Genomic DNA, 57,671 nt, shown 5'->3' with positions numbered 1-57,671 from the left:
TCTCAGATAGACAAGTTTTTAAACTCTCTAAAAATATTTAGCTACCATACAAATGTAGGAGATTCAAGATCTTTAATCGTAAATTCCCCTAAAACAACCCATAGTGAACTTACACCAGAAGAAAAACAGCTATCAAATATATTACCTAATACAATAAGACTTTCAATAGGGCTTGAAGATGCAGAGGATCTTATACATGATCTAGATCAGGCATTTGAAAAAGCTTTTGAATCTGAAAAAACAGAAAGTAAAGATATTATCAAATAATAATTTCATAAATTTAATATAGAAAGACGGGGAACTTAATTATGAATAAAATTACTAGAATAGTTGCTGCCTTATTTCTTGTAGCAGCAGTACCAACTCTTGCTTCATGTGGAAAAAGTACTTCTACTTCTTCCACTGGAACAGAAAAATATAAATATGGAAAACTTGAAATCGAAGCTCTTGGAGGTGGGTTTGTGGTGCACCTGCTTATATAGCAAAAGAAAAAGGATTCTTTGCCAAAGAAGGATTTGACGTAACCCTTGTAAGTGGAACTTTCGAAGATCAAAAAACTGGACTTGCCAGTGGAAAATTTACCGTTACAAACGAATGCTTCTATTAAAATAAATAATGTAAACAGAATCTATATAGATGCAAATGGAAACCTGGTTGAAGCTTTAAGAGATATAAATTTAAATATCAGAGCTGGAGAATTCATTTCACTTATAGGTCCATCAGGTTGTGGCAAAACTACACTTATGAGGCTTACAGCAGACCTTGACAAGCCTCAGTCAGGTGAATTGTTTTTAGATTATGAACCGATAGAAGATACTAATTTTGAAAGAGGTTATGTATTTCAACAGGCAAATTTATTTCCATGGGAAACCATTGAAAATAATATTGCTGCAGGCTTAAAAGCTAGAAAAATTTATAAAAAGCATAAAGATGAAGTAAAAGAATATATAAAACTTACTGGTCTTGAAGGATTTGAAAATTCTTATCCTCATCAAATTTCTGGTGGTATGGCTCAAAGAGCCTCTCTTGCGCGTGCACTTATTAATAATCCTAAAGTATTATTGCTGGATGAACCTTTGGGGGCATTGGATGCTTTTACAAGAATGGATCTGCAGGATAAATTAATTGAATTATGGCAGCAAAGAAAAACAACTATGGTATTGGTTACCCATGATGTAGATGAAGCAATTTATTTAAGTAATAGAGTAGTAATTATGACACCACGTCCTGGTAAGATAGAGAAAATTGTAAAAATTGAACTTGAAAGACTTATAAATAGAACCGATTCTAAATTTATTGAACTCAGAAAAAAAATATTGGAAAAACTGCATATAGCAAGGAAACATGAATTTAAGAACACTGGATATTTAATGATACTTTGAGGTACAGGTTTCTATCATAGTGATTTCAATCCTGATTCAGCCAATAAATGGGGAAATTTTATTAAAACTTTAAGATGGAAATCCTGGATACTACATAACTGGAAACTTCAACTTATCCTGTCAACCATAGTTCAATTTATAATAGGTTCAGAGAATGGAATATTAATTAAAAATGGTACTAAATTAGAACAAGCTTGTAAAATAGATACTGTTGTATTCGATAAAACAGGAACTCTAACCACAGGAAAACTTGATATCACCGATGTTATTTTATTTAATAAAAAAATTCTAAATTTAAATAATGAAAAGGAATTGTTGATTTTAATTGCATCAGCTGAAAAGCTATCTGAACATCCCATTGGAGAAGCCATATATAGGTATACAAAACATAAATATGGAGATGATCTTAAAAATTCAGACAAGTTTAAAGCTTTTCCTGGAAAAGGTATAACTGCAGTTGTAGATAATAAAACAGTAATTATAGGAACCACATCTTTTTTAAAAAAGTATTCTGTAGATTTATTGGAGCTTAAAGACACTTTAAACAAATTTCAAAACCAGAGTAAAACAGCTATATAGTAGCAGTTAATGGTATTCTAGCTGGAACTATTGCTCTGTCTGATAAAATAAAAGATAAATTAAAAGAAGATCTTGCAGCCTTGCCAGATGCAATAAAGCTTTCAAAAGCAACCATGAGAAAAATAAGACAAAATTTATTTTAGGCTTTTATTTATAATATAATTGCAATACCAATTGCTGTAACAGGCCATTTAAATCCTGTAATTGGAGCTGCTGCTATGTCATTCAGTTCTATATCTGTTTTATTGAATTCATTAAGTCTTAAAAGATTTAATTTTTAAAGGGGGAATTATCAATATGATAAAAAGACACATTAGCATTTTATCTATGTTAGTAATTTTTATACTTGTATTATCTACAACTGTGCTGGCAGATACCAATGTATCTAAAACTAAAAAAATCATAGATGGAATAAATGTTGAATTGATTTTAGATAATAATATAGCCAAAACGGGAATTAATAAATTTACAATTAAGTTTTATGATAATAAAAATCAGCCTTTGGAAAATGCAAATGTCAAAGTCACTGCAGATATGCCAGGAGATAACATGGAGAACATGAAAATGGCTCATTCTACACCTAAAGCTGTCAAATTTAGTTCTACAAATAAAAAAGGAGAATATGCGGGAAACATAAGCTTTTCAGACAAAGGTACCTGGAGAATCAAAACAAATTTTACTGTAGAAAATCAGGAAAAAACGGTTTATTTTAATATAGATGTAAACAAATCTGATATTAATTGGTATCCTATTATTGGAATATCAGCGGCAGTTATTTTAATCATTGTAATTGTTATAATACGAAAGAACAAAAAACTGCCTTCTTATGAAGATGATTTTTAATATGAATATAAAATTCACCTGGAAATTAAACTCCAGGTGAATTTTATATTATACTATTTTTAATTTTAATCTTTAATCACAATATTTATTTATTTTATCTATTCTGGAATAGTATTTAATTAATTTTTTTATAGCATTATCTATGGATTCTTCTATATCAAAAGCGGTAATTCCACTTCCTGCTAGAAATCTAACAGCCTTCTGTCCTATCTGACTTACTAAAACTATATTGCAGTCCAAAATATAATTAACTATAGAAAAAAATTTTTTATTATGATCTTCACTATTGTCTATGTTTACTTTTCTAAGTTCTATAAAATTATAATTTTTATCTTCTACTTCATATATATATAATTGATTTATTTGTCCAAAGTGCTGATTTACAAATTTTCCATCACTACTTGCAACTGCAATTTTATAACTCATATAAATGCCTCCATGACAATTAATTTAAGAACCAAAACTTATTGAAGTAGTATAAATCTTTTCCAATAATGTCAATGCTCCTGTATATCCAACATAACTTCTGTTGAGAACTACCTCAAAAGAAGATGGACAACTAGTTTCTATTATTATTCCCTTCAATTCTTTAATTATGTCTCTTTCCCAGGCCGATGAAAATATTATGGGCGTACTGCTTCCAAAATCTGATTCTCTTAATTTCTTTTCAATAATATAGCCATCTTCAATGAATTCAACATCCGTTGAAACATCTGATGCCAGTTGTTTATATTCTTGTTGAATGATTTTTCTGTATTTTTCAGGTGGATTGTCAGTTATAATTTGTTTTACTGGAATTAATCCAAGTTGATTTACCAAAAATTTATTCAAAGCTATATTATAAGAACTATCTCCTATAACTGCATATTTTGAAGGAAGACCAAACCAAAACTCGGAAAAGAAATCAGAAAAATGATCAAGAAAATAATAGTATCTGTTTTCTTCAGTTTCAATAAATTTCTCTGACACTTCCTTATTTATTCCTGAAAATTCAACTACTTCTCTTATGAATTTTGTTGTTTCTTCTGCACCAATTGGAATAACAGGAATATGCAAATATGGTTGATTGTATTTTTTCTTTAAATGCTCTGCAGTTTTAAGTCCTACCCACGGGGAAATCACCAGATTAAATTGAGCTTTAGGGATGTTCTTCCATTCCTCTACTCCCTTGCTCTCTGAGCCAAATAGTATATTAACTTTAAATCCAGCTCCTTCAAGTATTCTCTTTATTTCAATAAAGTCTCCACGCCAATAGGTATTAAAATATGGCACTTCAGTCCAAAGGTTTATTAATCCATTTTCCTTTTCTCCATTATATTCTCCAACGAACTGATCTATTATGGCTTCAGTTACTATTTCATGTCCTATTAAATTGTTTCCTTTAAAGCCACCAGTTTCTGCAAATACAATCGGATAACCTTTCTTCTGATATTTTTTGACTACAGAACCTACATCATCTCCAACAAGTTCTCCAATGCATCCACTTAACACAACAAATAGATCTCCATCCATTATTTTAAAAGATGACTTGATAAGATCCTCAAGTTTCTTAACTCCTCCAAATACAACTTCACTTTCTCCAGCATTTACACTTGGTATTACAGAACCTCCACTATATCCTCCGCCCTGATAGCCATTGTTGTATGAAAGCATAAAATATTGTTTGTCTGCACATCCAGGTCCACAATGTACCAATGGAATTCCTCTTGGAATTGCCGATACAGTATATGATGCACCTATAGCACATCCGTAACGTGGATGTACTATGGAATTAGTCTGCTCATTTGAATTTAGTTTTCCCAACATATTATATTATACCTCCTGTTTTTCTTTCTCATCTAAAATTTCGGGATGCTTTGCAAGAATAAAAGGATCCTGCTGATCTAACCACCATTTAGTATATGGCAACTTAACATGTCTACTTAGGTTTTGTCCAAATTTTCTATGAGCAAGTACCTCAAGTAATGCTTCTCCTAATCTTATTATACCTTCATATCCAAATGGAAGATGTTCATCACCTAAAGCAAATGCAGGAATACCAACTTTTGCTGCAAGTGGTGCCAATCCATTATGCCTTATAATTATAAAATCCGGCTTAACTCTTCTAAGCAATCCATAAAACTGAAACTGCTGTGTCTTGCTTACTGTAAAATGCTCTACATCACCATAGTTATCAACCAAATGTTTTAATGTATCCTGTCTGTCGTCGCCGCTGTCATAAACTGGATCATGATGAAATACCACGGAACCATCTACCTCTATCCCAAGTTCTTTTAAAACTGAAATAATACCATGAGCGTAGGCAGAACCTGTAGCAACAAACCCTTTTATTCCCCTGAATTTTTCTTTCAATTCATCTATTTTGGGCTGTACTCTTTTATGTTCTTTTTCTATAAATTTTTCTACCTCATTTTCCTTGTGAACTATTTTACCTATTTCTCTAAGCCATGTATCCGTACCAATAAACCCATAAGGTTGTGGTGCTTTGATTTCGGGAACTCCATATTCCTGTTCAAGCGCTGCAGCCATATAGGAACCCAATGTATAACAAAAAGTTGCAGATGCAGCTGCTTCCGAAGCCTGTTTCAATTCATCCACCGTAGCCATATCTATCATATAATTTACTCTAAGTCCTATTGGATTTAACATTTCGCTAAAATAATCAGTACCCCATAGTGCTACAATATTGATTAAATCCTTCTGTTTCTTGGGGTTTTTATTTACAATCTTTCTTAAGATTCCATGTTGGGAAATATCAAATCCTGTACTCCAATGCTTTGATCTAAATCCTTCACAAGCCAGTGGAATAACTGGAATTCCAAGTTCATCTTCAGCATTTTTTGCTACACTTACTATATCTTCTCCTATAAGTGCTGTTGCACAAGCTGCAGAAATAAATATTGCTTTTGGTCTAAAACGTTCCCATGCATCCTGTATTGATTGTTTCAGCTTTTGTGAGGCACCAAATACCATGTCTTTTTCCAAAAGGTTGGTACTTACTACTTGTATATTTTGTACCTTTTTACCTCTACGCATTAATCCTATTCTATAGCCTACATTAAATCTAGGATGAGCAGCAGAACAACCTATAGAGGAATGTTCAATCAAAATAGCATCCGGTATATTTCCAACTTGACATGCAACTATTGATTGGCTGCACATGGTCTGTTGATTAAAAGGCATTTTTAACTCGCATAATCTACATCCTGAGCCATTTTTACCACTGCATTTCTTTTCTCTTTTTAGTGCCCTCACTTGATAATCTGATTCTTTTACCAAACTGGATGCGGTACCATCCCATGCAGTAATGGTTCCTAAACGTTTTTCCCTATTTTCAACATCTACAAGATCTAGATTTATTTTTTTGGCTTTTCCCATTTTATATGCCATCCTTTCTATACTCTAATGTATAAAAAAAACTAGAAACTTTGCCCTAAAATACAAAGGACAAAGTCTCTAGTTTTTCTAGTCAACTTTATGCACAAAATAAAAATATTTTTACAACATTTAATTATTATAGCTATGATAACAGACAAAATAGACCTTGTCAATAATAATTTAAGAAAGTAATTATAAATTTAGTTCCATTTCCAATTTCACTCTGTGCATCGATAATTCCATTATGTGATTCTATTATGGATTTTGACAGTGCCAGTCCTATTCCTATAGATTCGCTATTTTTAGATGTTTTAGCCTTATAAAATCTTTTAAATATATTGGGAAGATCTTTAGCATCTATACCTTCTCCATTATCAGATATTGTAATCCTTTTATAAATTGGATTTTCCATAATATCTATATCTATATTTCCTCCCCTTTGTGTATGTTCCACACAATTTTTAACAATATTAATCAATGCCTCACAAATCCAATCTCTATCATGTAAAAATATGACTTCACTGAATTGATTAAAGTTAACATCTACTCCCTCACTTTCTATTTTTTCATCAAGAGCTTCTATAGAACAATTTACAGTTTCATTTAAACTCTGATATTCCATATTGAATTCTATTGCTTTAGCATCTAGTCTGGCCAATTTCAATATACTCTTAATGAGCCAGTTCATCCTGTAGAGCTGATTTTTGCTATTTATTAAAAAAGTGGTGGCTTGTTCTTTTGAAATATTTTTATTCAAGAGAATATCATTGTAAACTATCATGGAAGAGAGTGGAGTTTTCAATTGATGTGATATATCAGACAGTAGATCTATCAAAAAATGTTTTTCACTTTTTAGTTCATTTATACTATTTTTTATTATTTCCCTCATTGAATTAAATGAAGTAGAAAGTTTTGAGAAATCGCCTTCTGTATTCTCATTTATGGATATATTATAATCGCCGTCTATTATTTTTTTCGCACCCAAATTTATGCTTCTTATCCTTTCGTAAAAATATCCATATTGAATATAGTTTAACATAAGAAATACTAATATCATAATCATAAAAATAGCTGCTATATACCAATTGTATCTTTGATTTAATATGTTTATATATGGGAAAAGATTATTTTCCAATTCTTTTGTCAATCCATATTGCTTTAATACTTTCTCCCCTTCTTTTGCATCTGTATTGTTTACCCCCTTTGTAATAATAGGTGCTATTTTCCTAATAATTTCAGGATTATTTTGTGATATTGTTACAGTAATAGATCCAAAAGTTTTTATATAATCCTGTTTTAAACTATTCTGATACAGTTTTAAAGTTAAAATTGTAACCAGCATAAATACAATATTTAAAAATAAAAGAACTACTGAGCTTCTTTTAAGCTCTGGATTAACAAAATATCTTCTCATAATTACTACTCCTTAATTACATTCTGGTTCCACATATATCCCAATCTTCTTTGAGTTATTATATATTCTGGTTTTTGTGGATTATCTTCTATCTTTTCTCTTATTCTCTTAATGTAGACAGATAGAGTATTTTCATCAAAAAATACTTCTTCTCCCTCAATTAAATTATTTAATATTTCCCTTCTCTTCATAAGAATTCCGGGTTTATTTATAAATATCAATAAAAGCTTGTATTCCTGTGCTGTGAGAAGAATTTTTCTGTTATTTTTCGTTACAAGTGCATTTGAAGTATCTATAGCTATACTTCCACTTTGGAATTTATTTCCTGAAGATATATTCTTATAATTTCTCCTTAAAATTGCCTTGATTCTGCACAAGAATTCTCTTACTCCAAAAGGTTTGGTTATATAGTCATCTCCACCAATTTCCAATCCGAGTACTATATTGGCCTCTTCATCAAGAGCTGTTAAAAATATTATGGGAATATCGCTTTTACTCCTTATGTATTTACATAAATCATAGCCACTTCCATCAGGCAAATTTATATCCAGAATAATCATATGGAACTTCTCACTTTCCATAAATTTTTTTGCGTCCTTAATTGTAGCAACTGTTAAGACTTCATATCCTTCATCTTTTAATGTAAATTCTATTCCAAGGGCAAGTGCACTGTCGTCTTCAACTAAAAGAAGTTTATACATTTTTTCAACTCTCCTTTAAAATTATACTTTTAAGTATAATTCTAAGCTCTATGCTTTTCCAGTCTTAAAACTGCAAACAATGCACAGTAATTGCATACTGTGCATTGTAAATTTTAATAGTCTTGTCTTATTGTATCAATTATATTTTCTCTATTTATTCTAGCCAATGGTGAAAGTGTTGAAACATATCCTATAATAACAGCCGCAGCAGCTGCAATTATTATTCCGCTCAATGAAAATGGACAACTGGACTCTCTTATTCCACTTATACCTCTATATATCATATATGAGAATCCACAGGATATTATAGAACCATATATGATTCCAACTACTGCATACAAAAGTCCTTCAAGAGTTATCATTTTTTTTAATCCTCTTTGTGTCAATCCTATGGACTTTAAGGTGGCAAATTCCCTCTTTCTAAGTATTATATTGGTAGTAAGTGTATTTATAATATTAATACTTCCTATTAAAGATACTACAACGACAAAACCATAAAGCAATATCTTGATCATTAAAATTGACGATTTTGTATTCCTGTTCTTATCCAACTTATCTATAACGGTAACTGAGGATGAAGATTGTGTTATATTTTCTATTTGTTCTTTTACTCTATTTTCGTCATTTACATTTTTTAGAACTATATTTAATGAATTAATATTTAAATTGTTGTTGGAAGTTAATTTTTTTGACACATTTTCTGTAGTAATAATTTTTAGTCCATCTTGTGCACCAGTAAAATCAAATGGATCATCACTAAGTATTGCCATAATCCTTGCTTTTTTTAAATCATGACCTGCATACTGAAGTTCTATGTTATCTCCTACCTTTAAATCTGCAATTTTTCCGTAATACTGTTTATTGCTCTTTTTATTAAACACTTTATTTTTTTCTATTAAAATTATTCCATTTTGATTATTTAATTCATCAATATCAATATTTCCTGATTTTACATATTTTTTAGCCGTCTGCAGAGAATTAGTATCATATGCGGCAAGTCCACCATTTATCAAAATTTTCTTGTTTCCATTTAAACTAATGTTTTTATAAATATTTCCCATATCGCTTATTTTCTTTATTTTCTGTTGTGGTTGTATAAATTCTTTAAATTTATATGTTTCGTACATCTTATATATATTATGTACAGTACTTAATTTATTTAATTTATTTATAATTGAATTTTTTTCAGAAGTACTACTATTCATTATAACAGTAAAATGTATATTTTGAGATTCATTTATATTATCTGATACATTAAATGACATGTCCATAAAGGATTTAAATGTAATAAACAATACTATACTTATTACTATAGAAAAAACAGTTATTCTATATCTTTTTCTGTTTCTTTTGATATTCTTATAAGCCATATCTCCTTCAAATCCAAATATCCTGCTTATAATTATATTTTTTCTTCGCTTCTTTATCTTCTCTTTTACAATTGATGTTCTTCCATTTATCGCAATCAAAGGTGAAATCTTTCCTGCAAACAAAGCTGGAATAAATGCTGATAAATATATAGATGCCAAAGCCACTATGATACTTATAAGCATTACCTTGGGTGATATTGGTATCTGAATATGTGCAACTGAATCTCCACCTATAACTTTAAATAAAACTCTAATTATAAAAATGGATATAACACTAAAAACAAGTCCTAATGGTATTCCTATAATTGAAAGAATAGATGCTTCACTAATTACCATATTTCTAATCTGAGCTGGAGTCATTCCTATTGCTCTTAACAGACCAAATTGTCTTATCCTTTCTACTACACTTATCTGAAATGTATTATATATAACTGCTATAGTTGCTACAAGAACTATTCCTATTATAACTGCTACCGAACCATATAACTGTGATAAACCTGTATTTCCATCACCTCCACCTTCCATATCTATTAGTGCTGAATTATTTACAACAGAATCTGTCAACTTTCCATTTACTTTTATTTTTTTGCTTTTCGGTAGAGCATTTAGTTCTGAAACTGCCTTTCTCAAATTTGTGTTTGATCTAATTTCTGCAAGAAATACGGATCTACTTTTATCAATATTATTATTTTTAGATAAAAATATTCCTTTTTTTTCTGTTTGACTGCATACTGTATCCTGAAGTATTCCTGTAAGAGTATATTCTCTGTTGTTGAGTTTTATTTTATCTCCTATTTTTATATCTTTTTTTATATATCTAAGCACCCAATTTTCTACAGCTGCTCCATTGTTATTTTTAGGAAGTACTCCTGTTTTTATTTTATAGGGTAGAAGTTCAAGTGCTCTATCTGTCCCAATAACCGGACTTATACTTATATCTTTATTTATTTTTATGTCTTTATTGGATTCATAGAATCCACTTCGTGAAATCTTTGGATTGCTTGTAACTTGTGAAACTAATTCAGAAGATGCTAATGGATACATAACATGCCATGATCCATAATCACTTTTTATATTTTCAATTTCAGTATCTTGAATACCTACAATAAAAAATCCTATAGTTGTTATAAGTAAAACTGACAATATTATTCCTATAATAGTTAGAATACTTCTTTTTTTACTTGATTTAAGATACCTCAATGTAAGCTTTTTATAATTTGTCATCATATTAGATCACCACCTTTGTTTAACTAGTTATTTTGTAAATATTTATCTGATATTATTTGTCCATCTTCAATAGTAATTACTCTGTCAGCAAGAGATGCTATACTTATATCATGAGTGATGAGTACAAGTGTCTGATTGTATTTTTTAGCTGTATATTTTAAAAGTTCAATAACTTCTCTGGAATTTTTACTGTCCAGATTTCCAGTAGGTTCATCTGCGAATATTATGGAAGGTTTATTTAAAATAGCTCTTCCAATAGACACCCTTTGCTGCTGACCTCCTGAAAGTTCAGAAGGAAGATGATTTCTTCTATCTTCAAGACCAAGCAATTGTATAATATCGTCTAAATATTTCTTGTCTACCTTCTCATTGTCTAGAAGAACAGGAAGTGATATATTTTCTTCCACATCTAGAACCGGTATCAAGTTGAAAAATTGAAATATAAAACCTATTTTTCTTCTTCTGAATATAGCAAGCTTGTCTTCTTTATAGTCGTAGATATTTTCTCCATCAATTATAACTCTCCCATCAGTTGGCTTATCAAGTCCTCCTAAAAGATGCAAAAGTGTACTCTTCCCGGAACCTGATGCTCCTACAATCACTACAAATTCTCCCTTATTTATAGATAAATTTATATTTTTTAATGCCTCTACTCTATTTTCTCCCAATCCATATGTTTTCGTTAAATTCTCTACTTTTAATATTTCCATAATTGTTTCCCTCCCATATAAAGTATAAGCAAATTAATGTTTTCACTCCATAGCTATTAACTTACAAAGATAAATTAGTATCTTACAATTTTGTAATTTTAGAAATAAAAAAAGCTGTGCCAATATATTTTTATCAGCTACAACTTTTTATGTATTTATTTTTTAGTAACATTTCTCTTTAATTCATTTAAAGCATCAAAATACTTGTTTGATTTAATATTTGGAAATGCTTTTATAAGCCTTCTATGCAAAGGATTTCTCCTGGCTGTAAGTTTTTTATATGTCTCTTTAAGTTCTCTTATTTCTTTTTCATACCTTTCCTTAATTTCAATTATATCTTCAGAGAAATCATCATATTTTTTTCTTAATTCAATAGATTGATATTCATATTTTCTTTTAAGTTCAATTGTATCATTAGATATATTTTTTCCAAAAATATCTGATTTTTGCTTTATTTGAGCAGATATTTCATGTATTCTTTTTAATCTAAAATTGAGTTTTAATACAGTATCAATAGTAGCTATAATATCAATAGCAAACAAAATAGCTGTGCAAAGCAAAAGAAAAGCACCTATAAATAGGGGGATAAATTCAATAAAATTTTCAACTAGAGGATGAATGATTCTCATTACCAAAACACATGCTACACCCCATGCCAATGAAAACTTCAAGCAAATATAGCCTTTAATATTAAATGGATATTTAGAATAGTCCCACCATTTATTGTTAAATATCTTTTCAAGTGTAAAACCAGTCATATATTCCAGTAAAGATGTAATAAAAATCGAAATAATAAATAATAAAATAAGATTATTTTTAAAAGGTGTGAGTAAATCTATAATAAGTATAGCTCCTATACCATATATAGGACAAATAGGTCCATTCAAAAATCCCCTGTTTACAAAAGTTCCTGTATTTACTGCAGCATAGGCAACTTCAAGACACCATCCAAGGATACCATAGATAGTAAAATAATATAATATATTTATATTTTCCATAAATACTCCTTTATAATATTCTTTTAAGTTCTGTGAATTCATATATTTTTTTGCAATCAATATCAAAACATCTTTTTTTATCTAAAAGTATACTTTTAATTCCAACTCTGCGGGGTCCCTCATAGTCATTTAGAAAACTGTCACCTACAAATATAATTTCTGAAGATGAAAAGCCTGATGTTTTTATAGCTTCCCAATATATATTTTCATGTGGTTTTCGCCATCCTTGCTCAGCAGAATTTATTACAAAATCAAAATAACTTCTTATACCTGTATATCGAAGCAGATCCTCTATTCCACCTTTTATCTTGAAATTTGATACTACGCCTAAAGCATATTTACTATTCAGATATTTAAGTGTTTTTTTAACTTTATCATCGACATAACATCTTCTTCTATAATTTTTCCAATAGCTTTTTAGAAGTAAATCTATCACTTCTTTTCGTTTTGAAGTATCCCTTTCCATTTCTCGAAACATGTATTCATAGAGCTGCTTAAAATCATACTCTCTATATTCAGGTGATTTACCAGCAATATTACTTCTTGCATCAATATAAGCTTTATAGAATGAATTAAAATATTTAAAATATTTTTCACATCCGGAATTTTCAAATGCCCATAGTGCATAATCTTTTTTATCTGGAAGTTCAAACATGTCTATCAAAGTTTCCATACAATCAAATAGTATACATTTTATACCTTTCATATTTTACACCCCTTTCCTTATAGTTAATAAAACCAAACTTATAAAAAAAGTTATCAGCGAAAATATTACTGATACAATCAAAAGACTGGTTACCACTATATTATATTTTATTATATTAAAGCTATCTATATATTGGGCAATTCCCAACGCATTCAATATTAAAAATACTAAAAATATAATTCCCAAGCCACTTGAAGCACCTTTTATATCAGCAGAACTCAATGCTATATGAGAACATATGCATATTGATACAAACAAAAATATATAAAAATACGGATTTTGAAAATTATCAATTGAAAATATATCTTTTACAAGTTTCCAATATGAATTCAATATGCTTGTAATTGCAAACTTGTCCAAACTTTCTAAATGAATATTTCTACTCATAACATGAATAAAGTTTTCATAGGTTTTAGGAATCAAGGCATACATCAATGCTATCATTGAACCAATTCCTCCAAGTATAGGTGCTACTCCTATAAAAAAATTTCCTACTTGTTGATAAATACTGTTTTGATTATAACTGTGCTCCACATATCCCATTACACCGTAGGCATTTGGCCTTTGAAACAATTTTATGGAAACAATTTTATGTCTGAAAAAAAGTGCCGCAGTAGCATGACTTAATTCATGTACAGTTACTCCTATAAATCCAGTCAACATTATGGATCCACTTCCCAAACTTCTCTGAAAATTTCTTATTGAATAATTTCTGAGGATTCCAAGAAATAGTCCTATCAATATAATTATTCCTGTAAAACTAACTGTTTCTATACATGCTTTGAGCAATAATTGTAATAAAAAATTCATTTGTATTTATCTCCCTGTAGTTATAAAATATAATATATTTTATTTTAACATAAATTTGCTATATTCTATTTATAAAAAACAACTTTTTCTCATAAACTACCTTTTTATTTGTATACTCTGTTATAAACTAAAATTGTATGTTTTAAAAATTCTGCTATAACAGGATGTTTTTTATTATAATATCGAATTGTGATTCTATTTATTCCTGCTAATTCACTTAATTTTTGTACTATATATCATGATATTTACTTCTTAACAGGTTAAATTCATAGATTTACCTAGTACTAATGTCAATAAAATTCTGTAAATTATTAATTTTGAATATTAATGCAAAAAGTGTTATATTATCAAATTTAGTGCTATAATAGAAAACGTAAACTTAAAATTAAACAAATTAAATGTATAAGTATTTAACAATTACTTAAGAGGAGGTACAAATTTTGAACAAAAAAACCGTATCTGTTTTAATTGCTTTAACATTAGCATTTTCAACAGGAGGAAGTGTATTAGCTGCATCTAACAATGGAAACGGTACAAGTAGTACAAGCTCTATAACTGCAGTTAATCAACAAAAACAGGATTTACAAATTAAAGTCGAGAAATTAGATGATCAAATATCCCAGGTGATGAATCAAATCAGCCAAAATAAAAAGGATATTGAAAATATAAGTAGTAATATATCTGCAAACAAACAAAAATTAAAAGAATCAGAAGATAGTTTGAATACTCAAAAACAACTGCTTAATGATAGAATGAGGGCCATGTACATAAATGGTAACAGCAGCTACCTGGGTGTAATATTAAATTCAACTGATGTAAATGACTTTATATCAAGAGTAGAAACGGTAAAAAAAATAGTAAGTTCTGATAAACAAACGATAGCAGACTTAAAAGCCAAGCAAACACAACTTGCACAAGAAAAACAAACTCTTAGTAATCAGAGCGGTAAACTTTTAGCTCTAAAAACTGACAATGAGAATAAATTAAACAAGCTAGAAAATGACAAGGCAACACAAAATAAATTAATAGCTAGTTTAGATAAAAAAGAAAAAGAATTGGAAACTTCTGCTGAAAACGCTAAAGAAAAGAAAACCGTCGCTGTGGCTGCAATCAATGTTCAGAAAATCAGAAATGATGCACCAAAGATAACTACAACAGACACTAAATCACAAACTGCTGTAAAAACTTACTCACAAACTGCTGATCACGTATCAAGTGAAAAGACTTCACAGATTGTTTCTAGCCAAGCTAGCAATACTCAGGCAACTGCTTCCAACCAATCTAGTAGCAACACTCAATCAACAGTATCATCAAATTCTATAGTAGCATATGCATCTAACTTTTTAGGAACTCCTTACGTTTGGGGTGGTACTACTCCAGCTGGATTTGATTGTTCTGGATTTGTTCAATATGTATATGCTCACTTTGGAATTTCACTTCCAAGAGTTTCACAGGATCAACAAAATGTGGGCACTCCTGTATCTAGATCAGATCTTCAACCAGGAGATTTGGTATTCTTCGGATCACCTGCATATCATGTAGGAATATATGTAGGAAATGGTTCATACATAAATGCCCCTAAAACCGGTGATGTAGTTAAAATAGCATCCGTAGACAGATCAGATTTTAGCGGTGGTAGACGAGTTAAATAGCTTTTAAATGTAAATATTCCAATATAATCATAAGATTATATTGGAATATTTTTTATTTCCAATTTTTATGTATTTATACTATAATACTATTATACCAAAGTTACTGGAGGAATATTAAATGAAATTTAATGAGTTTAAATATGAACGACCAAATTATGATGAAGTAAAAAAATCCATTTATAATCTCATAGAAAATTTTAAAAATACTGATACTGCTAAAAAACAATATGAATACATTAAAGACATAAATAAAATAAGAAATCACATACAAACTGTGGGAACATTAGCAGAAATACGACACAGCATAAATACCCAAGATAAATTTTACGATGAAGAGCAAAATTATTGGGATGAATACTCTCCTCTATACGATGAATTGAACTCAGTATTTTATAAAGAACTAGTCCAATCTAAATTTAGAAGTGAACTAGGAAAAAAACTTGGAAAACAATTTTTTACTTTGGCAGAGTTTTCATTAAAATCCTTTTCGCCAGATATAATAAAAGATCTTCAATTAGAAAACAAATTAAGCTCAGAATATACAAAACTGATAGCTTCTGCAAAAATATCTTTTCAAGGAAAGATCAGAAATCTTTCTGAATTAAATTCTTTTATTCAACACAGTGATAGAGAAATACGAAGAAATGCTTCAGATATCAAATATAAATTTTTTAAAAATCATGAAGCTGAAATTGATAGAATATATGATGATCTTGTAAAAGTTAGAACCAAAATTGCCAGAAAACTAGGTTTTAAAAACTTTGTAGAGCTTGGTTATATACGTATGAAAAGAAGCGATTATAATCCTGAAATGGTAGTTAACTTTAGAAAACAAGTTCAAAAATATATTGTACCTGCTGCATCAAAACTCTATGAAAGGCAGAAAAAAAGACTTGGTCTTGATACTTTAACATACTACGATGAAAAATTTGAATTCAAAACTGGCAATGCAAAACCAAAAGGCAATTCAGAATGGATTCTTTCAAATGCCAAAAAGATGTACTCCGAACTTTCCCCGGAAACAAATGAATTTTTTAATTTTATGCTCCATGAAAATCTTTTAGATTTGGTTACTAAAAAAGGTAAAGCTGGTGGAGGTTACTGCACATACATACCCGATTATAAAGCTCCATTTATATTTTCAAATTTCAATGGAACATCTGGAGATGTAGATGTGCTTACTCATGAGGCCGGTCATGCTTTTCAGGTTTACTCATCTAGGTGGATTGAAATACCTGAGTGTAATTTTCCAACTTATGAAAGTTGTGAAATACATTCAATGAGTATGGAATTTTTTACATGGCCATGGATGGACTTGTTCTTTAAGGAAGATGCTGATAAATATAAATTTGCCCATTTGGGAAGTGCTATAAAATTTATACCTTACGGAGTAACTGTAGATGAATTTCAACATTATGTTTATGAAAATCCAGAGGCAACTCCTTCAGATAGGAAGTCAGCGTGGAGAAAAATAGAGAAAAAATATTTGCCTTACAAAAATTATAATGATTGTGATTTTCTAGAAAGAGGATGCTGGTGGTTCCAACAATCACATATATTCAATGTTCCATTTTATTATATAGACTATACTTTAGCACAAATATGTGCCCTTCAATTCTGGAATAGAGCAAATAACAATAGAAATGAAGCATGGAATGACTATATAAAATTATGTAAAGCTGGTGGAACCAAATCTTTTTTGGAATTAGTTGAATATGCCAATTTACAATCTCCTTTTGAAGATGGTTGTATAAGTTCAATTATAAATTCCATAAATAATTGGCTTGATTCAGTTGACGATAAAAGCCTTTAAAAATAAAGAGCCTTGAGTTATCAAGGCTCCAATAAATATTCATCATAAGTCATTTTCTTGTCTACAAGTCCATCATCAGTTAACTCTATTATTCTGTTTGCTATTGTCTGGGTAAATTGGTGATCATAAGATGCAAATAATACAATACTTTTATAATCTACAAGTCCGTTATTCAAAGCAGTAATAGATTCAAGATCCAAATGGTTCGTAGGCTGATCTAAAATAAGTACATTAGAACTTTTCATCATCATCTTTGAAAGCATACATCTTACTTTTTCTCCTCCTGAAAGAGCCCCTACCTGTTTTAGAGCTTCCTGTCCTGAGAATAAAATTTTTCCAAGAAATCCTCTTAAATAGCTTTCAGATTTTTCATCAGAAAACTGTCTTAACCAATCCACCAAATTTAGTTCTTCATCTTTGAAAAATTCAGTATAGTCTTTCGGAAAATATGATTTATCAATGGTTACTCCCCATTTGTATTCTCCACTATCAGGTTCCATTTCTCCTGTAATTATTTTAAATAATGTTGTTTTACCAATCTCATTTTCTCCTACAAATGCAATTTTATCACCTTTGGATATGGTAAAACTAACATCATTCAATACTAATTTTCCATCTATAGTTTTACTTATACCTTTAACAGTCAATATATCATTTCCAACTTCTCTTTCAGGCTTGAAACCTATAAAAGGATATTTTCTAGTTGAAGGTTTAATGTCCTCAATGGTAATCTTGTCAAGAAGTTTTTTACGTGAAGTAGCCTGATTTGACTTGGATGCATTGGCACTAAAACGATCTACAAAAGTCTGAAGTTCCTTTATCTTCTCTTCTTTTTTCTTATTTTGATCTTTTGCCATTTGAAGAGCCAACTGGCTTGATTCATACCAGAAGTCGTAATTTCCTGCATACAATTTTATTTTTCCATAGTCTACATCCGCCATATAAGTACAAATTTTATTTAAAAAATATCTATCATGGGATACAACTATAACTGTCCCATGGAAATTAATTATAAATTCTTCAAGCCATTTTATTGAATTTACATCCAGATGATTGGTAGGCTCGTCAAGAATAAGTATGTCTGGATTTCCAAAAAGTGCTTGTGCAAGAAGTACTTTAACCTTTTGAGAACCCAACAATTCAGACATCTTTCCAGATTGAACTTCTATTTCTATTCCAAGTCCTTGCAAAAGTGATGCAGCTTCAGACTCAGCTTCCCAACCATTTAATTCTGCAAATTCACCTTCCAGCTCAGAGGCCTTTATTCCATCTTCATCAGAAAAATCAGATTTAGCATAAATAGCTTCCTTTTCTTTCATTATGTCATATAGCCTTTTATTACCCATAATAACCGTTTCCAAAACATTATAATCATCATACTTAAAATGATCTTGTTTCAAAACAGACATTCTAGTATTAGGTGATATGGAAACATCACCTGTATTTGGTTCTATTTCTCCAGATAGTATCTTTAAAAATGTAGTTTTGCCTGCACCATTCGCTCCTATTACACCATAACAATTGCCTGGATTAAATTTTAAGTTTACATCTTCAAAAAGTTTTCTTTCTCCATATCTTAAACTAACATTATTCACATTAATCAATTATAAGACCATCCTCTACTGCTCTATTTTACCGTTATGGATGGTATTATATCATATATTCAGTAAATTATCATCAATATTATCTATTATAATTAAGTTACTCAACTACTACTGCTGTCCCGGATGCTGTTACCATTAACATATTTCCACCCTGACCGAGTACTTCATAGTCAACATCAACTCCAATTACTGCATTGGCACCAACTGCTGCAGCTCTATTCTCAAGCTCTTTTAGTGCTGCCTCTCTTGATTGTATAAGTTCTCCTTCATATGATTTAGAACGTCCTCCAAAAAAATTAGTAAGTCCTGCTGCAATATCTTTTATAACATCTACACCAGAGATTACTTCGCCAAAAATTATTCCTCTATACTCCAATACTTTTTTTCCCTCTATGCAATTAGTTGTCGTTATAATCATTTATAAAACCTCCAATTCTAATTTATAGAGAGATTATATCATATATACTTTAAATATATCTTTAAAAATTGTAAAATTGAATATATAATAATCTTATTACTTTAAAGAAGGGAATTTACAAAATTGGACAATAAAAAAATTTTTACAAACAGAAAAGTAGTAATATTACTCGCATCATTTTGTTGTATATTATGGGGAAGTGCTTATCCAGGTGTCAAAAGTGGCTATGCTCTTTTTAAAATAAGTACAAACAATGTATTTTCTGAATTATCTTTTGCAGGATATAGATTTATACTTGCAGGGTTTATGGTTCTCATATTTTCCGTACTCTCTTCTAAAAACATATTCGCAATAACAAAGAAAAATATAAAGCACCTTATACTTTTAGGCTTGACTCAAACTACTTTACAATACATATTTTTCTACATTGGGCTTGCTCATACCAGTGGTGTAAAAGCTTCTATAATGAATTCCACATCTGCTTTTTTCAGCGTTATTCTGGCTCATTTTCTGTATAAAAATGATAGAATAAATTCAAAAAAGGCAATTGGATGCATTCTAGGCTTTGTAGGAGTGCTGCTTGTAAATTTCAGCAGTCAGCTTTTGAGTTTTGATCTAAAAATTGTAGGTGAAGGTTTTATTGCTGTAGCAGCTTTCGCATTCTCCGCATCTTCAATTTATGGAAAAAAGATTTGTGAAGATATGGATTCAACTATAGTAACAGGATATCAATTACTAATTGGAGGACTAGCTCTGCTAATTTTAGGAATTTCAAATAAAGGATATGTAACAAACTTTACATTAAGTTCTACGCTAGTTCTATTATACCTAGGTCTGCTTTCAGCCCTGGCATTTTCCATATGGACAATACTTTTAAAATACAATAAAGTAGGATCTATTGCCCTATTTAATTTTTTAATACCTGTGTCTGGAGCTATTTTATCATCTATATTTCTTGGAGAAACTATATTAAACTGGGAAAATGGTGTTGCACTTGTACTAGTATGCATTGGCATATATATAGTAAATCACCACCACAAAAACTAGCTGCATTCTGGTTCTACATGTATAATTGCATAATTTATTTTAAAAGTATCATTTAACATTTTTTCTATATTGATTGTAATTTTATGACTTTGAGCTACCGTTAGCTGTGAGTCGACTCCTATTACAACATCAATTAGAATACTATTTCCATGAACTCTAGCTTTTATATCTTTTACACAGTTTACGCCTCTAATTAGTTCTATTTTTGATATAATATCATCGAGTCTTTTACTGTCAAGCCCATCAGTTAGACTATATGCAGACTCTTTGAAAATGTCTAAACCAGTCTTAATAATTACCATACCTACTAATGCTGCAGTCAACGGATCTATCCAGAGGAATCCTAATCCAGAGGCTGCAATTCCAATTACCGTACCAATTCCAACTAAAGCATCTGATAAATTATCCTTTGCCGCTGCCATAAGTGCAGAACTATTAATCCTAATTGCCACACTTTTATTGTATCTGTATACAATATATATTGTAACTGTACAAATTATACCCACTACTATAGAAATTATATCCTGAGAATTGCTTTTATAAAAAATAATGGAATATATAGCATTGTAAAACACATTTAATCCTGCGGCTATCATTACTAATGAAGCAACAAGAGATGATATAGTCTGAGCTCTCAGATGTCCATAGGCGTGATTATAATCTGCAGGTTTTCTGGATATTTTAAGTCCTATCATAATTGCCAAAGATGCAATTATATCCGTAGAGTTATTGATTCCATCTGCAAAAAGTGCCTTTGAATTAAAGAAATGTCCTACGGATAATTTAAGTATTGATAAAATTATATAAACTATAACATTTATTTTTGCTCCATTTTCTGCAATTCTAAGATTTTTATAGTTGTCTTTCATGTTTATTTCTCCTATAAGTACAATAGTAATTTGCACTTAGTATATGATATAAATATTTATTTTATGAAATCAGGAGGTAATACTAGTGAAACATTTTAGCATCATAAAAGATAAAGAATTAAAAAATCTACTTGAAGGACCAAATCCTCCTATTCTAATTGATGTTAGAGATAATGATGAATTTTGTAATGGGCACATTAAAACAAGCATGAATATTCCTATAGAAGATTTTGAAGATGCTATAAAAAAAATGAAGTTAAATAATAATACAACTATTGTTGTTTATTGCAAAACGGGAAAGAGTTCTCTAATTGCTTGTAATATATTAAAGGATTTGGGATTCAAAAATGTCTATAATTTTAGAGGAATAGACAATTGGCATTACAAACTAAAATGTAATTAGATTGTTTAGTGTTCTGTCTCAAACTATAACTTGAGGCAGAACATTAATTTATTTTATTTAGTCAATTATAATTCCCACATTTAAAATACAATTAGGATCAAAATTATCTAAAATTCGATCATTAATTTTTCTATTAATCTTTCAACACTTTTAGCAGATATATATTTATTATCTTTTTTAATTAAAACTTTTTTATGACATTTTGAACATTTATGAATACATTGCTTAACTTTATAAGCAATTTTATTATCTTCCAAAGCTTTAATTATCTCATCATAATTTACAGTATTCTTACATACTTTGATTTTTGACACACTAACACCTTCTCGTTTTAAATAATTATTATCTTATAATAATTATTATATCATGTATGTCTAATTTTTTCATTAAAATAAAAAAATTATTAACACTCTAATATATTTAAAGTGTTAATAATTTTATCATTTGAGAAAAGCTTTACATTTAAATCACATTTATGCTTGATAATTTAATTTTAAAACTTTTCCTCTATTTTCATTTTTTAATTCTGGAAACCATATCTTCATTTCACGATCAAAACTCTCTTTACTATCAGATGCATGAACAGCATTTTCAGCTTTTGATAATGCATACTTACCTCTTATAGTTCCCATATCTGCATCCATTGGATTAGTCAATCCATTTATTTTTCTAACTAACTCTATTGCATTATCTGCTTCTATAAGTATTGCACATACTTCACTTCTCGTAATAAAATTAACAAGTTCCTGAAAAAATGGCTTGCCTTTATGCTCGGCATAATGTCTCTCAGCAATTTCTTTAGATGGTTTTATTATCTTTAAAGCCGCTATATGAAGTCCCTTTTTTTCATAAATAGATATTATTTCACCCATTAATTTTCTTTCCATAGCATCTGGTTTAATAAGCACTAATGTTCTTTCCATTTTTATCATTCCTCCCAATATTCGTAAATGTCTGCCAATCGTTGTATACGTTTAAATCAGACATTAAAAAATATAATATAATTATCATACTTAATAATTATACCATAAATTTAAATATTTTGAATAATTTTTGTAAAATTTATTTCTATAAAAATTATTCAAAATATTTAAAATAATTCCACTACATATATAATTCTATAAAATATCAGAACTATTGTAGTGGAATTAAGTTTAAAAATTACATTGCATTGGTATAAATATTTATATCCATTTCTTTTTCCTGTAATTTTCCAAGTTGAGCCATAATCCTTACAAAATGCTCCGTGTTCATATGTTTTTCCAATCCATCTTTACTTTTCCATTCTTCCATGAAAGTCAGGATTTGTTTACTATTAGTATCTTCATACAATCCATAAGATATATTAGCTTCTTCATTCCTGCTCTTTTTAATCAATTCAGAAGCTATCTCCTTAAATTTCTCTGTTTGTCCAGATTTTATATAGCCTTTAGCTACAACTTTAATCATCTAATCACATACCTTTCATTAACTTTATATTTTAATTATATTGTTAGCATGTAATAAATACAAGCTTAAATATGATTAATAAATATATTTAAATTGTGGAATGATATATTTAGATTGAGGAGGCGATAAAACTATGAAATTAATTACAGCAGGAGATCCTGCACCAAACTTTTCATTAGAAGACAATCACAATAAAATAGTAAATTTATCGGATTATAGAGGTAAAAATATATTACTTTCCTGGCATCCTCTTGCATGGACGCCTGTTTGTACAGATCAAATGAGAGACTTGGAAAATAACTGGGATAACTTTCAAAAATTGAATACGATCCCATTTGGCATGAGTGTTGATGCACAACCTTCAAAAAAAGTATGGGCAGATGCTCTAGTTCTTGAAAATTTAAGCATTCTTGCAGATTTCTGGCCTCATGGTAAAGTTGCACAGGATTATGGAATATTTATAGAAAAAGATGGTACATCTGAAAGGGCAAATATACTCATAGATGAAAACGGTATTGTAAAATGGGTTAAAGTATATCCTCCAACTCAATTACCTGATATAAATGAAATTTTTAAGGTTCTATCAAATATGCAGCTAGCATTATACTAAAATTTACCATGTGAATATTTGCAGAAGATTTACAGTGTATTCTTCTGCAAATATTATAAAATTTTAAATAATCAAATCTTTTGTGCTAATATCTCTATTCTATAGGTAGTTATGTAATCATTGCTATAAGAATACTCCTTTTGGGGTTTTTCTGAAAGATTGTTTAATATTTTAAAAATTTCATCTCTATTTTTTGAGATTGTCCCCATACGATCGAACCATATTGGAAGTTCATATCGGAGTTTATAAAAATTTGTCTTTTGAACTTTCAAGGGAAGATCCTTCAACATTTCATTCCATAAACGAGGGGAATATGAACATACATGAGAACTGTCCCGAAGCAATTCAATCTTATTATATATTCTCTCGGATTCATCTCCATCTGCTACAGAGCAATCTAGAATATATAACTCTCCTCCTGGTTTCAAAACTCTACACATCTCTTCAAGTGCCTTTTTAATATGTGAAAAATGATGTGCTGCCAACCTTGATGTAACAATATCAAATTTATTATCAGGAAATTTCATGTTATGAACATCTTCAACACAGAATTCAATATTGTCAATATCCTTTTCCTTAGATTGTTTTCTTGCTTCAGATAACATTTCAGCTGTAATATCAATTGCAACAACCTTTTTAGTATATCCTGCAAGTTTTATGGCAGTGTGCCCTGCACCAGTTGCTACATCAAGAACTTTGTCTTCTGATTTTGGATTTAATAGTTCTATCATTCTGTCAAGATCTACTGGATCATTATGAACTGTGCTGTATCTATAATTCGATGCATTTTTCCCGAAATTTTCTTGAACCTTGTTGTGTTTTTCCATATCTACTCCTCCATATACTAATATAAAATTGTTACAAGCAGCATATAAATGTATTAGACCTATTTAATTATAATTCCCATCAAGCTAGAAAGCAATAGTGCTTGCATAGAGTTAACTATAACACCTTTTATATCTTCAAGTCTTATACCTAATCCTTCAATATTACATTCAGATAAATCAACTCCGCTAAGATTAGTACCAAACAAATGACATTGCCTCATATCCGTATTTTTAAATTGAATTTTAGAAAATCTAGTCTCTTGAAAATCAGAAAAACTTAGCTGACAATTCTGAAATACTGCCTGCTTAAAATCTGTAAATCTAAAAAATGCATAACTTCCATTACATTTATCAAAACTTATATCTCTGAATACAGATTCACTTAAATTTATTCCAACCAGTTTACAATTTACAAATTCCACTCTACACATTGAAGACTCTCTAAAGTCCACATTTGATAAATCACAATTTTCAAATCTCACATCTGTAAATTCACTATATTGCATTGAAGCATTTTTAAATACTACACTATCAAATATTACCTGTTTAAAACAATTCCTTTGTGTTTCACAATTTTCTATATTACAATGACTAAGGACTTGTTCTGAAAATAAGTCTTCATCAAGCATATATTTTTCCTGCAATTCAAATGCCGATAAATTATCCGGGATTCTCGGTTTAAGTACTTTTTTATTATTCATATTATGCTATCCTCTCTTTAAATTTCTATAATATATAATATAAAGCACATTGGATAGACTTGAATGTATATCCAATGTGCTTTATATTATATATTTCATTATTGAGAAACATTCTTAGAAAAATCTAAAAGTTTTACAGATAATTCGTTGAGTTTCTCGCTGCTTGCAGCAATTTGCTGTGATTGTGAAGCTTGTGCTTCACTAGTAGCCGCATAATCATTTATAAAGTTTATAATATTATTTATATTTTCCTTTTGTTGATTTAAAGTATCATTAATTTGATTTGCAGAGTCCTTACTATTTAATGCAAGTTTTCTGATCTCTTTAGATACAACTGAAAAACTCCTGCCATATTCTCCAGCTCTAGCAGATTCTATTGCAGCATTAAGACCTAATAAATTTGTTGTATTAGAAATAGTATTTATATATTTAAGTATTTCATCCATACTTGTGATTCCATCTTTGGTCTTATTTATCAAGTCACTCATATTCTGAGTGCTACTAGATAACTCTTCTGTAGAACTTGCAAGTTCATCTGATGAAGCAGCCATTTCAGATGATAATTCCTTTAATGCATCAACCATGCTTATTATTTGATTCTCTCTTTCAAGCGAAACTACATAGGATATAGTTCCAACAACATTTCCTGTGGAATCATTAATTAAAGGAACACTGTAGGCTATTACCGGAAATCCAAATACCTCCTTTGGATATCTGGCCATTTGCCTTTCTCTAGTTTTCATAGCTTTAATTGCTGCACTGTCTTCGGCTAATTTTACTCCATCGGCAAGATTCAGTTTAAATGACTCAGGTTGCCTTGACATAACATATTTTCCCTTATCCGTAATAGCTATTCCTACATCCGCTATAAATAATTCTGGAAATACTTTAAAACTAGTTTCAATTGCTGAAAAAAATTGTTCATCGCTTAATTCCATTATTGATTCACCTTCCAATACTTTATTAAATTTTACTTTAATCTATTATTATATTTCCATCATCTTTTACATGAATTTTTTGACCATCTTTTGCATATTTCAAAAACTCATCCCCAAGTTGATCTATAGCTATAATTCTTGTGTTGTTCCAAACATCACAAAGAATTATACCTGCAGCTGCAAGAGAATCTATGTGTTCTGAAAAAAGCATTGCAGATGGTCCTATCCCTTGCTTTGTTACATTTTGTAAAATCATTCCTCCCGTAGTAGAACCAATAGTCTTAGGAAGACATATTATTTTTCCTTTTAAATCTTTTTTATAGAGATCTTTATTATTCTGATCCGAACATATTGCGCTTCCAGTACTCAATCCTTCCAAATAAGATGCAAGAATATTAAATCCTTGATGAGTAACTATGCTCTCTCCACTTATATTTCCACCTAATACAACTCTTCCCTTAAATATTCTGCTCAAACTTCTCACTCCCTTTAATATGTCCATTTACAATAGCATACAGTATATCTTCATCTAATAAAAATCTAGCCTTGGAATAAGTTCTTAACTTGTTTGAATTAGTTATTACAGGTTGCTTGGAACATTCGGGATTGCTCATATACATAAGCGGACATATATAAGTGAGATGTATTCCCATATTCATCAAGAAATCATATGCTTTTTTATCCTGTTTAAATTTTAATATTACATCTGGTGCAGCACTTAGTATAGTATTTAATTCTACTTTTAATTTTCCTTTTTCTTTTAAGGCATCAGATATTATCTTACTCCAACCATATATCTGATCTATAGATAAATGTGGACATCCTATAAAACAAACTGATGGTTTTGAACTAACGTTTTCCCACAATATAGGATAGGAATGAATTACATTTTCAAGTTCAGCATCATCTATCACATATGTATTATAGTCTTGTTTTAAAAGTGACCTTCCATTTTCAATTGCTTCTGGAGTTATATTTTCAACATGATATAATCCTACTGCACCATTTGATGCACTGGCAGCTCCCATATCCTTAAGATAATCCATAGTACTATTATTCATATGTTTGCCCAAAAATTTATCAAGTCCTATTATATATGGAACATCTTCAACTACTTTCATTCCAATGGCACTTCCAAGTACTTGTGCATTGGGAAGTTTTGAAGTTCTTAAATCAATAACCCATTTTGCACATCTTCCTTCATCTGTAAGTAATCCAAACTCAGGAACTTTTCCAATAATTCCACATAAGAGTTCTATAATTCCTGAATTTCTATTTGTTCTTGCTCCAATAACTGAATTGGCAAATACTACTGCTGAAGATTCGGCCCATGAAAGTATATCTCCTTTTTTAGGTTTATTTCCTACTTCAGGCATATAGCATGTACATGTGAATGCATTGTCATCCTTGAGTCCCAAACTTTTAAGTTGACTTTCATATCTCTGCTGTTCTCCATATAAAAGATTAAATACTTTTTTCTGTGATTCAGTACACTTTACATTTTGATAGTCGATAGGTCTTGGATCTACAGTGAAAGGCTTGTCAGTCTTGATTCCTGCATTTATTATTTCTTCCATCATATCAAATACTGTATCAAGGCCTTTCATTCCAAAGGATGTAACAAGGTGTACCGGTGTATTAACATCTAGAAGACGACTGGCACCAAAAGCTCTGCCATAGAGTACAACAGATTTTAATGCCTTTCTCATAACTTCTCCTTTTTTTCCATTCAGTATATCTTTTTCTTCACAGGTAAGTTCTATACCATAGTCTTCCAAAATCAATATCCCCCTCAAATATTTCTTGTAATTTCATATGCATCCCATATAGCATACATTATATTTTTTACATTTTTAGCGTCTCCAACAAGATATATATCATCTACCAAATTCTCAAGTTTCCAATATAAACTATCATCTGATTTATAGCCTACGGATAAGATTATAGTATCTGCATTAAATGTCTTTTGACCATATTGGGTTTTAACACTTATTCCTTCTTCATTTATATTATTGACAGTTGAAGATGTAGCTATATTAACCTTTTTATAATTCAAAAGATCCTTTAACATATCATAATTCATAAATGGCATATTGCTACCTCCACTTAGAATTTTATCTGTAGATTCAATCAAAGTAACATTCTTGTTGTTTTGCCTCAACCATAATGCAGTTTCACATCCAACAAGACCAGCTCCAACAATAGCAACATTATTACCTATTTTAGATATATCCAATAGTGCATTGTCTGCAGACATAACGTTGTTTTTTTCTATACCTGGCAAATCTAAATTAATAGATGTTGATCCTGTAGAAACAATTACAGCATCAGGTTTTTCCTGTTTTACCAAATCTATATCAACTTCTGTATTAAAATAAATATTTATATTTAAATCTTTAAGTTCTCTTTCATACCATTTTAAAAGTTCATTATCATTTTTCTTAAAAGACGGTATACTCCCTGCTATAACATGTCCTCCAAGTTGAGAAGTCTTTTCATAGAGATTTACTGTATGGCCTCTCAATGCACATACTCTAGCTGATTCCATACCAGATATGCCCCCACCTATAATCATGACTTTTTTATTTGTAAAAGCTGGAACTATATCATAGCTTTTTTCTCTGCCACACATAGGGTTTACAGCACATGAAAGTGCTCCTCCATTTGCGATTCTTCCCATACAACCTTCATGACAAGACAAACAAGGTCTTATTTTATGTATTTTACCCGCTTTTATCTTTTTAGGTAGATATGGGTCTGCCAAAAGAGGCCTTCCCAATCCAATAATATCACAATCCCCTTCTTCTATAGCCTTTGTTGCTATCTCAGGATCATCCATTCTTCCTGCAGCAATTATAGGTATATTAATCTCTTTTTTCAATATTCTGGCAAATGAAAGATATATTCCTCCTTGATCGAAGTACATAGGCGGATGATTCCAATACCAAGAATCGTATGTACCTGCATCTACATTTAAAACATCATAACCTGCTCCTACTAATATTTTAGCCGCTTCTATTCCCTCTTCAGTATCTCTTCCAAGTTCTTTAAAGTCTTCACCTGGAAGTCCACCCTGTCTTATACCCTTTATAAAACTCTTCAAACTATATCTAAGTGATACAGGAAAATCTTCACCACAAGTTTTCTTTATACCTTTAACTATATCAACAGGGAATTTTAACCTTCCAGTTATATTTCCACCATACTCATCATTTCTTTTATTATACAGACCAATAGTAAACTGATCTATAAGATATCCTTCATGAACTGCATGAATCTCTACTCCGTCAAATCCAGCAGCTTTAGCTATAGCTGCTGATTGAGCAAATTTTTTTATATAATCTTGTATTTCATTTCTGGTCAGTTCTCTATGTTTTAAATTTGGATTCCATCTATTTTCTATTTCAGATGGAGCAACAGCTGTCTCTATGATATTAGGTAATCCAGCACGTCCAAATCCACCAGTTAACTGCAAGAAAATTTTACAATTATAAGCATGTATTCTCTCAGTCATTTCCTTTGTGCTCATAATAAATGCTGCAGGATTCATTGTTGGACATGGCATACTTGGTCTTACAATTTTCTCAATTTCATTTTCTACACTACAAAGTCCAGTTATAATTAATCCTGTCCCACCTTTAGCTCTTTCTATATAGTATTCTGCTCCCCTCTGATTAAAAGTACCATTTTCTCCTGCAAATCCAAAGGGTCCCATGGGTGCCATTGAAAACCTGTTTTTTATTTCCAATTTTCCTATTTTAGTACGTTGAAATAAAGATGTATATTTATTCATATTTTCCTCCATAAAATTTTGAAATACAGTTATTTATATCGTTTAGTATTACAAAATCTTTATAGTAAGGTTTTCATTTCCATATACTAATTCTATAAATAATATAAAGTTATAAAATATACAGAAACTCGTTTTAAGTATATTTCATTTACATATATTATTTACGACTTGAACCTGTATCCTATTCCCCATAATGTTTCTATAAATTCTGGATTGGATGGGTCTTTTTCTATTTTCTTTCTTATTTTCTGTATATGTACTGCTACAGTTGCCAGGTCCCCGGTAAATTCGTCTCCCCATATACTGTCAAAAATATTCTCCTTAGTAAATACAATATTGGGATTTGAAGCCATAAATACAAGTATATCATACTCTTTTGATGTAAGCTTTATATCCCTGCCATTTACATTTACCCTATGTGAAGCCGTATTTATCTCAAGTCCGCCTATATTTATGATCTCTGTAGGAAAATTATTTCCCTTAAGTCTTTCATATCTGCTTATATGTGATTTTATTCTAGCTGCCAGTTCCGCAGGACTAAACGGTTTTGTCAAATAATCATCAGCTCCAAAATTCAGACCTCGTATCTTGTCAATATCTTCTGTCCTTGCAGAAACTACAATTATAGGTATCTCAAATTTCTTTCTCACTTCTTTTATTATTTCAAATCCATCTTTTCCTGGAAGCATAAGGTCTACAATTATGACACTATATACTCCCTTCAATACCATATCAATACCGGTATTACCATCTTGAACAATTTCGACTTTATAACCATTAAGTTCCAGATAATCCCTTTCCATTTCAGCTATGTTTATATCATCTTCAACTACAAGAATCCGTTTCATGTCCATCCTCCATTTCTTTTGGCAGCATAATAGTAAAACAAGTACCCTTACCTTCTATACTTGAGACTTTTATTTTTCCATTATGGGATTCCACCAGCTCCCTAGCTATGGCAAGACCTAGTCCTGTACTCATCAGATTTTTTGTTCTTGCATAATCTATCCTGTAAAATCTGTTAAATATATTTGGCAGTTTATCCTTAGGTATTCCCGGACCGTTGTCCCTTACATCTATACATACATGATTTTTACTTTCATATAATATGACCTCTACTTTCATATTATTATAACCATATTTTATCGCATTTCCAATAATGTTTCTAAATATCTGATTGACTCTCTTTCCATCTACATTTATGCAAAAAGCTTTTTCAAGGACATCCTTATAATAAAATTCAATGCCTCTATCCTCCAAATCATATTTAAATTCTTCCATTAGGTCAAACATAAAGGCACTTGCATCTATTTTTTGTAGATTCAACTCCAATTTCTGCATATCCAATTTGGAAAATAAAAAAAGATCCTCAATTAGCCTGTTCATATAGACAGAATTATTATATATTATCTTGTGATATTTGTTTATTTTATCTTTTGGAAGTTCCTGTCTCTCAAGCATTGTCTCAATATATCCCTGAATTGACGTAATAGGAGTTTTAAGATCATGTGAAATATTGGCAATGAGAAGCTTTCTGTTCTCCTCATATGCCTTTTTTAATTTTATTCCCTCATTGAGTTTTTCTGCCATTTCATTAAAAGAATCAACAAGATCCTTCATTTCACTATTAACATTGTTTTCAACAACCACTTCATAATTGCCTTTTGAAATTTCATCAAATCCCTTTTTCAATTTACTTATAGGATTAAATATTTCTTTTTCAATATTTTTGTTGAATAGAAACTGATGCAGTCCTCCAACTCCAAAAATCACTGCAAATCCAATAGCAACTGCCTTTACACCAAAGTATCTGAATATTAAAAACCAGATAATTATATTAAAAATTATGGTAAATATACGTGAATATCTGACATGTCTATAATACCATTCAAATTCACTATTCTTGATATATTCTTTGTTGATTTTTTTGTTTATTTCGTCCTGTATCTTATGAAATTCTTCATGATTTTTTCTTGCATTTATTCTATACTTATATAATAATACAAACTTTTCATGGATTTTTCTGAAAAATTTTGAATGCTCTTTCATCTTATCACCTAATTCTAAAATATTTATATACAATTTTAATATAAAATATTAAAATTCCCTTAACTCAATTATAAAGAATTTATAAAATTATTTCTTTATAAATTCTTTATAATTTTTTTATAGCAAATTTAAAATAGACATGTACTATATACACGTAAACAAAAATCAGGAGGCTGACAATTATGAACAACATAATCCAAGTAAAAAACTTCACTAAGAAATATGGAAGCTTTACTGCCGTAGATAATATTTCCTTCAATGTAGAAAGTGGAAGTATATTTGCATTTTTAGGACCCAATGGTGCAGGAAAAAGCACGACCATTAACACCCTTTGTACAATAGTAAACAAAACTGCAGGAGAACTCCTAATAAACGGTCATGAAGTTTCAAAGGACAAATCCAAAGTAAGAAGTGATATAGGAATAGTATTTCAGGAATCCACCCTGGACAGCAAACTTACCATTGAAGAGAATATAAAGTTTCACTGTGAATTCTATAACGTTCCCAAATCTGAAATTAAAGAAAGAATTGATTTTGTACTGGATCTTGTAGATCTTGCAGATTGGAGAAAAGCGCCCGTAAAGAGCCTGTCAGGCGGTATGAAAAGAAGAGTTGAAATAGCACGAGGGCTCGTACATTATCCTAAAGTACTGTTTCTGGATGAACCTACTACCGGACTTGATCCACAGACCAGATCAAATATATGGAATTATATTTACAAACTTCAAAAAGAAAAGAACATAACTATATTCCTTACTACACATTACATGGACGAGGCTGAAATATGCAGCAGGGTTGCCATAATGGATCATGGTAAAATAGTAGCTTATGATACTCCAGGCAATCTTAAGAAACAGTATACTTGCAATACAACTAGAATAAAAGTCATTGATAATGACCCACTTATAGGGTATCTGAAACTAAATAACATCAAATATGTGTTAAAAGATAATATATTTACAATACACTCAACCGAGTTAAAAAACATTTTAGATATGGTATCCAGATTCAAAAATTCCATCAATGATTTTGAAACCAGTAAAGGTACCCTTAATGACGTATTCTTGTACATAACAGGAAAGGAGATAAAATAATAATGCGCGGAATGATTGCTATTTTAAAAAGAAATCTTACTAATTTTGTAAGGGATAAATTAAGACTTGTATTTTCAATAATCATGTCACTGTTCTTTCTGTTTGTTTTTTCATTTGTTATGAAGTCCACTACTACTGGTATTGCACAGCCGCTTAACTATCTCATTTCAGGAATAATAATAATGACAGTTTTTCAGGCTGCACTAAGCAATTCCACAAGTATAATCGAAGATATGTCAATGGGATTTATGAAGGAAATAATAGTCTCCCCTATAAAACGGTGGCAGATATCTATAGGACAAGTTCTTTCTGCAACGATAATTGCCTTTGTTCAAGGATTACTCGTTATAATTGTAGGAATGTTTATGGGGTTAAGCCTTGATTTTATTCAATTTTTACAGATGAGCGGTGTAATGCTGCTGGTAGGAATAACTTTCAGCTGTATAGGATTATATCTGGCTTCACTTGCAAAGAGCTCCACTACATTCCAGATAATGATAACTGTATTTACCATGCCGCTTACTTTCCTGTCCGGTGCTTATATTCCGACTACACTTATGCCTAAAATAATTCGTCCTCTTGTTTATATAAACCCTCTTACCTATACTACTTCAATCTTCAGGTATATTACTCTCAATATGAAAAATTTCACTACTAGTGCTCTTGTAAAATCCGGAGTAGCATTTAATATAGATGGCTTTATCATAAAACCCTATGCAGGACTGTTTATTATCCTTGCAATGTGTATTGTCTTCTTCATGCTGTGCGTTATGCAATTCAACAAAGCAGATTTTTCAAATGTAAAAGCTTTTAACCCTCATGGAAAATAGAAGCATCTGGAATGGACAAAATTTTATTCATTCCAGTCTTCTATTATTTTGAGTATTTTAAAAATCCATTTTCTATATTCAACTTCAGCTTTCCAACCTCATACAGGTATTCTAAATAAGAGTGCAGCATTCTTTCTATTACATCGTATTTATATATACTTCCTATAGGAATTTTAAAATCTGTGATTACAGCACTGAATATTTCCTGCATTGTCATTTGCCCTTCTACAATATCATATATTCTATATGCCCTGCTCTTGTAAAATTCAATATTGTCAGTTATAAGCTGTGTAATATCATCATAGATTCCCTTGTGTGCAACTATGTATTTATTGTACTTTAAATCATACAGTTTGGATTTGCTTTCCAGATCCTGTTTAAGTATATATGCATATGGCATTTTAGCACCTTTCATAACTTCATAGCTTATAAGTGAATCTCCCAGATAAACTACACCATCAGGAGTAATAATGCATATATGCCCGGGACTGTGACCAGGCGTATGCATTATTTTAAATTCAATTTCACAAACATTTACTGCATCCTGATTATCTAAAATTACAATATCAGTCCTGCAAACCATATGACCTAAATGTTTTTTAACTTCAGATAATGATTGACTGCTGTAGTAAATTTTAAGATTAAGTATAGAACCACAAAAAAATGCTTCACATTCTGACATAGCAATAATACAATTATATTTTTCCTTGAAATATGCATTATTGCCTATATGATCTATATGTGCATGGCTGCAAATTATGGCAACTATTTTTAAATTATTCTGTTCCAAAAAATCATTTATCCTCTTTCTCTCTCCTATTTTCAATCCTGAATCCAACATTATAATTTCATTATAATTAATTTTATAAAATGGTATATATGTCATTCCAGTATCAATGCAAAATGTATTTCCCTTGATATTTTTTACTATCATCATTTCCTCCAATAACTGTTCATTCCTTTAAAACTCTAGTATACTCAAGTATTTTTATTATATTTAAAAGTGTCCTATTAACAGGAGTATCTACTCCATATTTTTCTCCCAGTTTACATACAGTACCTGCAAATATATCTACTTCGGTTTTCCTACCATAGGTGATGTCCTGACACATTGAAGTTTTACTATCTGGTGCCATTGTATCCAGCACTTTATACCACCGTTTAATGTCATTTCCAGTTAAATTAGCTCCAATTTTTTGAGATAACCTTACTACCTCCATCATTGCAGATTCCATAAATTTCTTTGCTTCATTCATCTGTTGAAATATCCCATAAGTTCCTCTAACTGCTGCCGAAGTCTGATTTATGCCTACATTTATCATGAACTTATACCACATTGCATGCATCATATCTTCAGGGATTTCATAAGGAATTTTTGCCCTGTCAAAAAGTTCTTTCACAGATTCTACTTTTGGGGAATATTGCTCATTCAACTTTTCACCAAAGGTTATATTGCCCAAAGTTGAAAATGTAATATTGTTTCCATCACGATTACCATCAATTCCTATGCAAAGTGCATAAAGCATTTTGTCCATTCCATATTCTTTTCCTATAATTTCTTCACTTGTAATTCCATTCATAAGAGACATAATAATTGTATTCTTTCCTACATGGTTTTTTATGTCTAAAACTGCCTGATTCAATTGATTTGACTTTACTGAAATAAATATTAAATCATCAGGTTCACATTTTTCTTCTGGAGTTATATATCCAAAATCATACCTTTTATCATTAATTATAAATCCATCTCTTTTATATCTTTCTATTCTTTTATTATCTGCTATAACTTTTAATCCATTTGGATTGAGAGCATGAATTTTACTCATATAAGCACATCCAATGGCCCCCATACCTATAGCAGATATATTCTTTATAACTTTCATGTTGTTCTCCCCCTTATCATTTAATAGTAATTATACCATCAATGTAATCAAATACCCATACTCAAGTATGAATAGGGATAGATTTAAATTTTTCTTAAATCTATCCCTATTCATGTTAGTGTGATATTCTGATAACTTTTTTAGCAAATTAAATCTATTCTCCTATTCTCCATTTACAAAAAATATACAATAACCCGTTGTTTATTTTAGCATAAATATGTCCATTCATCTTTTCCATAAGATTTTTTGCAATTGACAACCCTAAACCTGTATTGCCATCAGTTCTAGAACTATCCCCTTTATAAAACCTATTAAATATTAATTCAGCTTCATTTTCTTTTATACCATTAGCTTCATTTATTATAGTCAATACAGCTTCATTATGGTCTTTTTTTAATTCTATAAAAACATAATTTTTTGAATGTTTTACTATATTATTAATTAAATTTTCAATTACCCTTTTTATAGCAACTTCATTTCCTATTACAATTATGTTTTCCTCTTTAATATCTATGTTAGGGTTTATTCTCTCTTGTAAAAAACTATCATAAAAATCAGTAACAACTTCATATAAAATATTATTTATATTCACAAATTTATTTTGAATTTTATACTCAGGTGATTCTATAATAGAAAGTTGAAAAAAATCATTCAATAAAACTTGTAGAGATTTTGCCCTTTTTAATGCTATATGCATATATTCATTTTGCTTTTCAAATGATAATTCCTTAGATATTATCATTTGGATATAACCAATAACTGAAGTAAGTGGAGTACGTAGATCATGAGAGATACTTGCTATAGTTTTTTTTATTTCAGATTCAGAATTCTTTTGTTTTACTTGGGCTTTAATATTTATGTCAATATGTTTATTGATACTGCAAGCTAAACTTTCTATATCTTTATCTAAAAGCACTATATCCAGTTTTTTATTCAATTCACCAGAATTATAGTCATCAAGTTGTTTTTTAATGTTTCTAATCTGCATTTTCATAAATATAAGATAAAAGAGTAAAATCATGAGAAAAACTATTAAAATTAATATAATCCAAATCATTTTACTCAAACACCTCTCTTATTTTATATCTTGATTCTTAAATATAAATATTCCTAATAAATTTGACAATATAATTAAAATAAAGCAAGTTACTATCATATTTTGAATATCAACTGAATTTGGACTTAATGTCCCAATATTCATAAGCATAAAAGCAGGAGTATATCTTTCAAATTTAAAACTTGAAAAAAATCCAGCACCATTTAAAAATAAAAATACAATACCCAATCCTATAACTATAGATTTACTTTTTATTATTGTCATGAAACACATATAAATACTAACAATAGTAGTAAAAATCCAGCATATTAAAACTGTAGACTTAATAATTCTAATTATTTCACTAATAGAAACAGCTTTTTCCCATCCTAAAATAAGTGCTATTATTACAGGTATAAATAGCAAAAATATAACTAAAGTAAAAATTCCTAAACAAATTATCAAAAACTTAGATATATATATTTTTATTCTATTATGACCATAGGCTATTATATTTTTTATTGTTCCATTGGAATATTCATCAACTACAAAAGCACCCACTATGAACATAATTAATATTATCATAACAATGCTAAATCCAAAAGCTGAGTTGAAAAATTCTAAAGATGTTGGATGTATCCTATCTTTAAAGTTATTTATAAAAAAACCACATTCCCTATTATTATAAATAAAGTCAAATAACTTCCATGGACCAGCATTAGTATAAAATAATCTTAAAATAAATACAATCAATATAGTTGTAATTATAAATAAATTTCTAAATGTTTTACTGTTTTTTAATTTATATAATTCAAATTTAAGTAAGTTATACACTATTTATCACCCTCTATCAAATTCACAAAGTAATCTTCTAAATTATCACCTTGCTGCATTATCTGCTGAATTACAATATCCGCTTTAGAAAATGAATTTGAAATTATTCCGGGGGTATCTACATAATCATAAAGAGATATAGAAGAATCTGGCATTATTTTAAAATTATTTGTATTTAGTTCATTTTCTAAAATTACAACGGCCTTATTTAAATCATTTACCTTAATATTTAAGCTCCTTCTACACTTTTCATTTAGCTCTTTTAATGTAAATTCTTCTAAAATTTTTCCCCTATGAATTATTCCAAAACAGGTTGCAAGCTGATATAACTCTTCCAAGATATGACTTGAAATAAGTATTGTCATATCTTTATCTCTATTTAATTTTTTTAATTTTTCCCGCATTTGTACAATTCCCACAGGGTCCAATCCATTTACAGGTTCATCCAGTATCAAGAATTCTGGATCACCTAATAGTGCCATAGCTAATCCAAGTTTTTGTTTCATTCCCATAGAAAAGTTTCCTACTTTTTTATTCTTAGTATTGGAAAGTCCAACAAATTCTAGGATACTTTCTATGCACTTCCTACCTGGAATTCCTTTCTGTATTCTACAAGCCTCCATATTTTTATAAGCTGACATATTTGGATAAAAAGCAGGATTCTCAATTAACGTTCCTATTCTTTTTCTTGAATTATTTAATTCATTCTTTGAATCACATCCAAATAGCTTTATTATTCCACTTGAAGGTATTGAAAGACCTGTTATCATTCTCATAGTCGTGCTCTTGCCAGCACCATTTTCTCCTATAAATCCATAAATTTCTCCTTTCCTTATATTAAGATTTATACTGTCAACCACTATATCCTTTTTATATTTTTTAGTTAAGTCTATAGTTTGCAAAACATACTCTGTCATATTTTTATCTCCTTTATCTATGATTTAATTTAATTATAAAAATTTAAAGATAATCAATCATAAAGGAAACCTTAATAAAGTGTAAAGATTAGGCATCCAATTTATAGCCAATTCCCCATATGGTTTTTATATAGTTATTTAAAGCACCTGATTTAGATATCTTGTTTCTTAAATTACTTATATGAACTTTTATTGTATTATCATCACACAGATATTCTTCTCCCCATATACTTTGAAATATATTGGATTTTGCAAAAACTTTTTTTGGATATGACATTAGAAGCTTTAAAATATCGAATTCCCTTGTAGTTAAATTTAAAAGTTTATCATTTACAAATACTTCTCTTGTATCTTTATTTAGAGAAATTTCTTTATATTTTAGTATATTATTTTCTTTGATAGTTTGAGAAATTTCTCTATATCTCCTAAGATGTGAATCTATTCTAGCTGAAACTTCTTCTATATCAAAAGGCTTAGTTATATAATCATCTGCCCCTAACTTAAAAGTTTTTACTTTAATATCGACTTCCTCTTTTGCTGAAATTATAATAACAGGCATATGATTATTTTCCCTTGTTTTAACTAAAATTTCTTCTCCTTTAATTCCTGGAAGCATTAAATCCAATAAAATCATATCCCAACTACTATTTTTTAAATATATTATAGCTTCTGTTCCAGAATAAGCTGCCATAGCCATATAACCAGATTGATTTAACATATCACATAATAATCTATTAATATCCTCATCATCTTCGATTACAAGTATTTTTATAGTTTCTTTCATTAGTCCACCTTCTATTATTTTTCTAAAATTTAGCTATCTGAATTACACTTACCATTTTAACTATATAGAGAAAATTCAACAACAAAAAAGTTATAAAACTCTTAAAATAAACTTATAAAAATACATCTACCTTAGAGTAGTATCATTTTATCTCTTAATCTGTTATACTTGTTCTGATATTAAAATAACTAAAGAGGTGTTTTTTATAAATACGGATTACAAGAATATGGAAAATAAATATGAAATTAATGGTGATGTTACTTTGGTTTCATTAGCAAGAAAACATGGATCAGAATTTACAACTAAAATAGATACTGAAGATATTGAAAAAGTAAAAAGTGCTGGTACGTGGTTTGCCGAATGGCATAAAGATTTCAATAACTATATAGTACAAAATATAAGTTCATCCAATAATAGCAATAAAGAATCTAAACCACTAAAACAAAATCTACAAAGCTTTATTTTGAATACCAATCCAAAAGCTCCTATTAGACATATAAATGGCAATACATTGGATAACAGGAAATGTAATTTAGAAATAGTAAAAAGAAATACTAAAAATGACTATAAAATTGTAAATAAAAATACTATTGCAGTACTTTTGAGAGACAAATATGGTAGAATTGTATCTGAGGCTTTGATATCCAAACAGGATTTAGATAAAGTTATTAATGATAATTACAGTTGGATTAAATATAAAGTTAACGGTGATATTTGTGTTATAGCCAATACTCCTGATGGAAGAATTCAATTGGATAAAGTAATTATGAATTCAAATGATAATGCTATCATTCATCATATCAACCTTAATCCATTGGACAATAGAAGAAATAATCTTGAAATTGCTAAATAAAATAAAGAGGAAAATTAATTATGGAAAAAGATCATTTTAAAGACAGATCCTTTGAATGTAAATTGGTAAACTCTATAAATATAGGTGATACAGTTTATATTTGTGAAAAATCAATGCAAAGATGTGCTTCTAAAATAGAAGACTTGACACTTGGAATTGTTGTACGCAAACTTACAAGACATGATCACCCAATGGGAATCAAAGTTGAAATAAAGTCCTCTACTGGGAAAACAAGTATAGGAAGGGTTGTATATCTAGTTAAAGGTAATAAAATTTTATATGGAAACAAAACCAACAATAATCAAGACAGATTTGTATAAGATCCAAATCTGTCTTGATTATTGTTTTTATATTAAAGTTATTTTATACCCCAGTTATTAAAGCTATCTATAAGCCATTTATTTCCATTGTAAATTAATACTGCATTTAAATAAGAATTATTCTCTTTTATAGTAATGTAAGCTTCATTTCCATCATATTTTTTAGATACAATCTGAGAATTATCCACTGAAACAGCTGATTCAGCATTTCCATATCTCATGTATATTTTGTCATTGCTTTTTTGAAATACAAAATTTACAAGATCATTTACATATCTGTCAGTGTAATATTTATTTAAACTGTAGTTTTTATTCAAATAATCATTTATTGAATTATAATTATTTAAATTCTCTTTTAATGGTGCATAACTTGTTCCAGATATATCAATATATGAATTCCCATCTACCTTGATTGTCAGCATTTTTTTAAAGGCATTGTCTCCATCAACAAGCAATGATTTTGCATCTGCATCAGATATAGTTTGTTTATCCGCTAAAATATTTTCAACATCTGCACTTATAGATCCTGTTCCTCCCAATAGAGTTAGCTTTTTATAATCTGTCTGATCCAAATATTGTTTTTGTTTTGATATATCTTCTCCATCTGTCAGTATTATAGGTGCATTCATTTTAGCTGCTAAAGAACTGCCTGATAATACATCTGGAAAATTTGTACCACTTGCAATAAAAGCTGAATCTGATGATAATTTAAAATATTTGCATATATTTAAAGATGTTTCATATCTGTTCTCTCCACCTATTCTTGTTATACTGCTATCTTTCAGTGTAGGAACAATTTTCTTCAAATCATTGATAACATTAGAATTTATAGAACCTGTGCCTCCAATAACAAATACCTTATCAGGCTGTATATTACTTAATAGCTTTTTAGCTTCTTCAGGTAATTTTGAAGAATTACTCATAATAATTGGATATCCTTTTGAGGCAGATACACTTGAAATACTCAATGCATCTGGAAATCCAAACCCATTTACAATAAATACAGGGGTTTTTTTCTCTAAATTCAATGAATTAACAATAGTACTGTTTGTATCAAATCTATTACTACCACCTAATCTTTTAATGTTTTTATATCCAATAGAATTAAGCTGCTTTTCAAAATTGCTGCTTACTGAAAACTTTCCACCTAATATATAGATGGTTCCATTTAAATTCAGTTTATTTTTTATAAAATTAGTACAGTATGTGATAGAATCAGCATTTTTACCTACTAATAAAATAGGTGCATTTACCTTTTTAGAGAGTATGGAACCTGTCAAGGCATCAGGAAAATCATCTCCACTTGCAATGATTATGCTTTGCAATTTTTGGCTGCTAAAATTGCCAGCTATAGATACTGAAGTATCATATCTATTGATGCCATATATTCTATTTACTGAATAATTTGTATCGGCTCTAACTAAACTGGATGTACCTATCAATAAAAACGATAATATAAACACAATTATTCCTTTTTTCATGTTCAAACACCCCCATAATATTTAAATTTCCATTACAATTATATTATACAATTTATATTATAAATATGAGTTACAAAATAGGAAAATTTGCAAATTATAATAAATTTATCTTATTTAATAATAATTGACATAATTCCTACATTTCTATTATAATGGTGGAAATATAATTATTAAAAATAAAATATTAATTAATAAATAATATTTTATTTTAATTACGTAAATGAAAGAAGGCACTGAAACTATGAAAATCGAAGATTTTAATATTGTAGTATCAGGTGATGTATGTTTTAATTTATTATTCTGGCAAACAAACAACGAATGTACCGATAATTTGAATTGGCAGCATTATCCTCACATACACAACATTTCAAGTGAGGGAGAAGCTCTACTTCTAGCTAAACTTGTATATATGTCTACTGGAGCTAATATAATATCTCCGAAAATAAAACATTCTAGCAATGGTCATTTACTGGATGGACTTTTAAATTCTAATTCTGAACTGGGACTTTTCCCAATGAATGAACACGGAGAAGAAAAAGTATATCGTATAAAACAATTTTTAGGATTCACTGAATTAAACTCAAATATGCCCAAATTATTTTCTACTACAAATGATGATGAAAATGCAGATATGGTCATACTGGATGACGAAAACAACGGTTTTAATAATAATAAGGATTTTTGGCCGTTGGCATTAAAATCCTCATCTAAACATCCAATAATTATATATAAGATGGACAAGCCTTCCTCGTCCACTGAGCTCTGGAAACATCTGGAAGGATTTCACATGGAAAATACCATAGTAGTTATAAATGGCGATGACTTACGTTCAAAAGGAGTAAATATAAGTAAAAATCTTTCCTGGGAAAGAACTGCATTGGATTTTGTGTGGCAAATAAAAAATAATCCTAATCTTGGTTTTCTTTCAAAATGCAATCATCTAATTATACCTCTTGGATTAGAAGGTGCCATATACTATAGAAATAATGGAGAAGCTTCTTCTCATCTATACTTTTTAACTTATGCTTTTGAAGGAGATTTTATAGAAAAAACTCAAGGTAAAATGTATGGACTTACCTCCTGTTTTGTAGCTGGACTGGCAAAATCCATCGTTTCAGGAAAACTTAAAAATATATCAATATACAGGGCAATTGACGATGGTATACGTGAGGGAATTGCCTCGGCACAAAAATACTTTGTGTATGGATTCGGTAAAAATATAAAAGAAAATAATTTTCCCAGCCCATCAATTTTTAAAGACAGTGAAAAAGATTTTATAAGGAAAAATTATATACAAGATGTACCCATACGCAATTCCAATGATCCCAACTGCCAGTCATGCTGGTATATTATTAAGGACAAAAGTTCCACCAATCTAGCGGAAATAGCTTATGATATTGTTAAAAATGGAGAAGATAGTGCTCTTAAATATATACCAATAGCAAGATTTGGTAAATTAAAAACTGTTGATAGAGATGAGTTTGAAGCTTATAAAAGCATTAAAAACCTTATGTCAGAATACATCTCTACCCAAAATGCAGTTCGCCCCCTTTCCATAGCAGTATTTGGAACACCTGGTTCAGGCAAATCCTTTGGTGTAACAGAAGTAGCTTCATGTGTTGCTCCAAATTTAATAGAAAAATTGGATTTCAATCTATCTCAATTTCAAACACTTTCAGACTTGATTATAAGCTTTCACAAAGTTATAGATATATCTCTAAAAGGAAAAGTTCCACTAGTATTCTTTGATGAATTTGATTCGACTTTCGGTGAAAAACTCGGATGGCTAAAATACTTTCTAGCACCTATGCAAGATGGTGTATTTAGAGAAGATAACTCAATTCATCCTATAGGAAAGGCAATATTCGTATTTGCAGGTGGTACAAGCAGTACATTTAAAGAATTTTGTGGAGAGACCCTATCAAATAAAGCTGAACACAGAGAATTTTTCAAAGAATTTCAAAGTGCAAAAGGTCCTGATTTTATAAGTAGATTAAGAGGATATGTAAACATTTTAGGTCCAAATCAGACAGATGAAAATTGGGATCAGTTATTTATAATAAGAAGGGCTATGCTACTTAGATCATTATTGGAACGTAAAGTTCCTCATCTTATAAATAAAAGAGGTGAAGCACAAATAGATAGCGGTGTATTAAGGGCACTTTTAAAAGTCACAAAATACAAGCATGAATCAAGGTCAATGGAAGCAATCTTGGAAATGAGCAGATTAACCAACTCAAAAAAGTGGGAACAATCTCACCTTCCAGCCAAAGATCAACTTAAACTTCACGTTGATGAAGAAGAATTCACCCGACACTTAATGCAGGAAGAATTTTTTGCTGAAAAAGTAGAAGAACTATCTATAAATTTAAATTACATGATAGCTTGTGGGAGTAATAATAATTTGAATTCGACTTCAAATGAGTGCTGGAGGAATCTCAGTAGGCAAGAAAAAGATACTATCAGAAACCATATAAAAGGTATACCAAATGCCCTATATAAAATTTACTATGACGTAATATCTGTAATGGATAAACCTGAAATTATAACATTTACAGAGAAAGAATTAAATGTATTAGCCAAATGTGGATATAATTCTAAGTACATCAGGTACTGGCCCCAGATACTGGCAAACTCCAATTTTAAAATAGAAAGACTGAAATTTGCATGTTATTGTGAATCTCATCTTAAATTTATGTGAAAAATGAGAAGTCCAAAATTCAACTTATAGTAGAATTTTGGACTTCATTGAAATTATGAAAATATATCTTCTTTTATATTAGAGTTAAACACTTTTGACTTAAGCATGGCAATTTCATATTTGTAGGGAGGTCTTTTATCCCCTCTGTCATTTAAAAGATATGGTGTTTCAAGAATTTTAGGTATATTCTTTAAAGCATCATGATTTGCTATATAGCAAAGTGCATCAAAACCAATATTGCCAAATCCTATCATCTCATGTCTGTCTTTTCTGGAGCCCCTAGGATTCTTACTATCATTAAGATGAATTACTTTTAATCTATCCAAACCAATTATATGATCAAATTGATTCAGTATACCATCAAAATCATTTACCACGTCATAACCTGAATCATTAATATGACATGTATCGAGACAGATTGTAATTTTTTCATCATACTTTACTCCATCTATAATTCTAGCAAGTTCATCAAAATTTCTTCCACACTCAGATCCCTTTCCAGCCATAGTCTCAAGAGCTATATTAACCCTCTGATCCTTCGTAATAACTTCATTCAAGCCTTCTACAATCTTATTTATACCTGCATCTATTCCCGCTCCGACATGTGCTCCTGGATGCAATACAATGTTATCTGCCTTTTTCATGGCACTGGTTCTTTTTATCTCTTCTCTCAAAAAATTTACACCAAGTTCGAAAGTCTGTAGTTTTACACTATTTCCCATATTTATTATATAGGGAGCGTGAACTACTATTTCATCAATCTCAGCAGCATTCATCTTATCTATTGCTTCATCAATTCTTAAATTGGCTATTGGCTTTCTAAAAGTATTCTGTGGAGCTCCTGTATAGACCATAAATGTATTTGATCCATATGATAGCGCTTCCTCTACTGAACCAAGCAGCATCTTTTTTCCACTCATGGAAACATGTGAACCTATTTTCAAAATGAACTTCACCTCCTATATATTAATAAAATATTGCCATAAAAATAACTCGTTGAGTAAATATTCTACTCAACGAGTTATTTCAGGTTAATTAAAGAATGCTGATATTTTCTGCTTGAGGTCCTTTTTGTCCATCAACTACATCATAAGATACTTTCTGACCTTCTTCAAGTGTCTTATATCCATCTACATTTATTTGAGAAAAATGTGCAAAAACATCTTTTCCGTCTTCTCCTGTAATAAATCCATAACCTTTTTCTGAATTAAACCATTTAACTGTACCACTCATTATAATACATACCTCCGAAATTTTATTTTCTTAAACTCTTTGTAATAATAAACCAAATAAAATTTCGATCTTAACATACTTAATATACGTGCTAATTGAAATATATCCGTGTTTCATTATTTACGATTCATTTAAGTTCTTTATTATATTATCACACTTGATTATAAAAATCAAGCTATTTTTTGAATTTAACTACATAATTCTATTTATTATATATATAGTCAGTATAGTTGTAAATTTCACTAAAAAGTTCTTTAGCTACAGGAGCTGCTGTCTGTGCAGAATAATAATTTGAAGCATCTGGTTCATCTATAGATATAATTAAAGTAATTTTAGGATTCTGATATGGAGCCATTCCTGCAAAAGATGAAACATATTTTCCCGGTTCATATCCTCCTCCATTAGCATATGCTTTTTGTGCAGTACCAGTTTTACCTGCAATATTACACCCTTCAACATAAGCATTTTTGCCAACACCATCTGAAACGACTTTTTCGAGATATCCCCTAAGTGTTGTTGTGACATCCTTATCCATTATATTCTTAGCTTTAGTATCATTAAATTTGCTATCTCCTACAAATTCATTACCTTTATTAAAGTTTCCAGTTTCTTTCATAATATGAGGTGTAGCCCACTTTCCACCATTTGCTATTGCATTAAATACAGACATATACTGAATTTGTGTCATTGCTATACCTTGTCCAAAAGCAGTATTTGCTAAATCCAAATTTTTAATGTCTTTAACATTTTTTACTATACCAGATGACTCACCAGGAAGATCTATACCTGTTTTAGTTCCAAAACCAAATTTATTTATATGGCTATAAAGATTTTCCTTTCCAAGTTGCACTCCAAGCTTGGCAAAACCTACATTATTAGAATTCTTAAGTATACCCTGCAGGTTCATCATACCATGATCGGCCTTATCCCAATTATATATTGAATTACCGTCGATAGAAACACTGGCATTGCACAAAAATTCCTGATTTTCATAACTTTTACTAGTTTCAAGTGCTACTTCAGATGTAACTGCTTTAAATATTGATCCCGGTTCAAACGCCCATTGCACTGCATTGTTTTTCCATAAATCTTCTGAATTGTTAGATGAATTAAGATCATTACTAGGTTTATTTACCATGGCAAGTATTTCTCCATTTTTAGGGTTCATTATTGTAATAGTAACACTTTTTGCTTTATTTGTTTTAAGAGCAGTGTCTGCTGCTTTTTCTGCAAACAGCTGAAGTTTTGCATCTATTGTTAAAACCAGATCTTTTCCATCAATCGGTTTTGTATATGTAGCCTGATTATAAGGTAAATCTTCCCTTTTATTATCTACTTCTGATATACTTACTCCCGGAGTACCTGTGAGTAATTTATTATACATTAATTCTACTCCACTTAATCCTTGTCCATCAGAATTAGTATGCCCGAGAACTTGAGATAAAAAATTACCATTAACATAATATCTTTTAGTATCAGAAGAAATAACTATTCCATTGATACCTAAGTTTTGTATTTTTTTAGCTTGTTCACTAGATATTCCTCTTTTTAATGCTGAATATTCGTCGTTTGAATTCATAATTTTATCAATATTGCTTTTATCCATTCCCAATATACTTGAAAGCTGCTTTTCAAGAGTATCTATACCAATATTTTTATCTTTTAAAGATTGCTTTAACGTTCTTAAATCCAAATCAATTCTTGAAGAAGGTTCATTGGTTGCTAATTGATTATAGTTTCTATCCAATATTTCTCCTCTTGTTGGTTTTATCAGAGTCTTGTCCACCCATTGTTTTTCAGCCATTAATTTTAGTTTGTCTCCATGGACTGCAGAAATATAGTACAATCTGCACATAATAGTAATTAAAATCAGAACAATTACAGAAAATACAAAGAATAATCTACTACTTGATACAAGTTTGTTTTTTTCATCCAATATATTTCACCTCTAAACTGTTTTCTTAAAAATGTAGATGTTATTCCATAATTTTATATTATATACAAATTATTTGCAAATAATATTATTAATTTTATGTATAAAAACACCCGCAGATACTATTATAGCAGTTCTGCGGGTGTTTTAGTCCGATTTATTTCATTTTATTATTTAATTAAACAACATACATCATTTGCAAATTGCACCGGGTCATCTACAGAAAGACCTTCAATAAGAAGTGCCTGATTGTAAAGCACATTTGAATACATCTTAAGTTTATCCTTATCCTCCTGAAATGCTTTCTTTATAGCCTTAAACATTTCATGATTAGTATTTATTTCCAAAATCTTATCGGCTTTAACCTTCTGGTTGTTTGGCATCATATTAAGTACCTTTTCCATTTCGATAGACATATCTCCATCATTTGCAAGGCAAACCGGATGTGTCTTTAATCTATTTGATGCTCTAACTTCTTTAACTTTATCCTTAAGTATTTCATGCATAAAATCAAAAAGTTCTTTGTTTTCTTCAGTTTCTTTTTTACTCTCTTTTTCATCAGACTCAAAACCCAAATCTTTACTTGAAACTGATTTAAATTCCTTATCTTTATATTTCATAAGCATCTTAATAGCAAATTCATCAACTTCATCTGTAAAATACAATATTTCAAATCCCTTATCTCTGACCAATTCAGTTTGAGGTAATTTTTCAACCTTTTCTAAAGTTTGACCCGCTGCATAATATATAAATTTCTGATCATCTTTCATGCGGGATACATATTCATCAAGACTTACAAGTTTTTTCTCAGTAGAAGAATAGAACATTAATAAATCCTGAAGTACTTCCTTATTGGCTCCAAAATCTGAATAAACCCCATATTTAAGCTGTCTTCCAAAGTTTTTATAGAACTCTTCATATTTTTCACGATCCTTTTTAAACATCAAAAGAAGTTCACTCTTAATTTTGTCTTTTATTCTCTTAGCAATAACTTTAAGTTGTCTATCATGTTGTAAAAGCTCTCTTGATATATTAAGAGAAAGATCTGCAGAATCAACCAAACCTTGAACAAAGCTAAAATAATCAGGCAATAAATCTGCACACTTATCCATTATTAAAACTCCATTTGAATAGAGTTCCAATCCTTTTTCAAATTCTTTTGTATAAAAATCGTAAGGAGCCTTGGCTGGTATAAATAATAGCGTAGTATAACTTACTATTCCTTCAGCCTTCGAATGGATAACCTTTAATGGTTTTTCATATCCAAAATGCTTATCCATATAAAATTGATTATAATCTTCATCTTTTAATTCATTTTTATTTTTTCTCCAAATTGGTACCATACTATTTAAGGTTTCATCTTCAAAATAGTCCTCATGTTCTTTTTCATTATCCTTTTTAGGTCTGCTCTTCTTTACCATCATCTTTATTGGATACTTTATAAAATCAGAATACTTCTTAACTAACTCCCTGATTTTATATTCCTCAAGAAAATCATCATATTTTTCATCTTCAGTATTTTCTTTGATTTTCAACACAATTTCAGTACCTACTGAATCTTTTTCACAAGGTTCAATATTATAACCTTCTATACCTTTTGATTCCCATTTATAAGCCTCATCTGAATCTATAGATTTAGTTTTTACAGTAACTAAGTCAGATACCATGAAAGCAGAATAAAATCCTACTCCAAATTGTCCTATTATATCTACTCCATCTTTTATTTCATTTTCGTTTTTAAAAGAAAGAGAGCCACTCTTTGCAATAGTTCCAAGATTATTTTCAAGTTCTTCCTTTGTCATTCCTATACCTGTGTCAGTAATTGTAAGTGTTCTTTTTTCCTTGTCTGCAGTAATTCTAATATAAAAATCTTCTTTATTAAAGCTTACATTTTCATCAACAAGTGACTTGTAATAGCTTTTATCTATTGCATCACTTGCATTGGATATAAGTTCTCTTAAAAATATTTCTCTGTTTGTATAAATTGAATTGATCATTAAATCAAGCAGTCTTCTTGACTCTGCTTTAAATTGTTTTGTAGACATTGTACCATTTCCCTTCTCTATAAATAAATATTTTGTATTTTTTTATGTAAAAACCTCAATAAAACTACATCTCTATAGTATTGATGTAGTTTATTTAAGAATCAGTGTTTCTATTAGCACTCATAATAACTGAGTGCTAATTTTATTTTAACAATTATTTGTTCTTTGTCAATATGTCTTTAATATTATTTACTAACTTTTTCAATAATCTGTACTATCTGTGAACCAGCTTCATCTAGTTCATTCATCTTGTTTTTAACAGTATTTAAATTTTCAATCAGTTTGGTATTCTTTTCAGATATACCCTGCATATTATTAGCTCCGTCTGTAAAATTCTGTGCCATTTCATTTATGACTTTTACTATCCCACCAATAAATAAATTTAATTCCTCAGATGAAGCACTGAAATTGTTCATAAATTCATTTATGTTATTAGAGTCTTTGGAATATCTTGAGGAGGCTTCATCAAATTTGTCATAATCCTGTGAAACTTCAGTTGATATATAACTTAATGCACTTTTAGAACCTTCTACTAGTCTATTTACAGAATCAACTACAGAATCAACTATCACTTTTATATTACCTGCAGTTTCCCCGGATTGTTTTGCAAGTTCCTTTACTTCATCTGCTACTACAGAAAATCCCTTTCCCGCTTCTCCTGCTCTTGCAGCTTCTATAGATGCATTTAAAGCCAAAAGATTAGTCTGTTCTGTAATATCTATTATTGCCTGTGTAAGCTTGTTTATCTCATTTACGGATTTGCTCTCTTCTATAGCACTTTCTATATCCTTTTTTATATTGGAATACATAGTATTTGATCTATCACGTGATTTTTGTGTTGTAACTTGAAGTTCTTTACCCCTTTTAGAAGATTCCTTTGAAAATTTTGAACCTTCCTTTGCCTTGTCTGATATGTCATTTACTGCATTTCCCATTTCCCCTGAAGATGCAGCTATTTCTTCTGCAGATGCAGAATTTTCTTCCATACTTGCTGATATGTTTTCTATTTCTCCTGCCGTTTCACCCAACTCACCTTCTAATTCTCCAAAAAAGGTTATTACGTTATGTATGTTTTCATTTATACTATTTGCCAGAGAATTTAAATTCTCTGTGAATTCTTGTAAATGAGCATTGGAATTTTCATCTGAGTTTTTTTGAATGTTTTCCGTTGATAAGATTTTTTTGGAGAATAGAACCGCTCCTATTATGCTGGAAATAACTCCTATGAAAAGCATTATTGAAATTGTTGGTACTGAAACTTGATTAAATGTCACTATTGAAAAAATTATTATAGGAATCATGACCATTAAAAAGATAAGAAATACTGACTTCTTGGTGAAATTCATTCTAAATTCACTCCTTTAAATATAATATGTGTTAGTTAAATTATCGTATTTTATATAAAATCTTTATCCCTTTATTGAGAAATATTTTCATTTAATAAACTTCCCATGGATTTTCTTTTTCCTCAACAAATAAAGTACAGCTTAGAATAGAATTTTCAACCATGTCACTTACGGCCTGATCAGTATAAAAAGCCGTATGAGGTGTAACAATAACATTAGGATATGACTTAAGTATGGCCAAATCCCTATTAGTAATTACCTGACTTTTCAGATCATTATAGTATATATTTGATTCATTTTCTATAACATCCAAAGCTGCTCCCCCAATTTTTTTATTTTCTATGCCATCAATTAAATCATTTGTATTTATTAAAGAACCCCTGGCTGTATTGATAATAAATACTCCATTTTTCATCAATGCTATAGAATTTTTATTTATTATATGATAATTATCCTTTGTAGCTGGTACATGCATTGTAATAACATCACTTTTTTGAAATAGTTCTTTTAAATCAACATATTCAGCATATTGATTTAATTTTTTATCTTTATATATATCATAGGCCAACATTTTACAATTAAATCCACTTAAATGTCTTATTACTGTTTTTCCAATTCTTCCCGTTCCAATAATACCTACAGTTAAATTCTGTAGTTCTTTTCCTTGAACGCCCTTTAATGAATAATCCTGTACATTGCTTCGTTCCATAATAATTTTGATCTTTCTTGATAACATAAGTATCATCATAACAGTATAATCAGCTACGCTATTTGGTGAATATGTTACATTTCCAACATGAATACCAAATTCTTTGGCACTTTTAATATCTATATGATCATATCCAATTGTTCTTGTAGATATAAACTTCACACCAATTTGATGAAATTTTTCCATTAATTTTCTATCAACTGACGTTGTAATAATACTTATACAATCAAATCCATTTGCCAAGCTTACATTTTCTAAAGTTGGTCCTTCTTTGCTCAATTCAATTTCAACATTATATTTTTTACTAAACTTCTCAAAATACTCAGCTTCATCCATTCTATAACTATATACTAAAATTTTCATTGTTACTAAACTCCCCCTTATATTTTCATATTATTCCACATGAAGACTATAAATGTAATTTTATATCATTAGATATTATAATTCAACTACTAGAAAAATAGCACTTAATTCACTTTTACAATAGGAATTAAGTGCTTGAATATGCAAATCAGTTCATTTTTTTATATATATTATCTATAACATCTGCTCTTTCCCTACCTATTGCATTAACTAGTCTAGTCGGCATAAATCCATTTTTATAAACTCTGTCTTCATTGGCGCTTATTATAGTCTTAACTGATTCTTCTAATTTATCTTGATCTATCAAGTCATCAAAATATGACTCAACTAAATCTCTCAATCTACTTGCCAATTCATTTGGATTTTTATAAACTTGTCTCATTTTTATTATACTCCTCATAATTTAATATTAATTTTATATAACCATGAATTATTATATTTTATTTTCTCAAATATTTCAATAACTCTATCTACTTTCAAACTGACTTTTATAAAGTTTGGCATAGAATCCACCTTTATTTAACAATTTTTCATGATTTCCTCGTTCAACTATTTCACCATTGTTCATTACCAATATAATATTTGCATTACGTATGGTAGATAATCTATGTGCTATTACAAAACTTGTTTTTCTATCCATCATTGTATTAAAAGCACGCTGAATTTTTGCCTCAGTTCTCGTGTCAATATTACTAGTTGCTTCATCTAATATGAGCATAGGTGGATTTATTAACATAACTCTTGCTATAGTCAATAACTGCTTTTGTCCTTCTGAAAGATTAGACCCTGCTTCTGTTATAACAGTATCATAGCCTTCTGGAAGTTTCTTTATAAAATTATGAACATATGCTGCTTTTGCAGCTTTTTCAATTTCATATTGTGAAGCTTCCTGTTTTCCATAACTTATATTTTCCCTTATTGTACCCTCAAACAACCATGTATCCTGTAGAACCATCCCAAATAATCTTCTAAGATTATTTCTTTTCATTTCATATATATTGGTTCCATCTATCATTATATTTCCTGCATTTATATCATAAAATCTCATAAGAAGATTAACTATTGTAGTTTTTCCAGCACCTGTAGGCCCAACAATTGCAATAGTATTTCCTTTTTTTATGTCTGCACTAAAATTATTTATGAGGGGTACTTCCTTTACATACGAAAAAAATACATTCTGAAAATCTACATTTCCATTACAATTGACAATCTCTTTAGTATTTTTTGAATCATCTACTTCCTGAACTTCATCAATAATTGAAAATACCCTTTCACAAGATGCAAGAGCAGCTTGAAGTTGTGTAGCAACACTGGTTATATTGTTTATAGGCTGAGAAAATTGAGTTGAATATGTTAAAAAGCTTGATATTGTTCCCACACTAAGACCATTTAGGACTGAAAGAAGTCCACCAACTACTCCAACCAATACATATGTTATATTATTTACAAATCTAGTTGATGGATTGGTAAGTGATGAATAAAACTGGGCCTGTTGACCACATTTATAAAGTCTAGTATTGATTTCATTAAACTTTTCCTGTGAGGCTTTTTCATATCCGAAAATTCTTACTACCTTCTGATTTCCTATAATTTCTTCAATGTATCCATTTAATTTACCTACTGTCTTTTGCTGTTCTTTAAACATCTTATTTGATCTTTTAGTAATAAAAGAAGCTATAACAAAACAAAGTGGTGTCATACATAAAATAACTAAAGTCACCTTTATACTTAATGAAAACATCAATACTATAGAACATACCACAGTTACAATTCCAGGATAAAATTGTGTAATTCCCTGAAATAGTCCATCTGAAATGGCATCAATATCATTTGTCAGCCTGCTCATTATATCTCCATGGGCATTGGAATCAAAATACTTCAGAGGAAGCTTTTCAATTTTATCAAATGCTTCATTTCGTATATCTCTTACAGTTCTAAAGGATATTATATTAGCTACAATTGTAAATATCCACATGAAAAAGGAACTTACTCCATAAACTACTGCCAATATAATTATTATTTTAAATAAATCATGAAAATTCACTCTACCCTGTCCTATAATTCTGTCTATTCCCTTTCCAACAATAAATGGTATAAATGCTGTTAATACGTTGCTGATAAGTGCGCATACAAGAGATATAACCAGATATATTTTATAGTTGCCAATATATTTAAATAATCTAAATAAACTATTCTTTTTCATCTATACTAATCTCCTTTGAAACCTGTGAATTATATATCTCCTTGTATACACTGCAATCTTTCAACAATTGTTCATGGGTTCCCATGCCTGAAATATTTCCATCATCAAGAACTATTATTTTATCTGCAGATCTTATAGTACTTATTCTCTGACTAACCATAATAATTGTCATTCCATTTGCATTGTTTCTAAGATCTTTTCTAAGTGCTGCATCAGTTGCATAATCAAGCGCACTCAAACTATCATCCATAATTAGTATTTCAGGATTACGTACTATAGCTCTTGCTATAGTAAGCCTTTGTTTTTGACCTCCAGAAAAATTAATTCCTCCTTGAGATATATTGGTTTCATATTTTAATGGAAGTTTTTCAATAAATTCTGCTACCTTTGAAATTTCAGCAGCTTTTTTAATCTCAGATAAGCTCGCATTATCTCTTCCCCATTTTATATTTTCCATAACTGTTCCAGAAAATAAAACCGCCTTTTGAGGTACCATGCCTATTTTATATCCAAGTTTGTCCTTAGGGTAGTCCCTGACATCAATACCATCTACTAAGACTCTACCTCTTGTAGCATCATAAAGTCTTGGAAGCAAATTTACAAGTGTTGTTTTTCCAGATCCAGTACCTCCAATTATTCCAACAGTCTGACCAGGTTCTATACAAAATGATATATCTTTAAGCGAATATTCTTTTGTATTTTTATATGTAAAAAATACATTTTCAAATTTTATAGATCCTATATCTTTAATCAATTCTTTAGTATCTGAAAAACTATTATTGTATTCTATACTTGGATTTACATCAAACACTTTATTCACACGTGATGCACTTGCAGCTGCTTTTGTAAATACGACAATAAGATTTGCTACAATTATAAGTGCTGAAAGTACTAATGTAGTATAGTTTATGTATGCGATAATTTTTCCTCTAGTAACTAATCCACCGTTTACTCTTATGCCTCCAAACCACAATATGAACAAAACTGAAAAATTCATTATTAAACTTGTAATTGGATTCATAAGTGCCGATATCTTTCCAACACTTATTGAAGTATCAGTTTGATCTTCATTTGATTTTTTAAATCTGATTTTTTCGTATTCCATTTTTGAAAAAGCCCTTATTACTCTTACTCCTGATAAATTTTCTCTCAGTACAAGTGCAAGTTTATCTAATTTTTTTTGTACTACCTTATAGAGAGGAAGTGATCTGCTCATTATCATATAAACTGCAAATGCAAATATCGGTATGGATAAATACATTATAATTGAGAGTTTTGGGTCCAAAAAAGTAGCCATTATAATTCCACCTATACATAAAAAAGGAACTCTTATGGCAAGACGAATAAACATGGCAACTGCAAGCTGAAGCTGGTTTACATCATTAGTGACACGATTGATAAGTGAAGATGTACCGTACTCATCAATTTCATCATAGGATAGAGTCCCTATCTTTTTAAATAATTCTTTTCTCAATATAGTCCCGAATCCCTGAGATGCTATAGATGCAAAATATTGGCATGTAAATGAACATATAACTCCAATTGCAGCCATTAGAAACATTATGATACCTATTTTAAGTATATAAGAAGTGCTTCCAATCTTTATACCCTTGTCAACAATCAGAACCATAATAGTTGGTATTAGTATTTCAAATATTGCCTCCAGCAACTTAAATACAGGTCCTAAAATAACTTGCTTTCTATAAGGTTTGATAAATTTAAGTAATTTTAGCAAAACGTTACCTCCAATAACTATATAATATGTGCAATTCTCTGTAAGTCATACATATTATATCAAACATACTTCTATATTTAAAATACATAATATATATTAGTTATATATAATTTTTATATATAAGATTATATTCACATTTATAGCATGAAATCATTATATACAACTTAGTTTTAATATTTAAGATTAAAGTTAAATATTGTAGTAAAATCGGAAATTTATTTTAAAGTATTTTTAGTAGAACATACATGATTAAAATTTCATATACTATAATTAAACAATACTATATTTATACAATAGAATAATACTCCAAAAACGAGGTGGAAAATTCATGACATCTTTTACAGTTCATACAACTAATGATGTATATATTTCAGAATCCTATCCAAATAAAAATTTTATTTCATCGTCACTTTTATTTACAGGAGAATATTCTCAATATGATATTCATGATTCCTATAGATCTTTACTGAAATTTGATATAGATAATTATATAAACTCTGGAGTTATAGTAGAAAGTGCTACTTTATACCTTTATGTAACTAGAAAAGATAATTTACAATCTTCATCACAGTATATTACTGTTTGCAATAATTTAAATGACTTCAGTAAAAATACAGTTACTTGGAACAATGCTCCAAATATTTCGGCAACTTCTTATACAGCAATAGTGTCAAATTCAGATGTAAATCATTATGTAAAAATAGACATTACAGGCTTGGTTAATAGTTGGTATTCTAATTTCATATCTAATTACGGTATAACATTGATAAGTATGGATGGAAACTTAGGATATTCTAGCAGTCGTTGCTGTAACAATTTACCTTATATATTAATAAAATGTCGTACTAATCCATGTCGTCCATCTTGTCAGCCAAATAAATCGCCATGTCCACGGCCATGTCCACCGCCATATCAACCACCATGTAAAATATGTCCTACTGGTGCCACTGGTCCTACTGGTGCTACCGGAGATACTGGCGCTACAGGTGATATCGGTCCTACCGGCGCTACCGGTGATATCGGTGCTACTGGTGCCACTGGTCCTACCGGCGCTACTGGTGATATCGGTCCTACTGGTGC

At 29.8% G+C, this 57,671-nt stretch carries 57 protein-coding genes (1 of these 57 running past the window's edge); 17 read left to right on the top strand and 40 right to left on the bottom strand.

Annotated features, from left to right (window positions below; translation table 11 throughout):
• From KM800_RS06535 to KM800_RS06515, 6 genes are all read left to right on the top strand, one after another.
• Positions 1-267: the final stretch of an O-acetylhomoserine aminocarboxypropyltransferase/cysteine synthase family protein gene (locus tag KM800_RS06535; RefSeq protein ID WP_217812374.1), read on the top strand. The gene continues 1,080 nt to the left of window position 1, outside the view; the window shows 267 of its 1,347 coding nt (coding positions 1,081-1,347); its start codon lies off the left edge, out of view; it ends in the stop codon at positions 265-267.
• A 41-nt stretch (positions 268-308) separates the two neighbouring features.
• Positions 309-482: a hypothetical protein gene (locus tag KM800_RS15470; protein WP_254906480.1), complete on the top strand. Its 174-nt coding sequence runs from the start codon at positions 309-311 to the stop codon at positions 480-482.
• Positions 479-607 (top strand): ABC transporter substrate-binding protein, encoded by a 129-nt coding sequence (locus KM800_RS15465; protein ID WP_330655544.1) that lies wholly within the window; start codon positions 479-481, stop codon positions 605-607. The genes KM800_RS15470 and KM800_RS15465 overlap by 4 nt, the downstream gene beginning before the upstream one ends.
• Positions 570-1,382 carry an ABC transporter ATP-binding protein gene (locus KM800_RS06525; protein ID WP_217812373.1) on the top strand — a complete coding sequence of 271 codons (813 nt, stop codon included), beginning with the start codon at positions 570-572 and terminating at the stop codon, positions 1,380-1,382. The genes KM800_RS15465 and KM800_RS06525 overlap by 38 nt, the downstream gene beginning before the upstream one ends.
• 60 nt (positions 1,383-1,442) lie before the next feature.
• Positions 1,443-1,961 carry an HAD family hydrolase gene (locus KM800_RS15460; RefSeq protein WP_330655543.1) on the top strand — a complete coding sequence of 173 codons (519 nt, stop codon included), beginning with the start codon at positions 1,443-1,445 and terminating at the stop codon, positions 1,959-1,961.
• 297 nt (positions 1,962-2,258) lie between these two features.
• Positions 2,259-2,804 carry a FixH family protein gene (locus KM800_RS06515; protein ID WP_217812372.1) on the top strand — a complete coding sequence of 182 codons (546 nt, stop codon included), beginning with the start codon at positions 2,259-2,261 and terminating at the stop codon, positions 2,802-2,804.
• Between the two features lie 72 nt (positions 2,805-2,876).
• Here the strand turns inward: KM800_RS06515 and KM800_RS06510 are convergent, their stop codons facing one another.
• The 10 genes from KM800_RS06510 to KM800_RS06465 all read right to left on the bottom strand — a co-directional run bounded on the left by KM800_RS06510 (position 2,877) and on the right by KM800_RS06465 (position 14,118).
• Complete coding sequence (locus KM800_RS06510) at positions 2,877-3,230, bottom strand: NifB/NifX family molybdenum-iron cluster-binding protein (RefSeq protein ID WP_217812371.1); 354 nt, start codon at positions 3,228-3,230, stop codon at positions 2,877-2,879.
• A gap of 24 nt (positions 3,231-3,254) precedes the next feature.
• Complete coding sequence (locus KM800_RS06505) at positions 3,255-4,610, bottom strand: nitrogenase component 1 (RefSeq protein WP_217812370.1); 1,356 nt, start codon at positions 4,608-4,610, stop codon at positions 3,255-3,257.
• Between the two features lie 6 nt (positions 4,611-4,616).
• Positions 4,617-6,182: a nitrogenase component 1 gene (locus tag KM800_RS06500; RefSeq protein ID WP_217812369.1), complete on the bottom strand. Its 1,566-nt coding sequence runs from the start codon at positions 6,180-6,182 to the stop codon at positions 4,617-4,619.
• Between the two features lie 169 nt (positions 6,183-6,351).
• Positions 6,352-7,596 (bottom strand): HAMP domain-containing sensor histidine kinase, encoded by a 1,245-nt coding sequence (locus KM800_RS06495; protein WP_217812368.1) that lies wholly within the window; start codon positions 7,594-7,596, stop codon positions 6,352-6,354.
• A gap of 5 nt (positions 7,597-7,601) precedes the next feature.
• Positions 7,602-8,297, bottom strand: coding sequence for a response regulator transcription factor (locus KM800_RS06490; protein ID WP_217812367.1), 696 nt, complete (start codon positions 8,295-8,297; stop codon positions 7,602-7,604).
• A 113-nt stretch (positions 8,298-8,410) separates the two neighbouring features.
• On the bottom strand, positions 8,411-10,894 hold the full coding sequence (locus KM800_RS06485) for an ABC transporter permease (protein ID WP_217812366.1): 2,484 nt from the start codon (positions 10,892-10,894) through the stop codon (positions 8,411-8,413).
• A gap of 23 nt (positions 10,895-10,917) precedes the next feature.
• The gene (locus KM800_RS06480) at positions 10,918-11,604 is read right to left on the bottom strand and encodes an ABC transporter ATP-binding protein (RefSeq protein WP_217812365.1); all 687 of its coding nucleotides are present in this window, start codon (positions 11,602-11,604) and stop codon (positions 10,918-10,920) included.
• 155 nt (positions 11,605-11,759) lie between these two features.
• Positions 11,760-12,602: a putative ABC transporter permease gene (locus tag KM800_RS06475; protein ID WP_254906479.1), complete on the bottom strand. Its 843-nt coding sequence runs from the start codon at positions 12,600-12,602 to the stop codon at positions 11,760-11,762.
• A 10-nt stretch (positions 12,603-12,612) separates the two neighbouring features.
• Complete coding sequence (locus KM800_RS06470; protein WP_217812363.1) at positions 12,613-13,308, bottom strand: HAD family hydrolase; 696 nt, start codon at positions 13,306-13,308, stop codon at positions 12,613-12,615.
• 3 nt (positions 13,309-13,311) lie between these two features.
• Positions 13,312-14,118 (bottom strand): hypothetical protein, encoded by an 807-nt coding sequence (locus KM800_RS06465; protein ID WP_217812362.1) that lies wholly within the window; start codon positions 14,116-14,118, stop codon positions 13,312-13,314.
• A gap of 440 nt (positions 14,119-14,558) precedes the next feature.
• Between KM800_RS06465 and KM800_RS06460 the strand changes: the two genes are divergently transcribed.
• Entirely contained in the window at positions 14,559-15,770 is a 1,212-nt protein-coding gene (locus KM800_RS06460) for a C40 family peptidase (protein WP_217812361.1), read from the top strand.
• 118 nt (positions 15,771-15,888) lie between these two features.
• Complete coding sequence (locus KM800_RS06455; protein WP_217812360.1) at positions 15,889-17,583, top strand: M3 family oligoendopeptidase; 1,695 nt, start codon at positions 15,889-15,891, stop codon at positions 17,581-17,583.
• 20 nt (positions 17,584-17,603) lie between these two features.
• On the opposite strand, the gene KM800_RS06450 is transcribed toward KM800_RS06455, so the two are convergent.
• Both KM800_RS06450 and KM800_RS06445 read right to left on the bottom strand, forming a co-directional pair.
• Positions 17,604-19,187 (bottom strand): ABC-F family ATP-binding cassette domain-containing protein, encoded by a 1,584-nt coding sequence (locus KM800_RS06450; RefSeq protein ID WP_217812359.1) that lies wholly within the window; start codon positions 19,185-19,187, stop codon positions 17,604-17,606.
• A 97-nt stretch (positions 19,188-19,284) separates the two neighbouring features.
• Entirely contained in the window at positions 19,285-19,605 is a 321-nt protein-coding gene (locus KM800_RS06445; protein WP_217812358.1) for a heavy metal-binding domain-containing protein, read from the bottom strand.
• A 123-nt stretch (positions 19,606-19,728) separates the two neighbouring features.
• Between KM800_RS06445 and KM800_RS06440 the strand changes: the two genes are divergently transcribed.
• The gene (locus KM800_RS06440) at positions 19,729-20,652 is read left to right on the top strand and encodes a DMT family transporter (RefSeq protein WP_217812357.1); all 924 of its coding nucleotides are present in this window, start codon (positions 19,729-19,731) and stop codon (positions 20,650-20,652) included.
• On the opposite strand, the gene KM800_RS06435 is transcribed toward KM800_RS06440, so the two are convergent.
• A complete protein-coding gene (locus KM800_RS06435; RefSeq protein ID WP_217812356.1) occupies positions 20,649-21,521 on the bottom strand; it encodes a cation diffusion facilitator family transporter in 873 nt (290 codons plus the stop codon). The genes KM800_RS06440 and KM800_RS06435 overlap by 4 nt on opposite strands.
• Positions 21,522-21,606: 85 nt before the next feature.
• On the opposite strand from KM800_RS06435, the gene KM800_RS06430 reads away from it, so the two are divergent.
• Positions 21,607-21,924 carry a rhodanese-like domain-containing protein gene (locus tag KM800_RS06430; RefSeq protein WP_217812355.1) on the top strand — a complete coding sequence of 106 codons (318 nt, stop codon included), beginning with the start codon at positions 21,607-21,609 and terminating at the stop codon, positions 21,922-21,924.
• A gap of 107 nt (positions 21,925-22,031) precedes the next feature.
• Here KM800_RS06430 and KM800_RS06425 read toward each other — a convergent pair whose 3' ends face one another.
• The 3 genes from KM800_RS06425 to KM800_RS06415 all read right to left on the bottom strand — a co-directional run bounded on the left by KM800_RS06425 (position 22,032) and on the right by KM800_RS06415 (position 23,373).
• On the bottom strand, positions 22,032-22,238 hold the full coding sequence (locus KM800_RS06425; protein ID WP_217812354.1) for a hypothetical protein: 207 nt from the start codon (positions 22,236-22,238) through the stop codon (positions 22,032-22,034).
• A 159-nt stretch (positions 22,239-22,397) separates the two neighbouring features.
• Complete coding sequence (gene ndk, locus KM800_RS06420) at positions 22,398-22,847, bottom strand: nucleoside-diphosphate kinase (RefSeq protein ID WP_217812353.1); 450 nt, start codon at positions 22,845-22,847, stop codon at positions 22,398-22,400.
• Between the two features lie 238 nt (positions 22,848-23,085).
• Positions 23,086-23,373, bottom strand: a complete 288-nt coding sequence (locus KM800_RS06415; protein ID WP_217812352.1) for a putative quinol monooxygenase — start codon at positions 23,371-23,373, stop codon at positions 23,086-23,088.
• A gap of 133 nt (positions 23,374-23,506) precedes the next feature.
• Between KM800_RS06415 and KM800_RS06410 the strand changes: the two genes are divergently transcribed.
• Positions 23,507-23,983, top strand: coding sequence for a redoxin domain-containing protein (locus tag KM800_RS06410; protein WP_217812351.1), 477 nt, complete (start codon positions 23,507-23,509; stop codon positions 23,981-23,983).
• Positions 23,984-24,054: 71 nt separating this feature from the next.
• Here KM800_RS06410 and KM800_RS06405 read toward each other — a convergent pair whose 3' ends face one another.
• The 8 genes from KM800_RS06405 to KM800_RS06370 all read right to left on the bottom strand — a co-directional run bounded on the left by KM800_RS06405 (position 24,055) and on the right by KM800_RS06370 (position 32,291).
• Entirely contained in the window at positions 24,055-24,810 is a 756-nt protein-coding gene (locus KM800_RS06405; protein ID WP_217812350.1) for a class I SAM-dependent methyltransferase, read from the bottom strand.
• Positions 24,811-24,869: 59 nt separating this feature from the next.
• Positions 24,870-25,511, bottom strand: a complete 642-nt coding sequence (locus KM800_RS06400; RefSeq protein ID WP_217812349.1) for a pentapeptide repeat-containing protein — start codon at positions 25,509-25,511, stop codon at positions 24,870-24,872.
• 98 nt (positions 25,512-25,609) lie between these two features.
• Positions 25,610-26,449 (bottom strand): methyl-accepting chemotaxis protein, encoded by an 840-nt coding sequence (locus tag KM800_RS06395; protein ID WP_217812348.1) that lies wholly within the window; start codon positions 26,447-26,449, stop codon positions 25,610-25,612.
• A gap of 37 nt (positions 26,450-26,486) precedes the next feature.
• On the bottom strand, positions 26,487-26,933 hold the full coding sequence (locus KM800_RS06390; RefSeq protein ID WP_330655541.1) for an aconitase X swivel domain-containing protein: 447 nt from the start codon (positions 26,931-26,933) through the stop codon (positions 26,487-26,489).
• Complete coding sequence (locus KM800_RS06385; protein ID WP_217812346.1) at positions 26,908-28,227, bottom strand: aconitase X; 1,320 nt, start codon at positions 28,225-28,227, stop codon at positions 26,908-26,910. Before KM800_RS06385 ends, KM800_RS06390 begins: the two co-directional genes overlap by 26 nt.
• A 14-nt stretch (positions 28,228-28,241) precedes the next feature.
• Positions 28,242-30,242, bottom strand: a complete 2,001-nt coding sequence (locus KM800_RS06380; protein WP_217812345.1) for an FAD-dependent oxidoreductase — start codon at positions 30,240-30,242, stop codon at positions 28,242-28,244.
• Between the two features lie 161 nt (positions 30,243-30,403).
• Entirely contained in the window at positions 30,404-31,090 is a 687-nt protein-coding gene (locus KM800_RS06375) for a response regulator transcription factor (protein ID WP_217812344.1), read from the bottom strand.
• Entirely contained in the window at positions 31,068-32,291 is a 1,224-nt protein-coding gene (locus KM800_RS06370; protein ID WP_217812343.1) for a HAMP domain-containing sensor histidine kinase, read from the bottom strand. Before KM800_RS06370 ends, KM800_RS06375 begins: the two co-directional genes overlap by 23 nt.
• A gap of 182 nt (positions 32,292-32,473) precedes the next feature.
• Here KM800_RS06370 and KM800_RS06365 point away from each other — a divergent pair, with 182 nt between their 5' ends.
• Positions 32,474-33,385 carry an ABC transporter ATP-binding protein gene (locus KM800_RS06365; protein ID WP_217812342.1) on the top strand — a complete coding sequence of 304 codons (912 nt, stop codon included), beginning with the start codon at positions 32,474-32,476 and terminating at the stop codon, positions 33,383-33,385.
• A gap of 2 nt (positions 33,386-33,387) precedes the next feature.
• The gene (locus KM800_RS06360) at positions 33,388-34,215 is read left to right on the top strand and encodes an ABC transporter permease (RefSeq protein ID WP_217812341.1); all 828 of its coding nucleotides are present in this window, start codon (positions 33,388-33,390) and stop codon (positions 34,213-34,215) included.
• A 43-nt stretch (positions 34,216-34,258) separates the two neighbouring features.
• Here KM800_RS06360 and KM800_RS06355 read toward each other — a convergent pair whose 3' ends face one another.
• From KM800_RS06355 to KM800_RS06330, 6 genes are all read right to left on the bottom strand, one after another.
• Positions 34,259-35,149, bottom strand: a complete 891-nt coding sequence (locus KM800_RS06355; protein ID WP_217812340.1) for an MBL fold metallo-hydrolase — start codon at positions 35,147-35,149, stop codon at positions 34,259-34,261.
• Positions 35,150-35,168: 19 nt separating this feature from the next.
• Positions 35,169-36,098 carry a ketopantoate reductase family protein gene (locus KM800_RS06350; protein WP_217812339.1) on the bottom strand — a complete coding sequence of 310 codons (930 nt, stop codon included), beginning with the start codon at positions 36,096-36,098 and terminating at the stop codon, positions 35,169-35,171.
• Between the two features lie 154 nt (positions 36,099-36,252).
• Positions 36,253-37,155: a sensor histidine kinase gene (locus tag KM800_RS06345; protein WP_217812338.1), complete on the bottom strand. Its 903-nt coding sequence runs from the start codon at positions 37,153-37,155 to the stop codon at positions 36,253-36,255.
• Between the two features lie 18 nt (positions 37,156-37,173).
• On the bottom strand, positions 37,174-37,968 hold the full coding sequence (locus KM800_RS06340) for an ABC transporter permease (RefSeq protein WP_217812337.1): 795 nt from the start codon (positions 37,966-37,968) through the stop codon (positions 37,174-37,176).
• A complete protein-coding gene (locus tag KM800_RS06335; RefSeq protein ID WP_217812336.1) occupies positions 37,968-38,885 on the bottom strand; it encodes an ABC transporter ATP-binding protein in 918 nt (305 codons plus the stop codon). The genes KM800_RS06340 and KM800_RS06335 overlap by 1 nt, the downstream gene beginning before the upstream one ends.
• A gap of 88 nt (positions 38,886-38,973) precedes the next feature.
• Positions 38,974-39,669: a response regulator transcription factor gene (locus tag KM800_RS06330; protein ID WP_217812335.1), complete on the bottom strand. Its 696-nt coding sequence runs from the start codon at positions 39,667-39,669 to the stop codon at positions 38,974-38,976.
• 226 nt (positions 39,670-39,895) lie between these two features.
• Here KM800_RS06330 and KM800_RS06325 point away from each other — a divergent pair, with 226 nt between their 5' ends.
• Both KM800_RS06325 and KM800_RS06320 read left to right on the top strand, forming a co-directional pair.
• Positions 39,896-40,522 carry a hypothetical protein gene (locus KM800_RS06325; protein ID WP_217812334.1) on the top strand — a complete coding sequence of 209 codons (627 nt, stop codon included), beginning with the start codon at positions 39,896-39,898 and terminating at the stop codon, positions 40,520-40,522.
• Between the two features lie 20 nt (positions 40,523-40,542).
• Positions 40,543-40,842, top strand: coding sequence for a DUF2196 domain-containing protein (locus KM800_RS06320; protein WP_217812333.1), 300 nt, complete (start codon positions 40,543-40,545; stop codon positions 40,840-40,842).
• Positions 40,843-40,880: 38 nt separating this feature from the next.
• Here KM800_RS06320 and KM800_RS06315 read toward each other — a convergent pair whose 3' ends face one another.
• The gene (locus KM800_RS06315; protein WP_217812332.1) at positions 40,881-42,323 is read right to left on the bottom strand and encodes a cell wall-binding repeat-containing protein; all 1,443 of its coding nucleotides are present in this window, start codon (positions 42,321-42,323) and stop codon (positions 40,881-40,883) included.
• Between the two features lie 241 nt (positions 42,324-42,564).
• On the opposite strand from KM800_RS06315, the gene KM800_RS06310 reads away from it, so the two are divergent.
• Positions 42,565-45,024, top strand: a complete 2,460-nt coding sequence (locus tag KM800_RS06310; RefSeq protein WP_217812331.1) for a Ryanodine receptor Ryr — start codon at positions 42,565-42,567, stop codon at positions 45,022-45,024.
• 53 nt (positions 45,025-45,077) lie between these two features.
• On the opposite strand, the gene KM800_RS06305 is transcribed toward KM800_RS06310, so the two are convergent.
• From KM800_RS06305 to KM800_RS06265, 9 genes are all read right to left on the bottom strand, one after another.
• Positions 45,078-45,968 carry a deoxyribonuclease IV gene (locus KM800_RS06305; protein ID WP_217812330.1) on the bottom strand — a complete coding sequence of 297 codons (891 nt, stop codon included), beginning with the start codon at positions 45,966-45,968 and terminating at the stop codon, positions 45,078-45,080.
• Between the two features lie 91 nt (positions 45,969-46,059).
• On the bottom strand, positions 46,060-46,257 hold the full coding sequence (locus KM800_RS06300) for a cold-shock protein (RefSeq protein ID WP_254906478.1): 198 nt from the start codon (positions 46,255-46,257) through the stop codon (positions 46,060-46,062).
• Positions 46,258-46,459: 202 nt separating this feature from the next.
• Positions 46,460-48,193: a penicillin-binding transpeptidase domain-containing protein gene (locus KM800_RS06295; protein WP_217812329.1), complete on the bottom strand. Its 1,734-nt coding sequence runs from the start codon at positions 48,191-48,193 to the stop codon at positions 46,460-46,462.
• A gap of 167 nt (positions 48,194-48,360) precedes the next feature.
• The gene (htpG, locus tag KM800_RS06290; RefSeq protein ID WP_217812328.1) at positions 48,361-50,235 is read right to left on the bottom strand and encodes a molecular chaperone HtpG; all 1,875 of its coding nucleotides are present in this window, start codon (positions 50,233-50,235) and stop codon (positions 48,361-48,363) included.
• A 185-nt stretch (positions 50,236-50,420) separates the two neighbouring features.
• Entirely contained in the window at positions 50,421-51,581 is a 1,161-nt protein-coding gene (locus KM800_RS06285; protein ID WP_217812327.1) for a methyl-accepting chemotaxis protein, read from the bottom strand.
• Between the two features lie 91 nt (positions 51,582-51,672).
• Complete coding sequence (locus KM800_RS06280; protein ID WP_217812326.1) at positions 51,673-52,653, bottom strand: D-isomer specific 2-hydroxyacid dehydrogenase family protein; 981 nt, start codon at positions 52,651-52,653, stop codon at positions 51,673-51,675.
• Between the two features lie 148 nt (positions 52,654-52,801).
• A complete protein-coding gene (locus KM800_RS06275; RefSeq protein WP_217812325.1) occupies positions 52,802-53,035 on the bottom strand; it encodes a TIGR04540 family protein in 234 nt (77 codons plus the stop codon).
• Positions 53,036-53,119: 84 nt separating this feature from the next.
• Complete coding sequence (locus KM800_RS06270) at positions 53,120-54,856, bottom strand: ABC transporter ATP-binding protein (protein WP_217812324.1); 1,737 nt, start codon at positions 54,854-54,856, stop codon at positions 53,120-53,122.
• Entirely contained in the window at positions 54,843-56,591 is a 1,749-nt protein-coding gene (locus tag KM800_RS06265) for an ABC transporter ATP-binding protein (RefSeq protein ID WP_217812323.1), read from the bottom strand. The genes KM800_RS06270 and KM800_RS06265 overlap by 14 nt, the downstream gene beginning before the upstream one ends.
• Positions 56,592-56,919: 328 nt before the next feature.
• On the opposite strand from KM800_RS06265, the gene KM800_RS15625 reads away from it, so the two are divergent.
• The coding region (locus KM800_RS15625; RefSeq protein WP_217812322.1) for a DNRLRE domain-containing protein at positions 56,920-57,671 on the top strand (752 nt) is incomplete at its 3' end.

This window comes from Clostridium tyrobutyricum, from assembly GCF_019144085.1.
Lineage (GTDB): Bacteria > Bacillota > Clostridia > Clostridiales > Clostridiaceae > Clostridium_B > Clostridium_B tyrobutyricum_A.
Note: the sequence above shows the minus strand (reverse complement) of the source record. Positions and strands in the feature narration are given on the sequence as shown.

What these genes read in the sequence shown, in the direction of transcription:
- KM800_RS15470 (WP_254906480.1), top strand. Translation starts at nt 309, where the DNA reads ATGAATAAAATTACTAGAATAGTTGCTGCCTTATTTCTTGTAGCAGCA.
- KM800_RS06515 (WP_217812372.1), top strand. Translation starts at nt 2,259, where the DNA reads ATGATAAAAAGACACATTAGCATTTTATCTATGTTAGTAATTTTTATA.
- KM800_RS06510 (WP_217812371.1), bottom strand. Translation starts at nt 3,230, where the DNA reads ATGAGTTATAAAATTGCAGTTGCAAGTAGTGATGGAAAATTTGTAAAT.
- KM800_RS06505 (WP_217812370.1), bottom strand. Translation starts at nt 4,610, where the DNA reads ATGTTGGGAAAACTAAATTCAAATGAGCAGACTAATTCCATAGTACAT.
- KM800_RS06500 (WP_217812369.1), bottom strand. Translation starts at nt 6,182, where the DNA reads ATGGGAAAAGCCAAAAAAATAAATCTAGATCTTGTAGATGTTGAAAAT.
- KM800_RS06495 (WP_217812368.1), bottom strand. Translation starts at nt 7,596, where the DNA reads ATGAGAAGATATTTTGTTAATCCAGAGCTTAAAAGAAGCTCAGTAGTT.
- KM800_RS06490 (WP_217812367.1), bottom strand. Translation starts at nt 8,297, where the DNA reads ATGTATAAACTTCTTTTAGTTGAAGACGACAGTGCACTTGCCCTTGGA.
- KM800_RS06485 (WP_217812366.1), bottom strand. Translation starts at nt 10,894, where the DNA reads ATGATGACAAATTATAAAAAGCTTACATTGAGGTATCTTAAATCAAGT.
- KM800_RS06480 (WP_217812365.1), bottom strand. Translation starts at nt 11,604, where the DNA reads ATGGAAATATTAAAAGTAGAGAATTTAACGAAAACATATGGATTGGGA.
- KM800_RS06475 (WP_254906479.1), bottom strand. Translation starts at nt 12,602, where the DNA reads ATGGAAAATATAAATATATTATATTATTTTACTATCTATGGTATCCTT.
- KM800_RS06470 (WP_217812363.1), bottom strand. Translation starts at nt 13,308, where the DNA reads ATGAAAGGTATAAAATGTATACTATTTGATTGTATGGAAACTTTGATA.
- KM800_RS06465 (WP_217812362.1), bottom strand. Translation starts at nt 14,118, where the DNA reads ATGAATTTTTTATTACAATTATTGCTCAAAGCATGTATAGAAACAGTT.
- KM800_RS06455 (WP_217812360.1), top strand. Translation starts at nt 15,889, where the DNA reads ATGAAATTTAATGAGTTTAAATATGAACGACCAAATTATGATGAAGTA.
- KM800_RS06445 (WP_217812358.1), bottom strand. Translation starts at nt 19,605, where the DNA reads ATGATTATAACGACAACTAATTGCATAGAGGGAAAAAAAGTATTGGAG.
- KM800_RS06435 (WP_217812356.1), bottom strand. Translation starts at nt 21,521, where the DNA reads ATGAAAGACAACTATAAAAATCTTAGAATTGCAGAAAATGGAGCAAAA.
- ndk (WP_217812353.1), bottom strand. Translation starts at nt 22,847, where the DNA reads ATGGAAAGAACATTAGTGCTTATTAAACCAGATGCTATGGAAAGAAAA.
- KM800_RS06415 (WP_217812352.1), bottom strand. Translation starts at nt 23,373, where the DNA reads ATGATTAAAGTTGTAGCTAAAGGCTATATAAAATCTGGACAAACAGAG.
- KM800_RS06410 (WP_217812351.1), top strand. Translation starts at nt 23,507, where the DNA reads ATGAAATTAATTACAGCAGGAGATCCTGCACCAAACTTTTCATTAGAA.
- KM800_RS06405 (WP_217812350.1), bottom strand. Translation starts at nt 24,810, where the DNA reads ATGGAAAAACACAACAAGGTTCAAGAAAATTTCGGGAAAAATGCATCG.
- KM800_RS06400 (WP_217812349.1), bottom strand. Translation starts at nt 25,511, where the DNA reads ATGAATAATAAAAAAGTACTTAAACCGAGAATCCCGGATAATTTATCG.
- KM800_RS06395 (WP_217812348.1), bottom strand. Translation starts at nt 26,449, where the DNA reads ATGGAATTAAGCGATGAACAATTTTTTTCAGCAATTGAAACTAGTTTT.
- KM800_RS06380 (WP_217812345.1), bottom strand. Translation starts at nt 30,242, where the DNA reads ATGAATAAATATACATCTTTATTTCAACGTACTAAAATAGGAAAATTG.
- KM800_RS06375 (WP_217812344.1), bottom strand. Translation starts at nt 31,090, where the DNA reads ATGAAACGGATTCTTGTAGTTGAAGATGATATAAACATAGCTGAAATG.
- KM800_RS06370 (WP_217812343.1), bottom strand. Translation starts at nt 32,291, where the DNA reads ATGAAAGAGCATTCAAAATTTTTCAGAAAAATCCATGAAAAGTTTGTA.
- KM800_RS06365 (WP_217812342.1), top strand. Translation starts at nt 32,474, where the DNA reads ATGAACAACATAATCCAAGTAAAAAACTTCACTAAGAAATATGGAAGC.
- KM800_RS06360 (WP_217812341.1), top strand. Translation starts at nt 33,388, where the DNA reads ATGCGCGGAATGATTGCTATTTTAAAAAGAAATCTTACTAATTTTGTA.
- KM800_RS06355 (WP_217812340.1), bottom strand. Translation starts at nt 35,149, where the DNA reads ATGATAGTAAAAAATATCAAGGGAAATACATTTTGCATTGATACTGGA.
- KM800_RS06350 (WP_217812339.1), bottom strand. Translation starts at nt 36,098, where the DNA reads ATGAAAGTTATAAAGAATATATCTGCTATAGGTATGGGGGCCATTGGA.
- KM800_RS06345 (WP_217812338.1), bottom strand. Translation starts at nt 37,155, where the DNA reads ATGATTTGGATTATATTAATTTTAATAGTTTTTCTCATGATTTTACTC.
- KM800_RS06335 (WP_217812336.1), bottom strand. Translation starts at nt 38,885, where the DNA reads ATGACAGAGTATGTTTTGCAAACTATAGACTTAACTAAAAAATATAAA.
- KM800_RS06330 (WP_217812335.1), bottom strand. Translation starts at nt 39,669, where the DNA reads ATGAAAGAAACTATAAAAATACTTGTAATCGAAGATGATGAGGATATT.
- KM800_RS06325 (WP_217812334.1), top strand. Translation starts at nt 39,896, where the DNA reads ATGGAAAATAAATATGAAATTAATGGTGATGTTACTTTGGTTTCATTA.
- KM800_RS06320 (WP_217812333.1), top strand. Translation starts at nt 40,543, where the DNA reads ATGGAAAAAGATCATTTTAAAGACAGATCCTTTGAATGTAAATTGGTA.
- KM800_RS06315 (WP_217812332.1), bottom strand. Translation starts at nt 42,323, where the DNA reads ATGAAAAAAGGAATAATTGTGTTTATATTATCGTTTTTATTGATAGGT.
- KM800_RS06310 (WP_217812331.1), top strand. Translation starts at nt 42,565, where the DNA reads ATGAAAATCGAAGATTTTAATATTGTAGTATCAGGTGATGTATGTTTT.
- KM800_RS06300 (WP_254906478.1), bottom strand. Translation starts at nt 46,257, where the DNA reads ATGAGTGGTACAGTTAAATGGTTTAATTCAGAAAAAGGTTATGGATTT.
- htpG (WP_217812328.1), bottom strand. Translation starts at nt 50,235, where the DNA reads ATGTCTACAAAACAATTTAAAGCAGAGTCAAGAAGACTGCTTGATTTA.
- KM800_RS06285 (WP_217812327.1), bottom strand. Translation starts at nt 51,581, where the DNA reads ATGAATTTCACCAAGAAGTCAGTATTTCTTATCTTTTTAATGGTCATG.
- KM800_RS06280 (WP_217812326.1), bottom strand. Translation starts at nt 52,653, where the DNA reads ATGAAAATTTTAGTATATAGTTATAGAATGGATGAAGCTGAGTATTTT.
- KM800_RS06275 (WP_217812325.1), bottom strand. Translation starts at nt 53,035, where the DNA reads ATGAGACAAGTTTATAAAAATCCAAATGAATTGGCAAGTAGATTGAGA.
- KM800_RS06270 (WP_217812324.1), bottom strand. Translation starts at nt 54,856, where the DNA reads ATGAAAAAGAATAGTTTATTTAGATTATTTAAATATATTGGCAACTAT.